General features: G+C 69.2%; 47 protein-coding genes (1 of these 47 running past the window's edge). 24 read left to right on the forward strand and 23 right to left on the reverse strand.

Translation table 11 applies throughout. From position 1 onward, the window contains the following. Nucleotides 1-284: 284 nt before the first annotated feature. The 4 genes from xdhA (at nt 285) to guaD (ending at nt 6,505) form a co-directional block, all read left to right on the forward strand. A complete protein-coding gene (xdhA, locus tag ABE957_RS17105) occupies nt 285-1,772 on the forward strand; it encodes a xanthine dehydrogenase small subunit (protein ID WP_349759876.1) in 1,488 nt (495 codons plus the stop codon). Continuing rightward, on the forward strand, nt 1,756-4,209 hold the full coding sequence (gene xdhB, locus ABE957_RS17110) for a xanthine dehydrogenase molybdopterin binding subunit (RefSeq protein ID WP_349759877.1): 2,454 nt from the start codon (nt 1,756-1,758) through the stop codon (nt 4,207-4,209). Before xdhA ends, xdhB begins: the two co-directional genes overlap by 17 nt. Continuing rightward, on the forward strand, nt 4,206-5,108 hold the full coding sequence (gene xdhC / locus ABE957_RS17115) for a xanthine dehydrogenase accessory protein XdhC (protein WP_349759878.1): 903 nt from the start codon (nt 4,206-4,208) through the stop codon (nt 5,106-5,108). The genes xdhB and xdhC overlap by 4 nt, the downstream gene beginning before the upstream one ends. A gap of 65 nt (nt 5,109-5,173) precedes the next feature. Then, complete coding sequence (guaD, locus tag ABE957_RS17120) at nt 5,174-6,505, forward strand: guanine deaminase (protein ID WP_349759879.1); 1,332 nt, start codon at nt 5,174-5,176, stop codon at nt 6,503-6,505. Nucleotides 6,506-6,668: 163 nt separating this feature from the next. On the opposite strand, the gene ABE957_RS17125 is transcribed toward guaD, so the two are convergent. The 6 genes from ABE957_RS17125 to ABE957_RS17150 form a co-directional block, all read right to left on the reverse strand. Next, nucleotides 6,669-7,664 carry an adenosine deaminase gene (locus tag ABE957_RS17125; protein ID WP_349759880.1) on the reverse strand — a complete coding sequence of 332 codons (996 nt, stop codon included), beginning with the start codon at nt 7,662-7,664 and terminating at the stop codon, nt 6,669-6,671. A 27-nt stretch (nt 7,665-7,691) separates the two neighbouring features. Further along, on the reverse strand, nt 7,692-9,434 hold the full coding sequence (cydC, locus tag ABE957_RS17130; RefSeq protein WP_349759881.1) for a thiol reductant ABC exporter subunit CydC: 1,743 nt from the start codon (nt 9,432-9,434) through the stop codon (nt 7,692-7,694). Beyond that, nucleotides 9,427-11,145, reverse strand: coding sequence for a thiol reductant ABC exporter subunit CydD (gene cydD / locus ABE957_RS17135; protein ID WP_349759882.1), 1,719 nt, complete (start codon nt 11,143-11,145; stop codon nt 9,427-9,429). Before cydD ends, cydC begins: the two co-directional genes overlap by 8 nt. Before the next feature lies 1 nt (nt 11,146). Further along, nucleotides 11,147-12,148 carry a cytochrome d ubiquinol oxidase subunit II gene (gene cydB, locus ABE957_RS17140; protein ID WP_349759883.1) on the reverse strand — a complete coding sequence of 334 codons (1,002 nt, stop codon included), beginning with the start codon at nt 12,146-12,148 and terminating at the stop codon, nt 11,147-11,149. Nucleotides 12,149-12,151: 3 nt separating this feature from the next. Further along, nucleotides 12,152-13,564 carry a cytochrome ubiquinol oxidase subunit I gene (locus ABE957_RS17145; RefSeq protein ID WP_349759884.1) on the reverse strand — a complete coding sequence of 471 codons (1,413 nt, stop codon included), beginning with the start codon at nt 13,562-13,564 and terminating at the stop codon, nt 12,152-12,154. Nucleotides 13,565-13,851: 287 nt separating this feature from the next. Next, nucleotides 13,852-14,832, reverse strand: coding sequence for a calcium/sodium antiporter (locus tag ABE957_RS17150; protein ID WP_349759885.1), 981 nt, complete (start codon nt 14,830-14,832; stop codon nt 13,852-13,854). Nucleotides 14,833-14,941: 109 nt separating this feature from the next. Here ABE957_RS17150 and ABE957_RS17155 point away from each other — a divergent pair, with 109 nt between their 5' ends. The 12 genes from ABE957_RS17155 (at nt 14,942) to ABE957_RS17210 (ending at nt 28,232) form a co-directional block, all read left to right on the forward strand. Beyond that, nucleotides 14,942-16,291: a PqiA/YebS family transporter subunit gene (locus tag ABE957_RS17155; protein WP_349759886.1), complete on the forward strand. Its 1,350-nt coding sequence runs from the start codon at nt 14,942-14,944 to the stop codon at nt 16,289-16,291. Continuing rightward, nucleotides 16,288-17,988 (forward strand): intermembrane transport protein PqiB, encoded by a 1,701-nt coding sequence (pqiB, locus tag ABE957_RS17160; protein ID WP_349759887.1) that lies wholly within the window; start codon nt 16,288-16,290, stop codon nt 17,986-17,988. Before ABE957_RS17155 ends, pqiB begins: the two co-directional genes overlap by 4 nt. Further along, nucleotides 17,985-18,578, forward strand: a complete 594-nt coding sequence (locus tag ABE957_RS17165) for a PqiC family protein (RefSeq protein ID WP_349759888.1) — start codon at nt 17,985-17,987, stop codon at nt 18,576-18,578. The genes pqiB and ABE957_RS17165 overlap by 4 nt, the downstream gene beginning before the upstream one ends. Before the next feature lie 140 nt (nt 18,579-18,718). Next, a complete protein-coding gene (locus ABE957_RS17170; protein WP_349759889.1) occupies nt 18,719-20,032 on the forward strand; it encodes a DEAD/DEAH box helicase in 1,314 nt (437 codons plus the stop codon). Between the two features lie 98 nt (nt 20,033-20,130). Beyond that, nucleotides 20,131-20,631 (forward strand): hypothetical protein, encoded by a 501-nt coding sequence (locus tag ABE957_RS17175; RefSeq protein WP_349759890.1) that lies wholly within the window; start codon nt 20,131-20,133, stop codon nt 20,629-20,631. A gap of 5 nt (nt 20,632-20,636) precedes the next feature. Then, complete coding sequence (locus ABE957_RS17180; protein WP_349759891.1) at nt 20,637-21,164, forward strand: hypothetical protein; 528 nt, start codon at nt 20,637-20,639, stop codon at nt 21,162-21,164. Nucleotides 21,165-21,240: 76 nt separating this feature from the next. Then, nucleotides 21,241-22,401, forward strand: a complete 1,161-nt coding sequence (locus tag ABE957_RS17185; RefSeq protein WP_349759923.1) for an MFS transporter — start codon at nt 21,241-21,243, stop codon at nt 22,399-22,401. A 31-nt stretch (nt 22,402-22,432) separates the two neighbouring features. After that, the gene (locus tag ABE957_RS17190) at nt 22,433-23,149 is read left to right on the forward strand and encodes an ABC transporter ATP-binding protein (RefSeq protein WP_349759892.1); all 717 of its coding nucleotides are present in this window, start codon (nt 22,433-22,435) and stop codon (nt 23,147-23,149) included. A gap of 4 nt (nt 23,150-23,153) precedes the next feature. Then, nucleotides 23,154-25,517, forward strand: a complete 2,364-nt coding sequence (locus ABE957_RS17195; protein WP_349759893.1) for an ABC transporter permease — start codon at nt 23,154-23,156, stop codon at nt 25,515-25,517. Between the two features lie 52 nt (nt 25,518-25,569). Then, a complete protein-coding gene (locus ABE957_RS17200) occupies nt 25,570-26,778 on the forward strand; it encodes an efflux RND transporter periplasmic adaptor subunit (RefSeq protein ID WP_349759894.1) in 1,209 nt (402 codons plus the stop codon). Nucleotides 26,779-26,851: 73 nt separating this feature from the next. Then, a complete protein-coding gene (locus tag ABE957_RS17205; protein ID WP_349759895.1) occupies nt 26,852-27,904 on the forward strand; it encodes an asparaginase in 1,053 nt (350 codons plus the stop codon). Between the two features lie 91 nt (nt 27,905-27,995). After that, nucleotides 27,996-28,232 carry a DUF2789 domain-containing protein gene (locus ABE957_RS17210; RefSeq protein WP_349759896.1) on the forward strand — a complete coding sequence of 79 codons (237 nt, stop codon included), beginning with the start codon at nt 27,996-27,998 and terminating at the stop codon, nt 28,230-28,232. A 163-nt stretch (nt 28,233-28,395) separates the two neighbouring features. Here ABE957_RS17210 and ABE957_RS17215 read toward each other — a convergent pair whose 3' ends face one another. Then, nucleotides 28,396-28,806, reverse strand: a complete 411-nt coding sequence (locus ABE957_RS17215; protein ID WP_349759897.1) for an SRPBCC family protein — start codon at nt 28,804-28,806, stop codon at nt 28,396-28,398. A gap of 103 nt (nt 28,807-28,909) precedes the next feature. Next, nucleotides 28,910-30,334: a prephenate-dependent tRNA uridine(34) hydroxylase TrhP gene (gene trhP, locus ABE957_RS17220; protein ID WP_349759898.1), complete on the reverse strand. Its 1,425-nt coding sequence runs from the start codon at nt 30,332-30,334 to the stop codon at nt 28,910-28,912. Nucleotides 30,335-30,549: 215 nt separating this feature from the next. Between trhP and queC the strand changes: the two genes are divergently transcribed. The 4 genes from queC to ABE957_RS17240 are packed head-to-tail and all read left to right on the forward strand — an operon-like array spanning nt 30,550 to nt 33,054. Next, nucleotides 30,550-31,278 carry a 7-cyano-7-deazaguanine synthase QueC gene (queC, locus tag ABE957_RS17225; protein ID WP_349759899.1) on the forward strand — a complete coding sequence of 243 codons (729 nt, stop codon included), beginning with the start codon at nt 30,550-30,552 and terminating at the stop codon, nt 31,276-31,278. Next, the gene (queE, locus tag ABE957_RS17230) at nt 31,278-31,934 is read left to right on the forward strand and encodes a 7-carboxy-7-deazaguanine synthase (RefSeq protein WP_349759900.1); all 657 of its coding nucleotides are present in this window, start codon (nt 31,278-31,280) and stop codon (nt 31,932-31,934) included. Before queC ends, queE begins: the two co-directional genes overlap by 1 nt. After that, nucleotides 31,934-32,779 (forward strand): 6-carboxytetrahydropterin synthase, encoded by an 846-nt coding sequence (locus tag ABE957_RS17235; protein ID WP_349759901.1) that lies wholly within the window; start codon nt 31,934-31,936, stop codon nt 32,777-32,779. Before queE ends, ABE957_RS17235 begins: the two co-directional genes overlap by 1 nt. Continuing rightward, nucleotides 32,776-33,054: a YkgJ family cysteine cluster protein gene (locus tag ABE957_RS17240; RefSeq protein WP_349759902.1), complete on the forward strand. Its 279-nt coding sequence runs from the start codon at nt 32,776-32,778 to the stop codon at nt 33,052-33,054. Before ABE957_RS17235 ends, ABE957_RS17240 begins: the two co-directional genes overlap by 4 nt. Nucleotides 33,055-33,180: 126 nt before the next feature. Here the strand turns inward: ABE957_RS17240 and ABE957_RS17245 are convergent, their stop codons facing one another. The 3 genes from ABE957_RS17245 to ABE957_RS17255 are packed head-to-tail and all read right to left on the reverse strand — an operon-like array spanning nt 33,181 to nt 38,219. After that, complete coding sequence (locus ABE957_RS17245) at nt 33,181-37,095, reverse strand: ATP-binding protein (protein WP_349759904.1); 3,915 nt, start codon at nt 37,093-37,095, stop codon at nt 33,181-33,183. Between the two features lie 33 nt (nt 37,096-37,128). Then, the gene (locus tag ABE957_RS17250) at nt 37,129-37,770 is read right to left on the reverse strand and encodes a MiaE family protein (RefSeq protein WP_349759905.1); all 642 of its coding nucleotides are present in this window, start codon (nt 37,768-37,770) and stop codon (nt 37,129-37,131) included. Then, nucleotides 37,770-38,219, reverse strand: coding sequence for a DUF1289 domain-containing protein (locus ABE957_RS17255; protein ID WP_349759906.1), 450 nt, complete (start codon nt 38,217-38,219; stop codon nt 37,770-37,772). Before ABE957_RS17255 ends, ABE957_RS17250 begins: the two co-directional genes overlap by 1 nt. 294 nt (nt 38,220-38,513) lie before the next feature. Here ABE957_RS17255 and acnB point away from each other — a divergent pair, with 294 nt between their 5' ends. The 3 genes from acnB to ABE957_RS17270 all read left to right on the forward strand — a co-directional run bounded on the left by acnB (nt 38,514) and on the right by ABE957_RS17270 (nt 43,901). Next, nucleotides 38,514-41,117 carry a bifunctional aconitate hydratase 2/2-methylisocitrate dehydratase gene (gene acnB / locus ABE957_RS17260; protein WP_349759907.1) on the forward strand — a complete coding sequence of 868 codons (2,604 nt, stop codon included), beginning with the start codon at nt 38,514-38,516 and terminating at the stop codon, nt 41,115-41,117. Between the two features lie 254 nt (nt 41,118-41,371). After that, the gene (gene rraA, locus ABE957_RS17265; protein WP_349759908.1) at nt 41,372-41,860 is read left to right on the forward strand and encodes a ribonuclease E activity regulator RraA; all 489 of its coding nucleotides are present in this window, start codon (nt 41,372-41,374) and stop codon (nt 41,858-41,860) included. Between the two features lie 157 nt (nt 41,861-42,017). After that, on the forward strand, nt 42,018-43,901 hold the full coding sequence (locus ABE957_RS17270) for a glycerophosphodiester phosphodiesterase (RefSeq protein WP_349759909.1): 1,884 nt from the start codon (nt 42,018-42,020) through the stop codon (nt 43,899-43,901). Here the strand turns inward: ABE957_RS17270 and ABE957_RS17275 are convergent. The 12 genes from ABE957_RS17275 to ABE957_RS17330 all read right to left on the reverse strand — a co-directional run bounded on the left by ABE957_RS17275 (nt 43,898) and on the right by ABE957_RS17330 (nt 57,230). After that, nucleotides 43,898-44,386: a hypothetical protein gene (locus tag ABE957_RS17275; protein WP_349759910.1), complete on the reverse strand. Its 489-nt coding sequence runs from the start codon at nt 44,384-44,386 to the stop codon at nt 43,898-43,900. The genes ABE957_RS17270 and ABE957_RS17275 overlap by 4 nt on opposite strands. 484 nt (nt 44,387-44,870) lie before the next feature. Continuing rightward, nucleotides 44,871-46,124, reverse strand: a complete 1,254-nt coding sequence (locus ABE957_RS17280; protein WP_349759911.1) for a cytosine permease — start codon at nt 46,122-46,124, stop codon at nt 44,871-44,873. After that, nucleotides 46,121-46,510: an allophanate hydrolase-related protein gene (locus ABE957_RS17285; protein ID WP_349759912.1), complete on the reverse strand. Its 390-nt coding sequence runs from the start codon at nt 46,508-46,510 to the stop codon at nt 46,121-46,123. The genes ABE957_RS17280 and ABE957_RS17285 overlap by 4 nt, the downstream gene beginning before the upstream one ends. Continuing rightward, the gene (locus ABE957_RS17290) at nt 46,503-47,477 is read right to left on the reverse strand and encodes a carbamate kinase (protein WP_349759913.1); all 975 of its coding nucleotides are present in this window, start codon (nt 47,475-47,477) and stop codon (nt 46,503-46,505) included. Before ABE957_RS17290 ends, ABE957_RS17285 begins: the two co-directional genes overlap by 8 nt. Nucleotides 47,478-47,486: 9 nt before the next feature. After that, nucleotides 47,487-48,896, reverse strand: coding sequence for a YlbE family protein (locus ABE957_RS17295; protein WP_349759914.1), 1,410 nt, complete (start codon nt 48,894-48,896; stop codon nt 47,487-47,489). 47 nt (nt 48,897-48,943) lie between these two features. Next, complete coding sequence (gene fdrA / locus ABE957_RS17300; RefSeq protein WP_349759915.1) at nt 48,944-50,479, reverse strand: acyl-CoA synthetase FdrA; 1,536 nt, start codon at nt 50,477-50,479, stop codon at nt 48,944-48,946. 24 nt (nt 50,480-50,503) lie between these two features. Continuing rightward, a complete protein-coding gene (locus ABE957_RS17305) occupies nt 50,504-51,352 on the reverse strand; it encodes an oxamate carbamoyltransferase subunit AllH family protein (protein ID WP_349759916.1) in 849 nt (282 codons plus the stop codon). A 9-nt stretch (nt 51,353-51,361) separates the two neighbouring features. Then, nucleotides 51,362-52,024, reverse strand: a complete 663-nt coding sequence (locus tag ABE957_RS17310) for a cysteine hydrolase family protein (RefSeq protein WP_349759917.1) — start codon at nt 52,022-52,024, stop codon at nt 51,362-51,364. A 286-nt stretch (nt 52,025-52,310) separates the two neighbouring features. Next, nucleotides 52,311-53,270: a LysR substrate-binding domain-containing protein gene (locus tag ABE957_RS17315; protein WP_349759918.1), complete on the reverse strand. Its 960-nt coding sequence runs from the start codon at nt 53,268-53,270 to the stop codon at nt 52,311-52,313. Nucleotides 53,271-53,368: 98 nt separating this feature from the next. Continuing rightward, nucleotides 53,369-54,172, reverse strand: a complete 804-nt coding sequence (locus ABE957_RS17320) for a universal stress protein (RefSeq protein ID WP_349759919.1) — start codon at nt 54,170-54,172, stop codon at nt 53,369-53,371. After that, a complete protein-coding gene (locus ABE957_RS17325) occupies nt 54,156-56,594 on the reverse strand; it encodes a Lon protease family protein (protein WP_349759920.1) in 2,439 nt (812 codons plus the stop codon). The genes ABE957_RS17320 and ABE957_RS17325 overlap by 17 nt, the downstream gene beginning before the upstream one ends. A 57-nt stretch (nt 56,595-56,651) precedes the next feature. Beyond that, complete coding sequence (locus tag ABE957_RS17330; protein WP_349759921.1) at nt 56,652-57,230, reverse strand: anti-virulence regulator CigR family protein; 579 nt, start codon at nt 57,228-57,230, stop codon at nt 56,652-56,654. A gap of 144 nt (nt 57,231-57,374) precedes the next feature. On the opposite strand from ABE957_RS17330, the gene ABE957_RS17335 reads away from it, so the two are divergent. Next, nucleotides 57,375-57,671, forward strand: the start of a protein-coding gene (locus ABE957_RS17335) for a glycine betaine ABC transporter substrate-binding protein (protein ID WP_349759922.1). The gene runs 549 nt beyond the window's last position; 297 of the gene's 846 nt are visible here — the first part of the coding sequence; it begins with the start codon at nt 57,375-57,377; its stop codon lies beyond the right edge, outside the window.

A 57,671-nucleotide genomic window follows, 5' to 3' on the forward strand; every position in this document is an offset into this window, starting at 1 on the left:
AAAGCCTGGGCGACCTATCTCCTTTACAGGCTCGAGGCCATTCGGTCCTACTCGGGATACACCCAGGCTGTGAGCGGTGGTAGCTAATCACCTCTCACTGGAGAGACACAAGGTCCTACGCCAAGGAAGGCGTCGGTAGCGCCCAGGGATAGGTTCACAGCGCCTCCTCAGAGAGTTTCCTTCGGAAAGAAAAAAACGTCACGGCTTGCCAAAGCTGACCATGTGGTCAAGAATCAAGGTATTCCCTGATGTTTCGGCCATGACAACCACAAACGGAGCCGACCATGATCGACTTCCACCTCAACGGCCGGCGCCAGCGCTGTGCCGACGTGCGCGCAGACGAGAGCGTGCTCGAGCTGCTGCGCACGACCCTGGGTCAGACCGGCACCAAGGAGGGCTGCGCCTCCGGCGACTGCGGGGCCTGTACCGTGGCCATCGGCGAGCAGGACGCCTCGGGCGAGCTCGTCTACCACAGCGCCAACGCCTGTATCACCCCGGCCCACCAGCTCCAGGGCTGCCACCTGGTGACCGTGGAGGGGCTGGCCCAAGGCGAGCGGCTGCACCCCGCCCAGGCGGCGATGGTCGACTGCCACGGCAGCCAGTGCGGCTTCTGCACGCCGGGCATCGTGATGTCGCTGTTCACCCTCTACGAGCGACAGCGACGCGCTCCTGCCCCGCTGACCCAGGAGCGCCTCGAGGCGGCCCTCGGCGGCAACCTCTGCCGCTGCACCGGCTACCGGCCGATCCGCGACGCGGCGCTGGCCATGGGCGACTATCCGGCGGCCGATCCCGCCTGGATCGCCGACCCCGAGCTTGGCCGTCCCGCCGACAGCCAACCCGCCGAGCCCGCCACCGCCGAAGCCGGCCACTACGTGGCGCCCCGGGATATCGCCGCGCTGCGCACCCTCAAGGCCGAGCGCCCGCAGGCACGGCTGGTGGCCGGCGCCACCGACCTCTGGCTCGAGACCACCCAGCAGCTCAGGGCGCTCGATGATCTCATCGACGTGCGCCGGGTCGCCGAGCTCAACGCCATCGACGAGATTGATGCGGGCTGGTGGATCGGCGGTGCGGTGACGCTCGCCCGGCTGATGCCGCTGCTGACCGCGCCCTACCCGGCCTTCGAGCACCTGATGCACCGCTTCGCCTCCTCGCAGATCCGCCATCGCGCGACCCTGGGCGGCAACATCGCCAACGCCTCACCGATCGGCGACACCCCGCCGGTGCTGCTGGCACTCGACGCACGGGTGCGCCTGGACGGCCCGCGGGGGGAGCGCGAGCTGCCCCTGGCGGCGTTCTTCCTCGACTACAAGCGCACGGCGCTGGCCGAGGACGAGTTCATCGCCGCGATCTTCCTGCCCCGGCCCGTCGCCGGGCACCGCCTCAAGGTCTGGAAGCTCTCCAAGCGGCGCGAGGACGACATCTCGGCGGTGCTGGCCGCCTTCGCCTGGCGCCTGGAGAAGGGCGTAATGCGCGACGTCCACCTGGCCTTCGGCGGCATGGCGGCGATCCCGCGCCGCGCCCCGGCCGCCGAGGCCGCCCTCGAGGGTCGCGCCCCCGACGCCGCGGCCTTCGCCGCCGCCCGCGCGGCGCTGGCCGAGGAGCTCGCGCCGATGACCGACGTGCGCGGCAGCGCCGAGTACCGACGCCTCGCCGCCGGCAACCTGCTCGAGCGGTTGCGACTGATGATCGCCGCCGAGGGCGAGCCGGCCGACCACGACAACGACAACCGCGACCCCGCGACCAAGGTGACCCTCGATGCGTACGCTCACTGACACGGCCCAAGACACCTCCCGGCGCAACCAGGGCGACGCGCCGCTGGCCCGCGAGACCGTCGCGGCTCGGGGCGGCGCCGGCAGCGCCCGCGCCCACGAGAGCGCCGTCAAGCACGTCACCGGCCGGGCCGCCTACATCGACGACCTGCCAGTCCCGCGGGACTGCCTGCACGTGGCGCTGGGCCTGTCGCCGGTTGCCCACGGCCGGCTGACCCGCCTCGACCTCGACGCGGTCCGCGCCGCCCCCGGGGTGGTGGACGTGATCACGCTCTCCGACGTGCCCGGCCACACCGACATCGGCCCGGTCTTCCCCGGCGACCCGCTGTTCGCCGATGACGAGATCAGCTACGTCGGCCAGTGCCTGTTCGCGGTGGCCGCCGAGAGCCATCGCGCCGCGCGCCTGGCCGTCCAGCTCGCGGTGGTCGAGATCGACGAGCGGCCGGCCGGCCTGGATCCGGTCGCCGCCGCCGAGCGCGGCGAGGTGGTGCGTCCGTCCCACACCCACGAGCGCGGCGACTGGCAGCAGGCGTTGCGTGAGGCGACTTATGTGCTGGAGGGCGAGCAGTTCGTCGGCGGCCAGGAGCACTTCTACCTGGAGGGCCAGGCCTGCCTCGCGCAGCCCACCGAGGACGAGGGGGTGATGGTCTACACCTCCAACCAGCACCCCAGCGAGACCCAGAAGCTGGTCGCCGAGGTGCTCGGCATCCCCTTCCACGCGGTGACCATGGAGACCCGGCGCATGGGCGGCGGCTTCGGCGGCAAGGAGACCCAGGCCTCGCCCTGGGCCTGCATCGCCGCCCTCGTCGCCCGGCGCACCGGCCGGGCCACCAAGGTGCGCCTGCCCCGGGCCGAGGACACCCGCGCCACCGGCAAGCGCCACCCCTTCCACAACCGCTACCGGCTCGGCGTCGACGAGCAGGGCGTGCTGACCGGCGGCAAGATCACGGTGATCGGCGACTGCGGCTACTCGCCGGACCTGTCCGATGCCATCGTCGATCGCGCCATGTTCCACGCCGACAACGCCTACTCGCTGGGCGCCGCCCGGGTCACCGGGAAGCGCGCCCGCACCCACACCGCCTCCAACACCGCCTTTCGCGGCTTCGGCGGCCCCCAGGGCATGATGATCATCGAGCGGGCCATGGACGACATCGCCCGTCAACTCGGCGAGGACCCGCTGACTATCCGCCAGCGCAACCTCTATCGCGCCACCGACCCGGACGGCACGCCCCGCGACGTCACCCACTACGGCCAGCGGGTCGAGCAGCTCGGCCTGCTGAGTGACATCGTCACCCAACTCGAGGCGAGCAGCGACTACTGGGCGCGCCGGCGCGCAATCACCGCCTTCAATACCGAAAGCCCGATCATCAAGAAGGGCCTGGCGCTGACGCCGGTGAAGTTCGGCATCTCCTTTACCGTGCAACACCTCAACCAGGCCGGCGCCCTGCTGCTCGTCTACACCGACGGCAGCGTGATGATCAACCACGGCGGCACCGAGATGGGCCAGGGCCTGCATACCAAGGTGTGCCAGGTGGTGGCCCGGGAGCTCGGCCTCGACCTCGAGCGGGTACGCATCAGCGCCACCCGCACCGACAAGGTGCCCAACACCTCGCCCACCGCCGCCTCCAGCGGCGCCGACCTCAACGGCCAGGCCGCCCGGGACGCCGCCGTCAAGCTGCGCGAGCGGCTGTTCGACTTCGCCGCGGGCCACTTCGACCGCGAGGCGGGCGGGCTCGACCGCGAGAGCATGCGCCTGGAAGACGGCCACCTGGTGGCCGGCATCGGCGAGGTCGAGCGGCGCATCCCCTGGGGCGAGCTCATCCAGGCGGCCTACCTGGGCCGGGTCTCACTCTCCGAGAAGGGCTTCTACGCCACCCCGCTGATCCACTACGATCGCGCCACCGGCCGCGGGCGGCCCTTCTACTACTATGCCTACGGCGCCGCGGTGGCCGAGGTGGAGGTGGACACCCTCTCCGGCGAATACCGGGTCAGTCGCGCCGACATCCTCCACGACGTCGGCGACTCCCTGAACCCGGCCATCGACATCGGCCAGATAGAGGGCGCCTTCATCCAGGGCATGGGCTGGCTGACCAGCGAGGAGCTCAAGTGGAACGACGCCGGGCGGCTGGTCACCGACGGCCCGGCCACCTACAAGATCCCGGCCTTCGGCGACCTGCCCGAGACCTTCAACGTCGCGCTGCTCGAGGGGCATCCCAACTCCCAGGCCAGCATCTACCGCTCCAAGGCCGTGGGCGAACCACCCTTCATGCTGGCGATCTCGGTGTGGTCGGCACTGCGCGATGCCCTGGCGAGCCTCGCCGACTATCGGGTCAGCCCCGCGCTCGACACCCCGGCCACTCCGGAGCGGGTGCTGATGGCCGCCGAGGCGCTGCGCGCCCGCCACGAAGCGCGGCCGGTGAGCCGGGAGGAGCCCGCATGAGCGCCGCGGACAACCGCCCGGAGCCCTGGCACGCCGCCCTGCATCGCCTGCAGCGAGAGGGGCGTCCCCACGTGCTGGCGACCCAGGTCACCAGCGCCGGCTCCACGCCCCGGGAGCCCGGCGCGCGCATGGTGATCACCGCCGATGCCGTGTATGACACCCTGGGCGGCGGCACCTTCGAGTGGCAGACCATCGAGGCCGCCCGGGGCCGCCTCGCCGGCGTCGACGGCCGCGTCGAGGCCGGCATGAGACTGGAGGCCTTCTCGCTGGGCGGGCGCAGCGGCCAGTGCTGCGGCGGCTTCGTTAACGTGCTGCTCGAAGTCTTCCCCGGCAGCGCCGCGACGCTGGCGATCTTCGGTGCCGGCCACGTGGGCCAGGCGCTGGTGCGTCTGGCCGCCCCGCTGCCCTGGCGGCTGCTGTGGCACGACAGCCGGGAGGGCGCCTTCCCCGAATGGGCAGCCGAGACGCCGCGGCTCGAGTGCCGCCCGGCGCCCGACCCCGCCGCGGCCGTGGCCGCGCTGCCGCCGGGGGCCCATGCCCTGGTGCTGACCCACGATCACGCCGAGGACCGCGCCCTGGTGGATGCGCTGCTGGCCCGTGGCGACACGGCCTCGCTGGGACTGATCGGTTCACGCAGCAAGTGGGCGAGCTTTCGCCGCCGGCTGGGCGAGGCCGGCCACGACGAGGCGGCGCTCGCCAGGGTGCGCTGCCCCATCGGCACGGCCGCCGGCGGCACGGGCGGCGACAAGACGCCCTACGCCATCGCCCTGGCCGCCGTCGCCGAGCTGCTGCCGCTGATGGGTGACGAGGCGCGCCCCGAGCAACGCGGCCTCGACCCGGCGAAGCTGCGCGCGGCCCTAGGCGATCCCCTGCGCGATGATCCGCACGCACCGGCCTGACGCCGACCGTCACGACCCTTTTCACGACTCCCGACACGAGCCCCGACGAGATGAGCCTCGATGTGATGACTCCCGACACTTCGCGCGTGCTGCGCGCCAACCTGCTGAGCTTCGATGCCGACCCCGGCGAGGGCGACACCCCCGCTGCAGGGAGCGTGCGCCATCTCGAGGATGGCGCCCTGTGGATCGAGAACGGCCGCATCCGCGAGCTGGACACCTGGGCGCGGCTGGCCCCCGAGCTGCCCGAGGGCCTCGAGGTGGTCGACCATCGCGGCAAGCTGATCGTGCCCGGCTTCATCGACAGTCACGTGCACTACGTGCAGCTGGAGATCATGGCCTCCTGGGGCCGCCAGCTGCTCGACTGGCTCAACGACTACACCTTCCCCGAGGAGTGCCGCTTCGCCGCCCACGAGCATGCCCGGGCCCAGTCGGCGGCCTTTCTCGACGAAATGCTGCGGGTCGGAACCACCACCGCCCAGGTGTTCTGCTCGAGCCATCCGGCCTCGGTGGACGCCTTCTTCACCGCCTGTCGCGAGCGCGGCCTGCGCATGCTCGCCGGCAAGGTGCTGATGGACCGCCACGCGCCCGAGGCGCTGTGCGACGACACCCGGGGCGGCATCCGCGACAGCGAGCGGCTGATCGCCGACTGGCACGGCCGGGACCGGCTCGGCTACAGCCTGACGCCGCGCTTCGCGCCCACCTCCACCCGGGCCCAGCTCGATGCCACCGGCGGGCTCTTGCGCACCGACCCGAGCCTGTGGCTGCAGACGCACCTCGCCGAGAACACCGGCGAGCTCGACTGGGTGGCCGAGCTCTTCCCCGACTGCCGCGACTACCTCGAGGTCTACGAGCGCTCGGGGCTCGTCGGCCCGCGCAGCACCTTCGCCCACGGCATCCACCTCGACCAGGAGATGCGCGGACGCCTGGCGGCGCGGGGCGCCAACCTCGCCTTCTGTCCGAGCTCGAACCTCTTCCTGGGCAGCGGCCTGTTCGACCGCCTCGCCGCCCGGGAGGCCGGCCTCGCGGTCAGCTACGCCAGCGACGTGGGCGGCGGCACCGACCTCTCGGGCCTGGCCACCCTCAAGGCGGCCTACCAGGTCGGCCAGCTGCGCGGCCAGCCGCTCACCGCCTGGCAGGGCTTCTACGGGCTGACCCTGGGCAACGCCCGGGCGCTCTCCCTGGACGACCGCGTCGGCCGGCTCGCCCCGGGCATGGAGGCGGATTTCGTGGTCCTCGACCCCGCCGCCACCCCGCTGATGGCCCGGCGCACGGCCCGCAGCCAGAGCCTCGCCGAGACGCTCTTCGCGCTGATGATGCTCGGCGACGACCGCACCGTGGCCGAGACCTGGAGCGGCGGGCGCCGCCAGCATCGGCGCGACGCCGCTGCAATCGCCTGATCGGCGCGAAGCCTCCCCGAGGCGGACGACAGGATCGATGCGCAGAACCCCGGCGAGGCCGGGGTTCAAGCGTTAGCGTCAGGCAAGGATGTCAGCTCGCGGCAGGGTGTCGAAGATTGAGTGCCGACGACGGGGCAGAAGAAGACGGCCCGGCGGCGGGCCGTCAGCGCGTCTCGGCGAGCCGATGCAGCAGTGCCTGGCGACGCTCGTCGCTCATGAAGGCGGCCTCGAGGGCATTGCGGGCGAGCCCCGTGAAGGTCTCCTTCGACCAGCCGAAGGCCTCGTGGCAGGCCGCGAAGTTTTCCAGCATGCCGCCGCCGAAGTAGGCGGGATCGTCGGAGTTCAGCGTCAGCGTCAGCCCCGCTTCGAGCAGCTGCGGCAGGGGGTGGTCGGACATGCGCTCGACCACCCGCAGGCGCACGTTGGAGAGCGGGCAGACGGTCAGCACCACCCGCTCGTCGCGCAGCCGGGCCACCAGCGTCGGGTCCTCCAGGCAGCGCACGCCGTGATCGATGCGACAGACGTCCAGCAGGTCCAGCGCCTCGCGGATGTAGGCGGGCGGTCCCTCCTCCCCGGCATGGGCCACCCGGGGAATGCCGAGCTCTCGGGCGAAGCGGAACACCGCGGCGAACTTCTCCGGCGGATTGCCCTGCTCGGCACTGTCCAGGCCCACGGCGTCGAGCATCTCCCAGTAGGGGGCAGCGCTCTCCAGCACCTGCATGGCCTCCTCGGCCGGCCGGTCGCGCAGGAAGGCCAGGATCATCGCGCTGGACACCCCGAGCTCTCGCCAGGCCTGGCGGCGCGCCCGGGAGAGGCCCTCCATCACCACCGGCAGCTCGACGCCGCGCGCCAGGTGCGCCTGGGGGTCGAAGTGCATCTCGACGTGCACGACGCCCTCGGCGCTGGCGCGGCGAAAGTAGTCCATCGCCAGGTCATGGAAGTCCTCGGCGGTGCGCAGCACGCTCATGCCCTGGTAGTAGAGGTCGAGGAAGGACTGCAGGTCGGCGAAGTCGTAGGCCGCGCGGACCTCCTCCACCGAGCCGTAGGGCAGGCGGATGCCGTTGCGCTCGGCCAGGGAGAACATCAGCTCGGGCTCCAGCGAACCCTCGATGTGCAGGTGGAGTTCGGCCTTGGGCAGGCGCCGGAGGAAGTCACGCATGGCATACCTCATGAAAGATCATCGGTCCTATCCTGAAACATCCTGACCATCCGTGCAAAGCACTCCCTCGCACAGGGTCAGGCGTCGATCGATGCCCGGCGGGTCGACGACTTCGCCGAGCTGGTGCACCAGATAGACGACGCTGCGCCCGGAAAGCCACTCGTCGAGGCGGGCGGCCAGGCGCGCCGCGGTGGGCGCGTCGAGGCCGGCGAAGGGCTCGTCGAGGATCACCAGGTCCGGCTCGCGCAGCAGCAGCCGCGCCAGGCCGAGGCGCCGGGCCTGGCCACCGGAGAGGCGCCGGCCGCCCTCGCCCACCCGGGTCGCGAGCCCCTCGGGCAGCGCCTGCGCCCAGCCGGCGAGCTCGACCATCGACAGCGCTCGCCACAGCCGCGCCTCGTCCGCCTCCGGGTCGCCCAGGCGCAGGTTGGCGGCCAGGCTGTCGTCGAAGAGCTCCACCCGCTGGGTGAGGCAGGCCACCCGCCGGCGCAGCGCCGCCTCGTCGATCGCCTCGATCGGCATGCCGGAGAGGCGCACCCGGCCGGCGCTCGGGATGAGCTGGCGGGTCAGCAGCTGGGCCACGCTCGACTTGCCGGCCCCGGAGGCGCCACACAGCGCCAGGCGCCGGCCCGCGGGCAGCGAGAACGACAGCCCCGAGAGCGCCGGCTGCAGGGCACCGGGATAGTGAAGGTCGACCGCCTCGAAGGAGATGCCGAGAGGGCCGCGGAGCGGCACCTCGCTCGCCGCCCTCGGCACGACGGCGCTCTGGACACGCGCGGCCTCCAGGGCGTTGAGGCGCTCGGCGGCGGCCCGCGTGGCGCCCAGCCGAGTGAAGGCCATGGGCAGCGCGGCCAGCGCCTCGTTCAGCGCCATCACCGCCAGCGGCATCAGCACCATCACCGGGCCGGAGAGCGCCCCGACCTCCCAGGCCAGGGCCGCCAGCCCCAGCACCGCGAGCCAGGTGGCGCCGACAGCGAGTCCCGCCAGGGCTGAGCCCAGGGCTGCGACGCGGGCCAGCCGCCACTGATCGACCTGCAGGCGACGCTCGATCGCCTCGATCCGCGAGCGATGGGCGGCCAGGCTGCCGTAGGCCTCGAGTTCGGCGAGCCCGCGCAGGTGCTCGAGCAGCCGGCCGCGCAGCGCCTCCAGCGCCTCGACCTGACCGCGGCTCGCGGTCATGCCGCGCCGGGCCTGGCCCAGGGTGAGCCACAGCCAGGCCGAGAGCAGCAGCGCGAGCGCGACGAGGCCGGCACGAGGGAGCCACAGGGCGAGCAGCCCCGACAGCACCAGGATGGCCAGCAGCGCTACGCCGGCCGGGGCCACGAGGCGCAGGTAGAGGCCGTCCAGGGTGTCGATATCGGCGGTAAGGCGATCGAGCCAGTCGCTGGCCCGGCGCCGCGACAGGGTGCGCCCGTCGAGCCCGGCCATGACGCCGAACAGCCGGCCGCGCAGGTCGGCCAGCAGGCGCAGCACGGTATCGTGGTTGTAGAGCCGCTCGACGTAGCGCGAGACGGTGCGGGTGACGGCGAAGAAGCGGATCCCGCCGCCGGGCACGTAGACGTCGAGGCCCGCCGTGAGCCCGGCGGCGAGCGCCAGGCCGGTCATCGCCGTGGCGGTGATGAACCATCCCGAGAGTGCCAGCAGGCCGATCCCCGCGGCCACGGTGAGCAGCATCAGGCCCGCCCCGGCGAGCAGCCGGCCGCGACGACGATCGAGCAGCCGCCACCAGGGGCGCAGGGTCGTGATCAGTGAGGCCTCTCGCGCGTCAGGCATCGACGACCTCCCGAACGGGGGCGGTCTCGAGCGCCAGCCGACGATCGGCCAGCGCCAACAGCGCCGGATGGTGGGTGGCGATGACCAGGGTGCGCCCCTCGGCGGCCAGCCGCCCCAGGGCCTCGATGACCCGCGCCTCGGTGCGGGCATCCAGGCTCGCGGTCGGCTCATCGAGCAGCACAAGCGGCGCCGGCGAGAGGAACACCCGGGCCAGGGCCAGGCGCTGCACCTGGCCGCCGGAGAGCCCCTCGCCGCGCTCGCCGAGCGAAGTCTCGAGCCCGTCGGGCAGGCGCGCCAGCAGCGCCGCGAGCCCGGCATGGCCAAGCGCCTCGCGCATCTGCGCCTCGCTTGCCTCCGGGGCGGCCAGGCGCAGGTTGTCGGCGAGGCTGCCCTGGACCAGCAGCGGGCGCTGATCCAGCCAGGCGAAGCCGGCACCGGTGGCCAGGCGCCGCTCGCCCTCGGTCGGGGCGATAAAGCCCGCCATCAGCTGCAGCAGGCTCGACTTGCCGGCCCCCGAAGGACCCGTCACCACCAGCGTCTCGCCACGCGCCAAGCAAAGGTCCAGCGGCCCCAGCACCCGGCCGCGTCCAGCGTGGGCGACGGTCGCGCCCTCGAGCTCGAGCAGCACACCGGGCGACGCGGGTCGCGGGGGCGCGCTTGTCTCGCCGGAGCCCTCGACAGGCTCGGCGCCCCGCCCGGCGTCGGGCGACTCCTGGAGCAGCGTCACCAGGCCAGCGGCGGCGCCCAAGGCCGCCGCCCGATCATGATAGTGCTGAGCCAGGCTGCGCAGCGGCTGGAAGAACTCCGGCGCCAGCAGCAGCACCAGCAGGCCGGTGAAGAGCGTCAGCTCATCTGCCGGCCCGTACTCGATATAGCCCAGCAGCCCGAAGCCGACGTAGATCGCCACTACGGCGATGGCCACCGAGGAGAAGAACTCCAGCACCGCCGAGGAGAGGAAGGCCAGGCGCAAGGTTCGCATGCTGCGCCGCCGGTAGTCGTCGGCCACCGCCTCCACCTCCCGGGTCGCCTGCTCGGTACGCCCGAACAGCTGCAGGGTGGTGATACCGCGCACCCGATCGATGAAGTGTCCGGCGAGACGCGCCACGGCCACGAACTGCTCCTGGTTCAGGCGCTCGGCGCCCATGCCCACCAGAGCCATGAACAGCGGAATCAGCGGGGCGGCGATCAGCAGGAAGAGCGCGGCCAGCCAGTCGAGCCAGGCCACCACCGCGAGGATCAGCAGCGGGACCGCCACCGCCAGCACCTGCTGGGGCAGATAGCGCGAGAAGTAGCCGTCCAGGGCCTCGACCTGGTCGACCAGGCGCTGGGCGAGCCCCGCGCCGTGATGGCCGGTGAGGCGCACCGGGCCCAGGCGCTCCAGGCGATCGAGCAGCTCGGCGCGGGCTCGCCGGCGGATGCGCAGGCTGGCCGCCTGGCCCGCCATCTCCTGCCCCCACTGGGCCAGGGCCCGCAGGCACAGCGTGGCCGCCAGGCCCAGCAGCCAGGGGGCGAGCTCAAGGAGCGGACGCTCGTCGACCAGAAGCGCGCTGATCAGGGTGGCAAGCAGCGCCATCTGGACGATGGTTGCGACGCCGACCGTCCCGCCGGCCAGCAGGGCTAGGCGCTGATAGCGGCGCTCGCCGGCGGCGAGCCGCGACAGCCACGCCCGGGCCGAGGGCCCCGGCGCCTCGGTATCGGTATCGGCCCTCACCTCAGTGATAGCCCTCGCCGGGGCGGACCTTGCCGCGGAACACCCAGTAGGACCAGGCGGTATACGCCAGCACGATGGGGATCACGAAAAGCACGCCGATCAGCAGGAACAGCTGCGAGCCGGGGTCGGAGGCGGCGTCCCAGATGGTGTAGTCCGGGGGCACGATGACCGGCCACTTGCTGGCCACCAGCCCAAGATAGGTGAAGAGGAAGAGGCCCAGGGTGGCGATGAAGGGCTGGCCCTCGCGGCGCTGGCGAACGGCGCGCCACAGCAGGCCCGCGCAGGCCATCGCCAGCGCCGGGAAGATCCAGATCAGCGGCAGCTGGCCAAACCAGCGATCGCGCACGCCGACGTCCACGAAGGGCGTCCACAGGCTGATGATCGCAAACACGCCGAGCACCGCCAGCAGCAGGCGCGGGGCGAGCCGATAGGCCCAGTCCTGGAGCGCGCCCTCGGTCTTGAGGATCAGCCAGGTGGCGCCGAGCAGCGCGTAGCCGGCCATCAGCCCCAGGCCCGTGAGCACGCTGAAGGGCGTCAGCCAGTCGAAGGGACCGCCGACGTAGACGAAGTCCTCGACGGGGAAGCCCCGGATGTAGGCCCCCACGACCACGCCCTGGGCGAAGGCCGCCACCGCCGAGCCCCAGCAGAAGGCGCGGTTCCACCAGTGGCGATTGCGGCGAGACTTGAAGCGGAACTCGAAGGCGATGCCGCGAAAGATCAGCCCGGCGAGCATCAGGAAGACGCCGAGGTAGAGCGCCGGCAGGAACACCGAGTAGACCAGCGGGAAGGCGCCCAGGAGCCCCGCCCCGCCGAGCACCAGCCAGGTCTCGTTGCCGTCCCACACCGGGGCCACCGTATTCATCATCACGTCCCGGGACTCTTCGTCCGGGGCAAAGGGAAAGAGGATCCCCACGCCCAGGTCGAAGCCGTCCATCAGCACGTACATGATAACGCCGAAGCCGATGATCACGGCCCAGATGATGCTCAGGTCGAACATGGCCATGGGTCAGCTCCTTTCCGGCTGGTGGCGGGAGGCGTCCTCGAAGGGCACGTGGGCGGCCGACAGCGGGCGCTTGGGCCGCTCGACCTCATCGTCGTGGGCGGCTTCCGGCAGCATGCCCTGGCGGATCACCCGGGTCAGGTAGTAGACCCCGCAGCAGAAGACCACGGCGTAGACGGCCATGTAGCCGAGCAGCGTGAACAGCGCCATGCCGCCGGTCAGCGAGGGCGTCAGCGCCTCGGCGTGGCTCATCAGGCCGTAGACCACCCAGGGGGCGCGGCCGGTCTCGGTGACGACCCAGCCGGCCAGCACCGCGATGAAGGGGGTGATGGTCATCACCCGCATCAGCTGCAGGAAGCCGCGATGCTCATAGATCCGCCCGCCGCGACGCAGCCAGAGGCCGGCCAGCGCCACGGCGATCATCGCCAGGCCCAGGGCCACCATGATCCGGAACGCCCAGAACACGATCCATACCGGCGGCTGCTCCTCGGGAGGCACCTCGCTGATGCCCGGCACCTCGCCCTCGGCGTGGTGGGTCAGGATCAGGCTGGCGAGGCTCGGGATGCCGATCTCGATGCGGTTCTCCTGGGCCTGCTGGTCCGGCCAGGCGAACAGCAGCAGCGGCGTGTTCGCACTGCGCTCCCAGTTGCCCTCCATGGCAGCCACCTTGGTCGGCTGGTGCTCCAGGGTGTTGAGGCCGTGGAAGTCCCCCACCACCGCCTGGGTCGGCGTCAGCACCAGCAGCAGCCACAGGCACATGGAGAGCGCCTTGCGGTTGGCCTCCCGGTCGCGGCCGATCAGCAGGTACCAGGCGCTGACCCCGGCCACCACGAAGCCGCCGGTCAGGAACGAGGCCAGCACCATGTGGGTGAAGCGGTACGGAAAGGAGGGGTTGAAGATCGCCGCGCTCCAGTCGGTGACGTGGAAGCGCCCCTCGATCAGCTCGACGCCGGCCGGGGTCTGCATCCAGCTGTTGGCCGAGAGGATCCAGAACGAGGAGATGAAGGTGCCGGTGGCGACCATGATGGCGGCGAAGAGGTGCACGCCCTGTGGCACCTTGCCGCGGCCGAACAGCAGCACCCCGAGGAAGGCCGCCTCCAGGAAGAAGGCCGTTACCACCTCGTAGCTCAGCATCGGGCCTAGGAAGTTGGAGGACGCCAGGGCAAAGTTGCTCCAGTTGGTGCCGAACTGGAAGGACATGACGATGCCCGAGACCACGCCCATGCCGAAGACCACGGCGAAGACCCTGGTCCAGAACAGCGCCAGGCGGTCCCAGGCGGGGTTGTCGGTCTTGAAGAAGAGCCCGTTGAGCAGGGCGATATAGGACGCCAAGCCGATGGTGAACACCGGGAAGATGGCGTGAAAGGCGACCACGAAGGCGAACTGCAGTCGCGACAGTAGCAGGGGATCCAGTTCCATGACGCACTCCTCGTTCCTGCGAAGGACATTCGCAAGGGATGCGCAGGCACTCGTCGTGCTCTTGTACATCGGATGCCGGTCGTTGGCACCCTGTCGCATTCGTCCTCACACCGCCCCCCAGCCTAGCCGAGGCGGGCGATAGGACGCGCCTATGAAGGCGATGCCCCCCGCCGGCGGGACCGGGAAACGCTCGTGGCGAGCATCCTACGCTCGCGCCGTGACGGCTGTCAGGCGATTCCCGGCGGGCGCTGCGCGTCGCATTGTCGCAGCGGGCTATCGCAAAGGACTTAGCCGCCGCCCCGCACCACCAGGCTGATCATGTAGGCGGTGTAGCCGAGGAACATCGCCAGCAACACGGCGCCCTCGACGCGGTTGATGCGCCCTGCCCGGCCGCGCCAGCCCATGGCGAAGACGGCCAAGATCACGGTCATGACCATCATCAGGCTCCAGTCGCGCAGCAGCACCTCGCCCCCGGCCTGGATGGGCGCGATCACCGCGGCCAGGCCCACCACCCCGAGGGTGTTGAAGAGGTTCGAGCCCACCACGTTGCCGAGCACCAGGTCGTGCTCGCCTCGGCGCAGCGCACTGATCGAGGAGGCGAGCTCCGGCAGCGAGGTACCCACGGCCACCACCGTCAGGCCGATTACCAGATCGCTGACGCCGAAGCCCTGGGCGATGGCCACCGCCCCCCACACCAGCACCCGGGAGCTGATCACCAGCAGCACCAGGCCCACGCCGGTCCAGACCAGCCCGGCCTTGAGCGACATGGGGTGCGTCTCCAGCCTCTCCTCGGTGTCGGACCCCAGCAAATCGCCGCTCTCACGCAGGCCGAGAAAGATGCTGTAGCCGATGAAGGCGGCCAGCAGCCCCAGCAGCAGCGCGCCCTCCCAGCGCTCGATCACGCCGCCCCACAGCAGCGCGGCGGAGCCCAGGGTGACGGCGCCCAGCACCGGCAGCTCGCGACGCACCACGCCGGAGTGCACCGCCAGCGGCGAGATGAGCGCCACCAGGCCCAGGATCAGGCCGATGTTGGCAATATTGGAGCCATAGGCGTTGCCCAGCGCCAGGCCGGGATTGCCCTGGCTGGCCGCCAGGGCGGAGACCACGAGTTCCGGGGCCGAGGTGCCGAAGCCGATCACCAGCATGCCGATCAGCAAAGGCGACAGCCCCAGTCGCGCCGAGGTCGCCGCGGCCCCGTCGACGAAGCGCTCGGCGCTCCATACCAGCAGGACCAGGCCTGCCAACACCGCCATCGCGGGCACTATCATGTCGTCTCCTCGGGAACATTCAGGCGTGCATGTTTGACTATGGTGCGCCCCGCGTCAACGTGACACACTTTCCGCGTGTCGACTTCACCGCCAGGAGACCCTCATCGCCGTGCCCAGGCCTGCCCTTCGCGCCCCCGCCCTGCCCCGGGGGACCCCGCTGGTGGATCGCTCGCCGCCGGAGACGCGCACCTCACGGCGTCGGCTGCGAGCCTGCCACGAGTGCGACTGGGTGACGGCGCTGCCGCCGCTGCACGGCGGCGAGAAGGCCGAATGCCCGCGCTGCGGCCACGTGCTGGCCACCCGCCACCACCGCCCGGCCCAGCGCAGCATGGCGCTGGCGCTCGCCTCGCTGGTCGCCCTGGCGCTGGCCGTCTCCTTCCCCTTCATCAGCTTCACCGTCAGCGGCATCGGCAATCGCATCGAGCTGATGCAGACCGCCACTACCCTGATCGGTTTTCACCAGCCGCTGGTGGCGATCGCGGTGGTGTTGACTATCGGCGTACTGCCCGCCGTCTACCTGGTGGGCGTGGTGTGGCTGCAGGCGGGCCTGCTGCGCGGCGATCCGCTACCGGCCAGCCGCAGCATCGCCCGCTCGCTCTCGCATCTCCATCCTTGGATGATGGCCGATGTCTTCATCGTCGGGGCCCTGGTCAGCCTCATCAAGATCGCCGGCATGGCCGAGGTGGGGCTCGGCATCTCTTTCTGGGCCTTCTGTGCCTTCGCCCTGCTGCTGCTGTTCACTACCCAGACGCTGGACGCCGACTGGATGTGGTTCTCGCTGGCCGGCGAGCCCCTGGCGCCGGAGGGCGCGCGCACCGGCGAGACCGCCGCCCCACAGGGGCTGGCCGGCTGCGCCACCTGTGGCCTGGTCAACCGCCTGAACGGCGAGGGCCACGGCCACTGTCGACGCTGCAGCGAGAGCCTGCATGCCCGCAAGCCCGACAGCCAGCAGCGCACCTGGGCGCTGCTGGCGGCCGCCACCGTGATGTACCTGCCGGCCAACCTCTACCCGATCATGACCACCACGAGCCTTGGCCACGACACCCCCTCCACCATCATCGGCGGCGTGGTGCAGCTGATGCAGATGGGCTCCTGGCCGGTGGCCATGGTGATCTTCGTCGCCAGCGTGATCGTGCCGGTGGGCAAGCTGGTGGCCCTGGCCTGGCTGTGCCTGGTGGCCAAGCGCAGCAACGAACTCAACGCGGCGACCCGCACACGGCTCTATCGCCTCACCGAGTTCATCGGCCGCTGGTCGATGGTCGATGTCTTCGTGGTGGCGATCCTGGTGGCGCTGATCCGCGCCGGTGCGCTGCTGTCGATCTCCCCGGGCCCCGCCGCCCTGGCCTTCGCCAGCGTGGTGGTCATCACCATGCTCGCCGCCATGACCTTCGACCCCCGAATGCTCTGGGACGCGCCGCTGCCGCGTGACGCCCGACCCGCCCAAGGACACTCACCATGACCGATACCCCCGCCCCGCCCGAGCGAGACGGGCACCGCGCCCACGCCACGCCTCAGGCGCGGCTGTCGCCGATCTGGATCGTGCCCATCGTGGCGATCCTGATCGGCGCCTGGCTGGTCTTCGACAACTACCGCAGCCGCGGGCCGGAAATCACCCTGATCACCGACAGCGCCGAGGGCATCGAGGCGGGCAACACCCTGATCAAGACGCGCAACGTCGAGGTCGGGCGCGTCGAGCGGGTGCATCTCTCGGAGGACCTGACCCGCGCGGTGATCACCGCCCGCATGAGCCCGGATACCGACGACATGCTGGTCGAGGACAGCAGCTTCTGGGTGGTCAAGCCGCGCATCGGCCGCGAGGGGATCAGCGGCCTGGGTACGGTGCTGTCCGGCGCCTACATCCAGCTCGAGCCGGGCCAGAGCGAGATCGACGCCCGGGAGTTCGAGGTCAACGACCAGCCGCCGGTCTCCCCGGCCGGCGCCGAGGGCTTGCGCATCAACCTGATCAGCCAGCTCGGCAACGCGCCGAGCGTCGGCGACCCGGTCACCTTCCAGGGCCTCACCGTCGGCCGCGTCGAGGAAGCCAACTTCGACGGCACCACCCGGCGCATGCACCATCGCCTCTTCATCGAGAGCCCCTACCACGAGCTGGTCACCGACGGCACCCGCTTCTGGGCCGCCAGCGGCGTCGACGTGCGGCTCGACTCCGAGGGCTTCAGGGTCAACATCGACTCCATGGAAGCGCTGCTCGGCGGCGGCGTCACCTTCGGCGTACCCGAGGACCTCCCCCAGGGGCGGCCGGTAGAGGCGGATACCACCTTCACCCTCTACCCCGATGAGGAGAGCGCCCGCCAGGGCACCTTCAGTCGCTACCTGGAGTACGTGCTGCTGATCGAGGACACCGTGCGCGGCCTCTCCCGGGGGGCGCCGGTGGAGTTTCGCGGCGTGCGCGTCGGCACCGTGGCCACGGTGCCCTGGCAGTTCAGCGCGCCCCAGCCCAACTCCCGCGACAACTTCGCCATCCCGGTGCTGATTCGCATCGAGCCCCAGCGCCTGGGCGTCGATGCCGAGTCGCTCGACCTCGAGCAGTGGCGGGAGCGCTTCGAGCGGCTCTTCGGACTGGGACTCACGGCCTCGCTGAAGAGCGGCAGCCTGCTCACCGGGGCGCTGTTCGTCGACCTCAACTTCCAGCGCGACGAGGCGGGTAACGCCGAGGTCGACTACGTCGCCGAGACCTTCGCCGAGCGCACCGTCTTCCCCACGACCTCCAGCGGCTTCGCCCAGATCGAGGCGCAGGTGACGGCCCTGCTCGACAAGCTCAATGGCCTCGAGCTCGAGCCGCTGCTGGCCGGGCTCGACCGCAACCTCGATGCCTCAGAGGCCACCCTCGAGCAGGTCAATGCGCTCACCGAAAGCGTGCGCAGCCTGGTCGAGGAGCCCGGCATGCGCGAGCTTCCCGGCAACCTCAATGCCACCCTCGAGTCGCTGCGCACCACACTGGACGGCGTGTCGCCCGAGTCCCGCGCCTACCGCGACTTCAGCACGACCCTCGCGCAGCTCGAGCGGCTGCTGCGCGACCTGCAGCCCACCGCACGCACCCTGCGTGACAACCCCAGCGCCCTGCTCTTCGATCGTCTGGACACCAAGGACCCGATCCCCCGGGCGCCGAGCTCCACCCAGCAAGGAAGTTCGCCATGACCGCGATCAAAGGCCTCGCCGCCGCCCTGGCCGTGCTGTGGCTGGCCGGCTGCGCCACCAATGCCCCTCCGTCCAACCGCTACACCCTGCCAGAAGACGCCATGGCCCCTCCCGCCCGCTTGGCCGGGGCAGAGGCCGCTCACCGACTGGTCGTCGCCGAGCCCCGACTGGCCCGCTTCCTGGAGGTCGACGGCCTGGTGCTGCAGCTCGACGACATCACCCTCAACGAGGCGAGCCAGCACCTCTGGGCCGAGCCCCTCGGACTGCAGCTCGAGCGCCGCCTGAAGGAACGCCTGGCCGCCCGCCTGCCGGACACCCGGATCATCGCCGAGGCGGCTAATGACCGCCGGGAGAAAGCCGCCACCCTGGGCCTGACGGTGGACCGCTTCCAGGGCCGCTTCGATGGCCAGGCGGTGGTGGCGGGCCAGTGGCAGCTGCACAATGCCGAGGGCACGCTGGAGGCGCTGGCGCCCTTTGCGGTCGAGGTGCCCCTGGCGCGCGACGGCTATCCCGCCCTGGTGCGCGCGCTGGGCAGCGGCTGGGACAGGGTGGTCGACGAGATCGCCGGAGAAATCAAACGGCTGCGCTAACCGAGGCGCTATGGCATAATATGCGCCACGCGGCGATCGATGGTCCCTCCTGCCGCGCCAGATTCCTTTTCCACGCCTTGGCCAGGGACTGACCACGTCGAAACGACGCGGCGCGACCAAGGCGTCTCTGCGGAGACCGCATGACCTTTTCCGACCTCGGCCTGCGTGCCGAACTGCTCCGTGCCGTCGAGGCACAGGGCTATACCACCCCGACCCCGATCCAGCATCAGGCGATTCCCGCTGTCCTCAAGGGCGGTGACCTGCTGGCCAGCGCCCAGACCGGCACCGGCAAGACCGCCGGCTTCACCCTGCCGATGCTGCAGCGCCTCGCCGAGGGCCCGCGCCCGGCCAAGCGCCAGATCCGCGCCCTGGTGCTGACCCCGACCCGCGAGCTCGCCGCCCAGGTGGGCGAGAGCGTGGCCGACTACGGTCGTCACCTGACGCTCAAGTCCCACGTGATCTTCGGCGGGGTCGGCCAGCAGCCCCAGGTCGACGCCATCCGTAATGGCCTCGACGTGCTGGTGGCCACCCCCGGCCGCCTGCTCGACCTGCAGCAGCAGAAGCACGTCGACCTCTCCAAGGTCGAGATCCTGGTGCTCGACGAAGCCGACCGCATGCTCGACATGGGCTTCATCCACGACATCAAGAAGATCCTGCGCGTGCTGCCCGAGAAGCGCCAGAACCTGCTGTTCTCGGCCACCTTCTCCAACGAGATCCAGGCGCTCGCCAACAAGCTGCTCGACGATCCGGCGATGATCGAGGTGGCGCGTCGCAACACCACCGCCGAGCTCGTCGACCAGGCGATCTACCGCGTCGATCGCGAGAAGAAGCGCGACCTGCTGGCGCACCTGATCACCCGCCACGACTGGCAGCAGGTGCTGGTATTCACTCGCACCAAGCACGGCGCCAACCGCCTGGCCGAACAGCTGTCCAAGCAGGACATCCCGTCCATGGCGATCCACGGCAACAAGAGCCAGTCGGCGCGCACCAAGGCGCTGGCCGCCTTCAAGACCGGCGACCTGCAGGTGTTGGTGGCCACCGACATCGCCGCCCGCGGCCTGGACATCGAGGAGCTGCCCCACGTGGTCAACTTCGAGCTGCCCAACGTGGCCGAGGACTACGTGCACCGCATCGGCCGCACCGGCCGGGCCGGCAGCGAAGGCAAGGCCGTGTCGCTGGTCTGCGTCGACGAGCACGGCCTGCTCAAGGGCATCGAGCGCCTGATCAAGCGCGACCTCGAGAAGCACATCGAGCCCGGCTTCGAGCCCGACCCCAATGCCAAGCCCGAGCCGATCGAGAACGGTCGCGGCAAGCGCGGCGGCGGTGGCGGTGGCGGCCGCAACGGCCAGGGCCAGCGTCGCCAGGGCCAGGCCGCCGGCCAGCGCAGCGGCGGCGACGAGGCCCGCGCCCCGCGGCGCCGGCGTGGCGGCCGCGGCGGCTCGCGCCAGGCCTGACGGGCCTGCCTGGCGGACTGCATCAAGATATGCGAATGTAGTCCGCCGGGCACCGCACCCTCGATCGTTCCCGTCCACCCCCACGTCAGGATGCATCCATGGATGACACGACCCTGATCGGCGACTACCGGCGCTGGCTGAGCTTCCAGCATCAGGCCCGGCTCGACCGCGAGCACCAGGCGGCGAGCCAGCGGCTCGAGACCTCGAAGGTCTCCGCCACACGCATGACCGAGGCCTACCGCAGCATGGCCGAGAAGGCCGCCAGCGAAGGCGCCAGCTATCGCACCCTCTTCCTGCGCGATCACGGCGATACGGCACTGGCCTGCGAGGGTTGGCTGTTCGTGCGCCGCGTGCTGGCCGAAGGCGGATCCACCCGGGTGCGCGCCACCCTGCTGACCACCTTCACCCTGACGTCGGGCCGCCTCGAGCCCGGCAGCCAGCCGGCCGAGAAGCTCACCCTGGAGATCTTCGACCAGCTGAATATCGATCGCGGCATGAGCAGCGTGGTGCGCGTCGACCGCACCGATGGCGGGCGCGACACGCGCTTCATTACGCTGCTCGACACCGTGCGAGGCGACCTGCGCCGACATATGGTGTAGTCGGGATGTTCAAGAAGCTGTTCGGCAAGACCCCCGTCCAAGTCTGGGTGATCAAGCAGATCGATCAGGATCTGCTGCACCTGTGCGGCCAGGCCGAGCTGGATCACGCTGCCAGGCGCAAGCAGGTGCTCGCCGAGCTGGCGCGCGGCGAATACCGTGGCCCGGTGCGCATGGCGGGAGGCGGCCTGGTCTTCAATGCGCAGCTGTTCGCGGCGCTGATACCGCTGGACGACCTGACCCTTACCGACGGTGGCCAGGCCCGCTGGCAGGATCGCCTGTGGCGCGTCAGCCAGGTGCCACAGCGCTGCTGGAGCTACGAGGGCCCCCTGATCGTGGAGCCGGCGAGCCACCTCGGCGGCTCGGGCCTGGTCAGCAGCGAGGATGTCTCGGGGATCCGCTCGCGCATCGACCCCGACACACCGACGCCTCCCGGCTCGGTCACCTTCCGGGCCGACAACGAGCTCGAGACGCCCGACCCGTTCGGCAAGCGTCGCGCGTTCCGGTCGCCGGTACGACCCAGGGGGCATCATTAAGACGCTGCGCACCGACGCCTCGCGCCCCGACGCTCACACGCCCGAGGCCCGCCGGCTGGCGCTGTTCATCGGCTTGATGGTGCTGGTCGGGCTCAACCTGCGCCCGGCCCTCTCCACCCTGGCCCCGCTGCTCGCGCGCATCCAGCAGGATACCGGGCTCTCGGCGCTGGCCATCGGCGCCCTGACCACCCTGCCGGTGCTCTGCCTGGGAATCTTCGCTCCGCTGGCGCCCTGGCTCGCCAAGCGCTTAGGTCCCGAGAACACCCTGGCCGCCGCCCTGCTGCTGCTGGCCGCCGGCCTTGCGCTGCGCGGCGTGCCGGCCGTCGTCGCGCTGTTTGGCGGCACCCTAATGGTGGGCGCCGCCATCGGCGTGGCCGGCACCCTGCTGCCGGCGCTGGTCAAGCGCGAGCTGCCGGCCGGCGCCGACCTGATGACCGGCGTCTATACCATGGCCCTGTGCCTGGGCGGCGCCCTGGGGGCGGGCCTCAGCGTGCCGCTGGCCGATCGACTGGGGAGCTGGTCGACGGGGCTCGCCAGCTGGGCCCTGCTGGCGGTGGCCGCCCTGGTGGCCTGGCAGGTGCTGATGCCCCGCCATGACGCCGCCACGGCCGCGCCCGACACCGGCGGCTCCCTTCGCGAGCTGCTCGGCCAGCCGCTGGCCTGGCAGGTGATGCTCTTCATGGGCAGCCAGTCGTCGCTCGCCTACATCGTCTTCGGCTGGCTGCCCACCCTGCTGATGGCCCGTGGCTACAGCGAGTCGGAAGCCGGCTGGATGATGGGGGCCTCGGTGATGGTGCAGCTGTTCGCTGCGCTGTCAGCGCCCTGGCTGGCGCGCCTGGGGCGCGACCAGCGTCCCGCCCTGCTGCTCGTGCTGACCATGGTCGCCAGCGGCTTCTGGCTGCTGCTGCAGGCGCCGGCCGTGTGGCGCTGGCCCGGCGCCGTGCTGCTGGGCCTCGGCCAGGGCGGCGGCTTCAGCCTCGCCCTCACCCTGATCGTGCTGCGCACCGCCACCTCGCGCCTGGCCGGCAAGCTCTCGGGGCTGGTCCAGGGGGGCGGCTACACCCTGGCCGCGCTGGGCCCGCTGGCGATCGGCGTGATGCTGCAGTTCGACGTGGGGCTGACCGTCCTGACCCGCGTGCTGCTGGGCATCGTCGCCGTCAGCATGGGCTTCGCGCTGTTCGCCGGGCGCAACCGCCGCCTGGAGGTCGACGACGCGGGACGGCTGCTCACCCGCTAGACTCCAGTCGAGAGACGGGGGAGCGCGGCGGATGGCGAACGACAGGGACGTAGTGCTGACGACCCGGGGGCTGACCCGGCACTACCGCATGGGCGAGGTCACCATCCAGGCGCTGCGCGGCGTCGACCTCGACCTGCATCGCGGCGAGCTGATCGTGATGCTCGGCGCCTCGGGCTCCGGCAAGTCGACCCTGCTCAACATTCTCGGCGGCCTGGACCGCGCCTCGTCCGGCACCGTGCACTACGGCGCCGACGACCTGACCCACGCCTCCCAGCGCCAGCTGACGGCCTACCGGCGCCATCATGTGGGCTTCGTGTTCCAGTTCTACAACCTGATCGCCAGCCTCACCGCCCGCGAGAACGTGGCGATGGTCACCGACATCAGCCGCGACCCGCTGACGCCCGAATCGGCCCTGTCCCGGGTCGGACTCGAGGACCGGCTCGACCATTTCCCCTCCCAGCTCTCCGGCGGCGAACAGCAGCGGGTGGCCATCGCCCGCGCCATTGCCAAGCGGCCCTCGCTGCTGCTGTGCGACGAGCCGACCGGCGCGCTGGACTCGCACACCGGCATTCGGGTGCTCGAGGTGATCGAGACCCTCAACCGCGAGTCCGACACCACCATGGCGATCATCACCCACAATGCGGTGATCGGCGACATGGCCGACCGGGTCGTGCACCTCCGCGACGGCCGCGTGGAGGGCATCACGGTACCGACGCGGCGTCGCCGCGCCAGCGAGCTTCAGTGGTGAGCCAGTGAAAGCCCTGCATCGCAAGCTGCTGCGCGACCTCGGCCGGCTGAAGGGTCAGGCGCTGGCCATCGCCGTGGTGGTCGCGGGTGGGGTGATGACGCTGATCCTGGCGGTGACGATGCTCGACGCCCTGACCCGTGCCCAGGAACGCTTCTATGCCAGCCATCACTTCGCCGAGGTGTTCGCCGACGTCACGCGTGCCCCCCTCGGGCTCGTCGAGCGCCTGCAGCGAGTGCCCGGGGTCAACCTCATCGAGGCGCGGGTGGGCGCGCCGGTGAGACTCACGGTCCCCGACTTCGAGGACCCGGTACGCGGCCAGCTGGTCTCGATTCCCGACGGTCGCCAGCCGACCCTCAACCGCCTGCACCTGGTGGCGGGTCAGCTGCCCATGGCAGGCCGCGAGGCGCAGGTGGTGGTGAGCGACGCCTTCGCCGAGGCCCACGGGCTCACCCCAGGGGACAGCCTCGAGGCGATCATCAATGGACACCGTACCCGCCTGGATCTCAGCGGCATCGCCCTGACCCCCGAGTTTCTCTACCAGGCCGGCCCCACCGACCTGGTCCCCGACTACCGGCGCTATGCCATCCTCTGGATGAACCAGACGGCGCTGGCCGATGCCTACGGCATGGCGGGCGCCTTCAACCAGCTCTCGCTGACCCTCCAGTCGGGGGCAGACCGGGAGAACGTCATCGACGCCCTGGACCTGGCCCTCGCCCGCTACGGCGGCACCGGCGCCCGCACCCGTCACGACCAGCCATCCCACCGCTTCCTCGAGGAGGAGCTGGATCAGCAACGCGCCCAGGCCACGATCCTGCCCACCATCTTCCTGCTGGTCTCGGCCTTCCTGCTCAACGTCGTGATGACCCGCATCATCCAGACCCAGCGCGAGCAGATCGCCATCCTCAAGGCCTTCGGCTACCGCGACGCCGAGCTGGCCCGCCACTATGCCGCGCTCGCCCTGCTGATCGTGCTGCTGGGCTGGGCGCTGGGGGTGGGGCTCGGCGCCTGGACCGCCCGCTGGATGGCAGGCCTCTATGCCGAGTATTTCCGCTTCCCCGAGATGCGCTTCCCGATCCCGCCCTGGGCGCTCGCCCTGTCGCTGCTGCTGGCCGGCCTGTCGGCGCTGGCGGGCACCTGGCGGGCCGTCTGGCAGTCGGTCAGCGCACCGCCCGCCGAGGCGATGCGCCCGCCGGCGCCGCAGCGCTTTCGGCGAACCTGGCTCGAGCGCTCCCCGCTTCGCCATGCCCTGGGTGGCGAAGGACGGATCATCCTGCGCCATCTGGCCCGGCAACCGGCCAAGATGGCCCTGTCGGTGATCGGCATCGCCCTCTCGGCGGGCCTTTTGATGATGGGCGCCTGGCAGATCGCCGCGCTGGACCAGATGCTCGACCGACAGTACCGGGACATCATGCGCATGGACATAGAGCTGACCTTCAACGACCCCACCCCGGAAAGGGCCCTGGGCGAGCTTCGCCACCTGCCCGGGGTGCTGGCCGTGGAGCCCTGGCGTCGGGTCCCCGCCACCCTGATCCATGGCCATCGCCGCTACCGGACCAGCCTGACGGGGCTCGAGGCCGTCCCTCGCCTGCGACCGATCGTCGACGCGGGGGGCCAGGCACAGCCGCTGCCCCCGGAGGGCCTGGTGCTGACCCGCTACCTGGGCGAGTGGCTGGGGGTCGGAGCCGGCGACCGCCTGGAGGTGGCGATCATGGAGGGCCACCGCCGTCGTCTGTCGCTGCCCGTGGCCGCCCTGGTGGACGAACCGGTCGGGGTCGGTGCCTACCTGCGCCGGGAGCGTCTCAATCGACTGATGCGGGAGGGACCCGCCATCGGCGGGGCCTGGCTGCTGGTCGACGATAACCGGCGCAATGCCCTGATCGATGAGCTCCATGACCTGCCGGTGGTGGCGGGCATCGGCTTGATGGACGAGGCCGAGCGCGGCGTGCGCCGCTACCTGGACGAGACGCTTCAGGTGTTCGCCATCGTGTTCGTGGCCCTGGCCAGCTCGATCGGCTTCGGGGTGATCTACAACAACGCCCGGATCAGCTTCGCCGAGCGCTCCCGGGAACTGGCCACCCTGCTCGTGCTGGGCTACACCCGAGCGGAAGTATCGCGGATACTGCTGGGGGAGATCGCCCTGCTGGGGGGGCTGGCCATCCTCCCGGGCTGGGCCTTCGGCGCGGGCTTCTGCACCCTGCTCAGCGAGGCGTTCAGCAATGACCTGTTCCGTGTCCCGCTGACCTTCACGCCGCGCCTCTTCGGCCTCTCGGCGGCCGGCGTGGTGGCGGCCTCGGCGCTGGTGGGGGGGCTGATGCTGCGCCGACTGTGGCACCTGGACAAGGTCGCCGTCCTCAAGGCGCCGGAATGAGCCCCGCCCCGGCGCCCTCGACCGATCGTCGCCGACCGACATGGAGCCCGCTATGCCCCGTCAGCTGTTCACCCCTCGCCGCCTGCTCTGGGCCCTGGCCGCCCTCGTCGCGCTGGGCCTGCTGATCTGGGCACTGCGCCCGGCGCCGGTCCGCGTGAACACGGTCACGGTTCAGAGCGCCCCCTTCGTCGACTCGGTCAACGAGGAGGGACGCACGCGGCTTCGCGACACCTGGCACGTCACGGCCCCGATCACCGGCTACCTGCGTCGCGTGATGCTGGAGGTGGGCGACGCCGTCGAAAAGGGCCAGGTGCTGTTCCGCCTCGAACCGAGCCCGGCGCCCGCCCTGGATGCGCGCAGTCGCGAGCAGGCCGAGGACGCCCTGCAGGCCGCACGGGCCCGCCTCCACGCCGCCGAGGCCAACCTGGAGACGGCCCGGGCCGAGAGGCGGTTCGCCGAGGCCGAGTACCGGCGCTATCAACGGCTGCATGAGCGCAACCTGGTCTCGACCGCCGACCTGGAGCATCGCGAGAGCCTGCGCGATCGCCAGCGCGCGCTGGAGCGCGCCGCCGCCTCGAGCGTGGAGGCGGCGAGTTTCGAGGTGGAGAGTGCCCGGGCGATGCTCGCGGTGACCAGCGGCCAGCGCAGCGGCACCGATCAGCCAATGCTCGAGGTGGCCGCCCCCGTGGCCGGCGTGGTGCTCGAGCGGTTCCGCTGCTGCGAGGGCACGGTGGACGCCGGCCAGCCGATCCTCGAGATCGGCCGCCTCGCTGACATGGAGATCCTCGTCGACCTGCTCTCCATGGACGCGGTCCGCCTGAAGCCGGGCATGGACGTGCGCATCACCGGCTGGGGCGGGACGCCGCTGTCCGGCAGCGTCCGGCGCATCGAGCCGGCCGGCTTCACCCGCACCTCGGCGCTGGGGGTCGACGAGCAGCGGGTCCCGGTGGTCATCGACTTCGCCGAGGGGACCGACGCCGCCGCCCGGGGGCTCGGCACCGGCTTCCGGGTCGAGGTGGAATTCCTGATCTGGCAGGGCGATGACGTGCTGCAGGTGCCGACCAGTGCCCTGTTCCGCGATGCCGGGCGCTGGGCGGCCTACGTGGTCGAGGCGGACCGCGCCCGGCTTCGCCATCTCGAGATTGGCCGCCAGAGCGGACTGGTCAGCCAGGTACTTTCCGGGCTCGAGCCAGGGGAGCACATCGTGACCCACCCCGGCGACGCGCTCACCGACGGCGCGGCGGTCACCCGGGGCGATTGACGAAGGCGACTTGCCTGGCGCCACACCGACCGTATCATGGGCCCCCGACCGCCCGACCTGCCAGGAGCCCCTAATGACCGCCGGACCCGACCTCGACGCCCCCGTACTGGTGATCTACACCGGTGGCACCCTGGGCATGGTGCAAGGCCCCAGTGGGCTCACGCCGGGCCATGACATCGAGGCCCGCCTGCGTCGCGCCCTGGCCGCCCTGCCCCCGGCCCGCCACGCGAACCTGCCCGCCTTCGAGGTGCTCGAGACCGAGCAGCCCATCGACTCCAGCAGCGCCACGCCCGAGCACTGGCAGGCGCTGGCCGCGCTGGTGGCCCGCCACTACCGCCGCTATGCCGGCATCGTCATCCTCCACGGCACCGACACCCTGGCCTGGACGGCCTCGAGCCTGGCCTTCCAGCTGCAGGGCATCGATCGCCCGGTGATCCTCACCGGCGCCATGCGCCCCCTGGAGGCCGATGGCAGCGATGCCACCGCCAACGTCGAGGATGCCCTGCGCTTCTCCATGACGCCGCGCCTGCAGGAGGTGGCGATCTGCTTCGCCGGCCAGCTGCTGCGCGGCTGTCGCACCCGCAAGTGGCAGACCCAGGAGGCCGCGGCCTTCGCAAGCCCCAACCTGGCGCCGCTCGGCGAGCGGGTCGACGACGAGGTGGTGCTCTACCCCGGCCGCGGCCTGGCCAATCACCAGCGCGGGGCGCCGCGCTTCGAGCTGCCGGACTATGCGCCGCTGGCGGCGGGCGGCGTGGTGCGCCTGGCCCTGTGGCCCGGCCTTCAGGCCTGGCAGGTCGAGGCCTGGCTCGGCGACGAGCGCGTCAGCGGCGCGGTGCTGGAGGTGTGGGGCGGCGGCAACCTGCCCGACGACCCGGCGCTGATCGGGGCGCTGGCCCGGGCGAGCGGCGAGGGCAAGCTGCTGGCCGCGCTGAGCCAGTGCCCCCATGGCACGGTGGCCTTCGGCGGCTACGCCGCGGGCCAGGGGCTCAAGGACGCCGGCGTGCTCTCAGCCGAGGACATGACCCCCGAGGCCACCTTCGCCAAACTGGTCCACCTGCTGGCCCAGCCCCTCGAGGAACACGAGCGACGCGGGCGCTTTCTCACGCCGCTGGTCGGAGAGCGTTGAGGCACCGCGGTCAGCGTTGACGCGAGTCATGCACGCCGGCACGGAAATCGCTAAGGTGGAAAGACCCTCACCGGTCAGCAGGAGTCAGTCCATGGAACACCCCGACCACCCCTTCACCGAACTCTTCGAGCAGCTCGGCCTCGCCTCGGATCACGCGGCGATCAAGCGCTTCATCGATCGCCACGCGCCGATCCCCGAGGAGGTCGCCCTGCCGGACGCGCCCTGCTGGAACGAGGGCCAGGCAGAGTTCCTGCGCGAGGCCCTCCAGGAAGACGCCGACTGGGCCGAGGTGGTCGATCACCTCGATGCCTCGCTGCGCAAGGACTGAGCATTCCAGCCCCCTCACGCGAGAAGAGCCCTGCCAGAAGAGAGCCCCGCCAGAAGAGAGCCACGCCAGCAGGCCAGGCCACACACAACGACGCCGCCCATCAGCGTGACGGGCGGCGTCGTGTGGTGGCCAGGCATGGCGCGCAGGGACCGGCACCTGCCGGCTAGAGCCGCGCCTCGACCCGCTCCAGGATCTGTCGACTGACCTTGCCCACCAGGGGCCTGGCCGCGCGGTTGACGGCCTTCTCCAGCAGGCGGTTACGGATCGTGTAGGTCAGGGTCAGGGCCACCTCGGTACCGTCCTTGACCGGGGTCAGGCGATAGCAGCCCTGATTGTGGACGCCGTCCAGCGACTCCCAGGCCAGCACCTCCGGCGCACGCGCCTCGGTGATGGCGACATCGAAGGTCCAGTCCATCCCCACCGCGTGCACGTGCCAGCGGTAACGATCCTGCCCCAGCGGCTCGATCGCCTTGATCAGGTCGGAGTAGTCGGCGAAGTCCTCGACCCGCTCGAGCAGGGCGAAGACCCGCTCTGGGGATGCCTTGAGAATCGCGCTGTGTTCGATGGTCGCCATGACGCTCCCTGTTCGACTGCCAACGGTTAGACGTCTCGCTGTTCGACTGCCGATCCCTCCCACCATGTCGCCGGCGGCCGAGGATGTCCAGCCGCGCGTCCGATCAGAGGTCGCGCATCAGCAGCGCGAACTCGATGCGCTCGGGCGATATCGCCTCGCCCGGCACGGGGATGCGCACCACGTGGCCGGAGCCCGGCGCCGCGCCCACCGACTCGCCGCGACGGTTCTCGATATGCTCGAGCACGAAGCGACGGTTGCCGCCGGGCAGCATCAGCTCCATGGAGTCGCCGACCTCGAAGCGGTTCTTGACGTCGATCTCCAGTACGCCGCGATCCGGATCGTAGGCGGTGACCTCGCCGACGAACTGCTGGTGCACGCCCACCGAGTTGCCCTGCTCGTAGTTCTGGTACTGGTCGTGGACGTGGCGACGGTAGAAGCCCTCCGTATAGCCACGGTTGGCCAGGTTGTCGAGCTCGTCCATCAGGCGCATGTCGAAGGGGCGGCCGGCCACGGCGTCGTCGATGGCGCGACGATAGACCTGGGCGGTCCGCGCCACGTAGTAGGGCGACTTGGTGCGGCCCTCGATCTTCAGCGAGGTGACGCCCATCTCGGCCAGGCGCGGCACATGCTGCACCGCGCGCAGGTCCTTGGAGTTCATGATGTAGGTGCCGTGCTCGTCCTCGTACACCGGCATCAGCTCACCGGGCCGAGTGCGATCCTCGATCAGCGCCGAGAGCTCGTCCTGCCCCTCGGTGCCGCCGGCGGTCGCAGTGCTCGCCTCGGCGCTGCCGCCGCCCGAGGCGATCAGCCCTCCGCCCTGCGGTGATGACTGGCCCGGCGTCCAGATGCCGCTGGCGGCGTGGGCACGCGCCGAGTTGGCCGGCACCAGGTCGCCGGTCTCGTCCTCGGAAGCCGCCACGGTGTTGTACTTCCAGCGGCAGGCGTTGGTGCAGGTGCCCTGGTTGGGGTCGCGGTGATTGAAGTAGCCCGAGAGCAGGCAGCGCCCGGAATAGGCGATGCACAGCGCGCCGTGGACGAAGGTCTCGATCTCGAGATCCGGGCACTCGGCGCGGATCTGGGCGATCTCCTCCAGCGACAGCTCACGCGACAGGATGATGCGGCTGATGCCCTGCTGCTGCCAGAAGCGCGCGGCCGCGTAGTTGACCACGTTGGACTGCACCGAGAGGTGGATGACCTGCTCGGGCCAGCGCTCGCGGATCATCATGATCAGCCCGGGATCGGACATGATCAGCGCGTCGGGCCCGGCCTCGATCACCGGCTCCATGTCGCGCAGGTAGGTCCTGAGCTTGCTGTTGTGGGGCGCGATGTTGGACGCCACGTAGAACTGCTTGCCCCGCTCGTGGGCGTAGGCGATGCCCTTGTGCAGGTTGTCGATCTTGAAGTCGTTGTTGCGCACGCGCAGCGAGTAGCGCGGCTGGCCGGCATAGACCGCATCCGCCCCGTAGGCGAAGGCGTAGCGCATGTTCTTGAAGGTGCCGGCGGGCGACAGCAGTTCAGGGGCTTTCATGGAATTCACCGTTGTCAGGACGATGGCACCGTCGTCGGCCGGGGCCGCGGGTGCAGGGATGGAAGGCGCGAAAGTCTAGCAATTGGCACCGATTCTGGCCAGATAAGACGGGCTTGCGTACACTGTCGCGCGCCGGACCGGACCCCGGCGCCCTCTCCCGACGCGTCACTCGATACGCGGCGGGGGCGACAAATTCTCCGACCAGAGTTTCCGACATGACCCACTCCCCCGATCCCGCCACCGTGGTGATCTACTCCGGCGGCATGGACTCCTTTACCGTGCTGCACCGTGCCCTGCGCGAGGGCCTCGACGTCCATGCTCTCTCCTTCGACTACGGCCAGCGCCATCGCCGCGAGCTCGAGGTGGCCGAGCGCGTCTGCCGCGCGCTCGGCGTGCCCCATCAGGTGGTCGACATCACCGCCATCCACGGCCTGATCGACAACTCGGCGCTCACCGACGCCAGCCGCGCCATGCCCGAGGGCGACTACGCCGAGGACAACCTGACCGCCACCGTGGTGCCCAACCGCAACATGGTGCTGCTGTCGCTGGCCATCGCCAAGGCGGTCAACATCGGCGCCGGCCGGGTCGACTACGGCGCCCACGGCGGCGACCACGTGCTCTACCCGGATTGCCGCCCGGCCTTCGTCGAGGCGATGAACGACGTGGCCGGCATCGCCAACTTCGCGCCGGTGACGATCCACGCCCCCTACCTGCGTTCGAGCAAGGCCGAGATCCTCGCCGAGGGCCTGGCCATGGGCCTCAACTACGCCGACACCTGGACCTGCTACCGCGGCGAGGACCTCGCCTGCGGGCGCTGCGGCAGCTGCCGGGAGCGCCTGGCGGCCTTCGCCGCCCTCGGCGCCGTCGATCCCCTAGGCTATCAACAGCGGTCCGACCCCGCCGCCGAGGCAGAGCGACCCGATACCGACGCGGGAGAGTCCTGATGTACAGCGTCAAGGAAGCCTTCTACTCGCTGCAAGGCGAGGGGGGCCAGGCGGGGCGCGCCAGCGTCTTCTGTCGCTTCAGCGGCTGCAACCTGTGGTCGGGCCGCGAGGCGGACCGCGCCAGCGCGGCCTGCCGCTTCTGCGATACCGATTTCGTCGGCACCGACGGCCAGCACGGCGGTCGCTTCCGGGATGCCGCGGCCCTCGCCGACCACCTCACCGCGCTGTGGCCCGATCACGGCGGGGTGGCCACCCCCTACGTGGTGTTCACCGGCGGCGAGCCGCTGCTGCAGCTCGACGCGGCCCTGGTGGCCGCCATGCACGAGCGCGGCTTCGAGGTCGCGGTGGAGACCAACGGCACCCTGCCGGTGCCCGCCGGCATCGACTGGCTCTGCGTGAGCCCCAAGGGCGACAACCCGCTGGTGGTCACCGGCGGCGACGAGCTCAAGCTGGTCCACCCCCAGGCCGGGATCACCCCCGAGCGCTTCGCGCGGCTGGACTTCGCCCACTTCTTCCTGCAGCCCATGGACACCGCCCCCGGGGGCCTTTCGGGCGATGCCGCTCTCGACCCCATGGCCGAGACGGTGGCCTACTGCCTGGCCCATCCCCAGTGGCGGCTGTCGCTGCAGACCCACAAGATCGCAGGAGTCGACTGATGACCCTCTTCGTCAACCGCCTCACCCAGCTCGACGCCTCGCTGTGGTGCCCGCGGCGCGGCCTGGTCGGCGCCAGCTGGCAGGTCGATGCCGAACTCGACGGCGAGCTCGGCGAGGACGGCATGCTCTTCGACTTCGGCGAGGTGAAGCCCTGGATCAAGGGCGCGATCGACGGCGGCGTCGATCACACCCTGCTGGTGCCGACCGAGGCACCGGGCGTGACGCTGCACGACTGCCGGGAGGGCCTCTGCCTGCGCAGCGACACCCCCTACCCGCTGGAGATGCGCGCCCCGCGCCAGGCCATGAGCCTGCTGCCCTGGCCCGAGATCACCGCCGAGCGCCTCGCTCGCCACCTGGCCGACGAGCTGATGCGCCGGCCGCCACCGCGGGTCGACGCCGTCCGCCTGACCCTGCGCGAGGAGGCGATCGAGGGCGCCGCCTACGGCTACAGCCACGGCCTGAAGCGCCACGCCGGCAACTGCCAGCGCATCGCCCACGGCCACCGCTCGCGGCTGCACGTCTGGCAGGAGGGGCAGCGCCAGCCGGCCCTCGAGGCCCGCTGGGCCGAGTGGCTCAGCGAGCGCTACCTGGTCGACGAGGCGGACATCGTCGAGGACGACGACCCGGGCCTCGACGACCGGCTGACCACCCGCTACCGCGCCGAGCAGGGGCAGTTTTTCCTGCGCCTGCCCCGGGGCCGCTGCGCCGTGCTGCCGACCCCCACCACCGTGGAGCAGATCGCCGCCTGGCTGGCCGAGGCCATCGCACGGGAGAGCGGCCGCGCCACCCGGGTCCAGGCCTTCGAGGGGATCGACAAGGGGGCCATCGCCGAGGCGCGTCCGTGAAGTTCGCCACGGCGAACGCCTCCCCCGGCGAGTGCCGCCCGGGCTGCGGCGCCTGCTGCATCGCGCCGTCGATCAGCTCGCCGATCCCCGGCATGCCCGAGGGCAAGCCGGCGGGGATGCGCTGTGTCCAGCTCGACGAGGCCAACCTCTGCAGGCTGTTCGGCGACCCGCGCCGCCCGGCGGTCTGCGGCCGTTTCGACTATGACGCCGAGCTGTGTGGCAACGATCGCGACGAGGCGCTCACGCGCATCGAGGCCCTGGAACTCGCCACCTGAGCCAGGGAGCGAGGGGCAAGACCCGATCGATCGCGGCTCTCTAGAAAAGAGAGCCAAATCCCAAAACGACAACGGCGCCCCTGGGGGCGCCGTTGTCGTTCCAGGGGCTCAATGGCGAGCCTGGCCTCAGGAGGAGAGATCCTCGGCGTGGGGCAGGCGACGGTCTAGCAGGCTACGCCAGCGCATCAGCACCGGAGCATCGCCGTGGCTCACCACGCCCAGCAGGCGACGGAACTCCGCCTGGGCCGCGTCGTCGCGCGGGTCGATCAGCGTCAGCCAGAGCTCCAGCGCCGAGAGCTGCTGGTGCAGGTTGCCGTCTTCCCGGGCGTGCGCCAGGGCCTGCTCGGCCAGGCTCCTGACCTCCTCGCGGGAGTGCCCCAGACGGTGGCGAATCCGCGCCAGATTGAGCGCCAGCTCCGAGACGAACAGCGTGGTGCGCTCGCGGGCGATCATCAGGCACTGATCGAGGTAGTCCTCAGCGCGAGAGAGCTCGCCCAGGGCCACGCAGGCATCCACGTACCAGAGGGCCGGGCGCTGGTAGGGGTCGCGCCCGGTGACCTCGGCCAGCTCCTCCAGGGCCGCCTCGATCTGGGTGAGACCATCGCGATCCCCGGCCAGCGCCCGCTGCCAGCCCAGCACGCAGCGCGAGGCCACCTGCCAGAGGTGCAGGTCCGGCGTGCCGGTCAGTTCGAAGGCGCGCTCGGCACGCACGGTGGCCAGGTGCACGTGACCCAGCTGGCGGTAGAGGGCCGCGGCATACATCAACGCCATGGCCAGGCTGCCCGGATGGTTGATGCGCTCGGCCAGGCGAATGGCCGACTCCACCTGCCGCTCCGCCCGCTGGTAGTCGCCGCGCAGGCAGAGCGCCCAGCCCTGGAAGCAGGCCGCGGCCACCTGGGGATGATCGGAGAACGGCAGCCACTCGATCATCATCGGGGCGTTGAGCGGGTCGATCTCCTCGAGATGGTCGTAGGCCTGGGAGATCCGCCCCGCCCAGTATTCGCAGCTGGCTCGGGCGAAGTCGGCCAGACGCCGGTAGCGGGGGTCTTCCAGTCGGTCGGCGAGGCCGGCCAGTCGCGACGCCAGCGAGAAGGCATCGGCATGGGCATGGCGCTGACTGCAGCCCACCCACAGCCCCCACTTGACCAGGAAAGCCTGCTCCAGATCGCCCTCCTCGTCGGTACATTCCGCCTGCTGGGCCAGCAGCTCCCGGGCGCGCACGAAGCTCTCGTGGGCAGTGGGCGAGCCGTGGCCCTCCAGGGCGAAGGCGGCCTGGCCGCGCACGGTGAGCAGGCTGATCTGCCGCTCGGCCTGATCCTCGACGTGGCGCAGGCTGGCCAGGCCGAAATCGGCCATCTTCAGCGCCGTGCGGTTGGCGCTGACCTTGAGGGCCTCCCGGGCGGCCAGTTCGAAGTAGCGGGCACCGCGGGCATAGTGGCCGCTGCGCCGCAGGTGGGTGGCGAAGTCGCCGGGATGGCGACTGATCCACATCGGGAAGTGCTCCTCGATCAGGCTGACCACCTGGCGGTGGATGCTCACCCGCACGTCGCGCGGACAGGCCAGGTAGGCGGCCTCCTGGAGCAGCTGATGGGTGAACTGGTACTCGCGCTCGGCCGACTCGCCGTCGGCGGGCTCGATGATCTCAAGCCTTCGCATGTGCTCCAGCGCCGTGGAGAGGCGGCTCATCTCCCAGCCGCTGCACTCGGCGAGGAAATCGAGGCGGAAGCGGCGACCCAGCACCGCCGCCACGTGAGCCACCTCGCGGTCGCCGTCGAGCTGGTCGATACGGCTGGCCAGGAGCCCCAGCAGGCCGTGGGGCAGCTCGTCGAGCTGCACGCTGCGCCCCTCGCGGCGATCCATGTCGACCCGCCGGCAGATCTCCTGAAGGTAGAGCGGCACCCCGTCACAGCGCTCGATGATCTGGCCGCGCAGCCGCGGGCTGAGATGGATCCGGTAGCGACGCGCCAGCTGGGAGAGCAGCCGGGAGGACTGGGTGGGATCGAGCCGTCCCAGCGAGATCTGCTGGTCCCAGTGCAGCCGCGCCGGCAGCGCCTCGCGGCCGTGGTGGCTGGCCACCAGCAGGAAGGGACAGTTGATCGGCAGCCGCGCCTGCAGGCCGGCCAGCACCTTGAAGGAGGGCTCGTCGAGCCACTGCAGGTCATCGATCATCAGCACCAGGGTGCGCTGGCGGGTCAGCTCGCCGATCAGCCGATGCAGCAGCCCCACCACCAGCTCCACGGCCTCGCCGCTCTGGGCCAGCACGGCCATCTCGCGGGGCTCGCGCACGCCGAGCGCCTCCTCGAGCAGCAGCCGCGGGTCCGTGTCCGGCGCCAGCGCCTCGTCGTCGGCCAGCAGGCGCGACAACGCGGCCTCCTCGATGCGCCCGCCCAGGTGCCAGCGCAGCAGCTGGCGCGCCACGCCGTAGGGCTCCTGCACGGAGAGCCGGGTGGTCGGCTGCCAGCAGATCGCCGCCTCGCGGCTCTGCTCGAGCTGGCGAAAGCCGACCAGCAGCGCCGACTTGCCGAGTCCCGAGGGACCGCGCACCAGCACGCTCTGGCGCAGGCCGATGCCGGCGCGCGCCAGGGCGTCGCGCAGCGTGCGCAGCGAGGTCTCGCGGCCCACCAGGCTGGGCGGCAGCGCCTCGCGGCCGCCTTCATTCGCCCCGAGGACGAGCGCCCGCAGGCGCACCCGGCCGTCGCTGGCCACCAGGCGCGTGGAGAGTCGCGGCTGCAGGTCCAGGGCCGGCGGCATGTGCTGGCTGGCGTCCTGGGAGATCACCAGTTCGCTGCCCCCGGCGGCGCTCATCAGATCCAGCGAGCCCTGGGTCACCTGCCCCAGCGGGTCGACCAGGTGGCGCTCGGGCAGATACACCACGCGCCCGCTGTCGAGGCCCGCAGCCAGCTCGATGGTGGGCGGCTCGCCCTCGCCGCTCCAGTGGCGCAGCGACTCCTCGGGCAGCACGCGGCGGCAGTGCTCGTAGAGCGCGACCAGCTCGGCCAGCTGATGGGCCGGGCCATGGGTACCGAAGCAGGCCAGCCCCAGGCCGCCGGTCGCCCCGGGCAGCCAGAAGCCGCCCAAGTGATGACACTGCTGCTCGAGCCAGCGCATCAGCTCGACCTGCAGTGCCAGGCAGGCGCGGGCATCGGCGCGATCCGAGAGATCGGCCTTGAGCCGCAGGCGAATGGCCATGACCGAGAGCTGGCGCTGCTCGATCTCGTCCTCGCGCAGCGGCGCACTGTCCGTGGCCAGGGTCCGCGAGAAGGCCCCGCTGGGCCCCAGCGGCGAGCCCTCGGCCGGCGCATCGGACCAGTAGCGGGCAAGCTGCAGGAAGGCAGGCTCGGGCTGCTGGCCGGAGAGCGCCAGCAGCTGCAGGTAGGCGTTGTACTGTTCATGGGCGGCGGCCAGCTGACCCTGCTCGGCGAGCTGGCGCACCAGGCGCTCATGGAAGGGGCCATAGCCCGAGAAGCGGCTGACCAGCGCCTCCAGCACCTCGGCCGGTACCGGCTCCTGGCGTTCCAGCACGCCCTCGGCGAAGCGGATCACGCGCTGGCGCCATTCGTTGCGCACCTGCACCAGCCAGCGCTGATACTCGGCGCAGCTCCCGAGCTGCAGCTCCTCGACGAGATCGCCCCGGTAGCAGGCGAGCGCCGCCTCGAGGGTGGCCACGTCGCCGGGGCCGTCGAGCAGGGCCTGCAGGCGGTGCATGTCGAAGCGCCAGGCCTCCGGCAGCCGGAAGGCGATGGTCTGGCGGGACACCGCCAGCACCCGTTCGGCTTCGTCACCCAGCGACTGGCGCAGGCAGTGCAAGGCGTGACGCAGGTTGGTGCGCCCGGACGACAGCCCCTGGTCGGGCCACAGCAGCTCGGCCAGGGTGGCCCGGTTGACGGGCTGGTCATGCAGCAGCAGATAGACCAGCAAGGCCTTGACCTTGTCATAACTGAACTGGGTCAGGACGTCGTCGCCCAGGTTCAGTGAAAAGTGGCCGAAGAGTGCCAGGTGATCCCGGTCGTTCTCGTATACGTCGTCGGCTGCATCCCGCATGGTGAGCATTCCTGCGTGGCGGAAGTGATGGCCTCAGGCCGGCACACCGCTGTGAAAACGAAAGACCGTGTCCGGCATGGTGACCAGCTCGGCCTCGCGATCGGAAAAGAAGGCGATGCGCGCGTCGATGGGCGCCGTGGCCAGGCGGCGCGCCAGCATCAGATAGTCCTCGAAATGGCGACCTTCCGACTTAACCAGACTGCGGTAGAACTTGGCAAGCTCATCATCCAGATGCGGAATCAGCCGGGCGAAGCGCTCGCAGCTGCGCGCCTCGATCAGCGCCCCGATGATCAGGATATCGATCAGCCGCTCGGGCTCCTCGCCGCGAACGTGGCGGCGCAGCCCCTCGGCATAGCGTGAGGCGCTGATATGGCGATAGACGATCCCCCGCGCCTCCATCAGCTTGACGACCTGCTCGAAGTGCAGCAGCTCCTCCCGGGCGAGCTGGCTCATCTTGCTCAGCAGCAGCGGCTGGTCGACGTAGCGATAGAGCAGGCTCATGGCCGTGGAGGCCGCCTTCTTCTCGCACTGGGCGTGATCGATCAGCAGCAGTTCGGGGTTGGCGAGCGCCCAGTCCACCCAGGCATCCGGGGTGGCACAGGGCAAGAACGACAGCAGCTCGGCGGGCAGCAGGTCCTGGCAAGCGGGCACTTCAAGGGTATCGGTCGAGGGCATCATGGTGTCGGCAGGTCGGTGGAATCGAAGGAAGTCGAAAGGCGCCGGTCCACGGCGGCGAGCAGGTCCCGGGCAATCGCGGCGTGCAGCGAGGCGGCATCCTGGTGGTCGTGGCCGGCCAGGCCGTAACGTGCGAGCTCCTGGATGCGGCCGCGGCCCACCCGCAGCAGTTCCACGGCCCGGGAGAGCGCCGGCTGATCCGCGCGAAAGCGAATGCGATAGCGCTGCAGCTGGGTCTCGAGGAGCGCCTCATCCTCGACTGCCAGGTAGCGCGCGGCGATCTCGGCACGCAGGCGGTCGATGTCGGCCAGGCGGGCGCGGCGCTCCCCGCCGCTGTAGGCCGGCCAGTCGCGGATCTCGCTGTCGGTGCGCTGACAGCCGCGACACACCCGATCTCCCAGAGTGGTCGAGCAGACGCCGACGCAGGGCGAGACGATGCGCTCTCCCATGTGACCTCCCGTTGACGTACAGGTGCATTGGCAAACGAGCATGGTACCGCGCAGGGCGGCGCCCTGGCATCCCGAAGTTACCCCCCCGTCCATTACCGCCGACCAAAGTTCAAGGCCGCAACCACGGGCTCAACTTAACATTGTCGACAGTTTCATCTAGAATCGCGGCACCGCTGACACCCTGGCCAAACCGGGCGGGTCTGCCAGACTCGTTTCCGTGCCGATGCGTGCCGTTCGTCGAGAACTCGACGAGGATCGCCGGCCCTGGCCGCCACTACCGATGAGGGTCCCAACGTGCTTGAAGCCTATCGCCAACATGTCGAGGAGCGCGCCGCCGAGGGCGTGCCGCCGAAGCCGCTGAACGCCGAGCAGGTCGCCGCCCTGGTCGAGCTGCTGAAGAACCCGCCGGCCGGCGAGGAAGAGTTCGTCCTCGACCTGCTCACCAATCGCGTTCCGCCCGGTGTCGACGAGGCGGCCTACGTCAAGGCCGGCTTCCTCACCGCCATCGCCAAGGGCGAGGCCGAGTCACCGCTGATCGACCGCATCCACGCGGTGAAGCTGCTGGGCACCATGCAGGGCGGCTACAACATCGTCTCGCTGGTCGAGCTGCTTGACGACGCCGACCTGGCCAAGGAAGTCGGCGAGCAGCTCAAGCACACCCTGCTGATGTTCGATGCCTTCCACGACGTGGAAGAGCGCGCCAAGGCCGGCAACGCCGTGGCCAAGGACGTCATCCAGTCCTGGGCCGAGGCCGAGTGGTTCCTCTCCAAGCCGGCGCTGGACGAGAAGATTACCCTCAGCGTCTTCAAGGTGCCGGGCGAGACCAACACCGACGACCTCTCCCCCGCCCCGGATGCCTGGTCGCGCCCCGATATCCCGGTGCACGCCAACGCCATGCTCAAGAACGAGCGTGACGGCATCGAGCCCGAGGAGCAGGGCGTAAAGGGTCCGCTGGCGCAGATCGAGGCGGTGAAGGCCAAGGGCTTCCCGGTCGCCTACGTCGGCGACGTGGTCGGCACCGGCTCCTCGCGCAAGTCCGCGACCAACTCCGTGCTGTGGTTCTTCGGTGACGACATCCCCAACGTCCCGAACAAGCGCGCCGGCGGCTTCTGCTTCGGCGGCAAGATCGCCCCGATCTTCTTCAACACCATGGAAGATTCCGGCGCCCTGCCCGTCGAGATGGACGTCGAGAAGCTCGCGATGGGCGACGTCATCGACGTCTACCCGTACGAGGGCAAGGTGTGCAAGCACGGCACCGACGAGGTGCTCACCACCTTCGAGCTCAAGACGCAGCTGATTCTCGACGAGGTGCGTGCTGGCGGGCGCATCCCGCTGATCATCGGCCGCGGCCTGACCACCAAGGCGCGCGAGTCCCTGGGCCTCGCCCCCTCCGACGTCTTCCGTCTGCCAGAGCAGCCGGCCGACACCGGCAAGGGCTTCACCCTGGCCCAGAAGATGGTCGGCAAGGCCTGCGGCATGGATGGCGTGCGTCCCGGCATGTACTGCGAGCCGAAGATGAGCACCGTGGGCTCCCAGGACACCACCGGGCCGATGACCCGCGACGAGCTCAAGGACCTGGCCTGCCTGGGCTTCCAGGCCGACCTGGTGATGCAGTCCTTCTGCCACACCGCGGCCTACCCGAAGCCGGTCGACGTGGATACCCACCACACCCTGCCCGACTTCATCATGAACCGCGGCGGCGTCTCGCTGCGCCCGGGCGACGGCATCATCCACAGCTGGCTCAACCGCATGCTGCTGCCCGACACCGTCGGCACCGGCGGCGACTCCCACACCCGCTTCCCGCTGGGCATATCCTTCCCGGCAGGCTCGGGCCTGGTCGCCTTCGCCGCAGCCACCGGCGTGATGCCGCTGGACATGCCGGAATCGGTGCTGGTGCGCTTCAAGGGCGAGCGTCAGCCCGGCGTCACCCTGCGTGACCTGGTCCACGCCATCCCCTACTACGCCATCCAGCAGGGGCTGCTGACCGTCGAGAAGTCCGGCAAGAAGAACGCCTTCTCCGGTCGCGTGCTGGAGATCGAGGGCCTCGAGGACCTCACCGTCGAGCAGGCCTTCGAGCTCTCCGACGCCTCCGCCGAGCGCTCCGCCGCGGGCTGCACCATCACTCTGGGTGATGACTCCGTCGCCGAGTACCTGAAGTCCAACATCACCCTGCTCAAGTGGATGATCGCCAACGGCTACGGCGACCGCCGTACCATCGAGCGTCGCATCCAGGGCATGGAGGAGTGGCTGGCCAACCCGAGCATGATGCGCGCCGACCAGGACGCCGAGTACGCCGAGGTCATCGAGATCGATCTCGAGCAGCTCAAGGAGCCGGTGCTGTGTGCCCCGAACGATCCGGACGACGCCCGCCTGCTCTCCGAGGTCGCCGGCGAGAAGATCGACGAGGTCTTCATCGGCTCGTGCATGACCAACATCGGCCACTTCCGCGCCGCGGGCAAGCTGCTCGAAAAGCAGCCGGCCGGCAGCCTGAAGACCAAGCTGTGGCTGGCGCCGCCGACCAAGATGGATCAGCACCAGCTGACCGAGGAGGGCTACTACGGCATCTACGGCCGCGCCGGCGCGCGCATGGAGATGCCGGGCTGCTCGCTGTGCATGGGTAACCAGGCGCGCGTGGCCGCCAAGAGCACCGTGGTCTCGACCTCGACCCGCAACTTCCCCAACCGCCTGGGCGACGGCGCCAACGTCTACCTGGCGTCCGCCGAGCTCGCCGCCGTGGCCGCGGTCGAGGGTCGCCTGCCGAGCGTCGACGAGTATCGCCGCTACATGGGCGAGTTCGACGCCATGGCCGGCGAGATCTATCGCTACATGAACTTCCACGAGATCGAGGAGTATCAGAACGCCGCTTCCAACGTAATTCCGGTCGCCCAGGAAGCCTGATACTCTCACAGTCGACTCCGATGCTCGCAACATCGAAGGCCGCCGCTCGCGGTGGCCGGAGCCGATGACCGAAGCGCCCCTCCGAGGGCGCTTTTTTTTGGCTCTGTATCTTATCGGCTCGTGTTGCCGCTTCACCGCTCACCGGACGATGTCTACCACCAGAGGTCTGCCACCAAAGGGGACCTGTCGTTCTGCCCCGGCCGTGGCATCATCGGCGAGTCTCGACATCACGACCGACATCAGGAGCCATCCCCGTGAGCCAGATCGTTACCCCGGATATTTGCGACGCCTACCCCGAGGTCCAGGTGCTCGACCCGATCTTCGTCAACGTCGGCGGCCTGGAGGCCTTCTTCGGCCCGATCCGCACCGTCAAGTGCTTCGAGGACAACTCCCGGGTCAAGGAGGCCGTGGCCGAACCCGGCGACGGTGCCATGCTGGTGGTCGACGCCGGCGGCTCGACCCGCTGCGCCATGCTCGGCGACATGCTGGCCGAGCAGGCCGCCGGCAACGGCTGGGCCGGCGTGGTGATGTACGGCTGCGTGCGAGACGTCGACGTGCTGGCCGAGACCGAGCTCGGCATCCAGGCGCTGGGCGCCCACCCGCGCAAGAGCGAGAAGCGCGGCGAGGGCCAGCGGGACCTGCCCGTGACCGTCGCCGGCGTGACCATCGAGCCCGGCCAGTGGCTCTATGCCGACAACAACGGCATCCTGATCGCCGACGAACGGCTGGACCTGGAACGCTGAGCCGCCCGATGGCTCATGAGGGCCCCGCGAGCCTCCGCGGGGTTCATAGGCCAGGCGGCAGGGCCGCCGGCAAAGCGTTACGGGGCGGCCCCCTTCCCTTGCCCGGGCGGGAGACGCGATGTCACCCTGAGGGCATCGAAGTCACCCTTGCGCGTCCATGCTGGCCCTGTCACGACTGAGCGGCGACGTGCTGCGCACCCTGCGCGAGCACCTGCGACCGCTGATCGCCTATCACCTCTTCTTCACCCTGCTGGCCTCGAGCCTGCTGCTGCCGGCCGTGGGCTGGACGCTGTCGAGCCTGCTCGGGGAGTTCGGCCGGCCGGTGATCACCAACGGCGAGCTGATCGCCCTGCTGATGAGTCCGGCGGGCCTCCTGTGGCTGCTGGCCGCGGTGGGCCTGACCTTCCTGGTGCTCTACCTGCAGCAGTCCGGCATGATCCTCGTCGCGGTGCGCCCCCATGGCCAGCACGTGCGCCTGGCCTTCGAGGCGCTGTGGGCCACCCTGCGGCGAGTGCCGGCGATCGGCGGCCTGATCGTGATGCAGGTCGGCACCCAGCTGCTGCTGCTCACCCCCCTGGTCTTCGCCCTGGGCGGGCTGCATGACCTCTTCCTCGGCGATCTGGATCCCTATTTCGTGCAGCGCGCGCGTCCGCCGGCCTTCTGGGCCTTCCTCACCAGTGCCCTGGTGCCGGTGCTGGCCTGGGCCCTGCTGGCGGGCGGCCTCTACGTGCGCTGGCACCTGGCGCTGACGGTGCTGACCCTGGAGGGGCTGTCGCCCCGGGCGGCCCTCAGCCGCAGCATGCGGCTGACCCGGGGCCAGGGACGCCACATCGCCGCGGCGGTGCTGCTCTTGCTGCTCGGCATCGTCGGCCTGCCGCTGCTCGCCACCGCCCTGTTCGACCGGGTCGTCACTCCGCTGCTGTGGTGGCTGCCCGAGCGCAACGCGGTGCTGATCCCGGCCATGCTCGCCTACCTCACCGCCTACCTGCTCATCACCCTGGCCATCGCCTTCGGCGGCATTGCCGCCAATGCCCTGCAGGCCACCTGCCTCTACCTGCGGCTGGCCCACCGCGAGCCACGCCCCGAACCGCCCCCGCCCGGCAGCCATCCGCGCCGCCTGGCCTGGGCCGTGGAGCTCACCGTGGTGCTCTTCGCCATCGGCCAGGCCTGGCTGATCGTCAACCGCTTCGAGATCCGCGACGAGGTCGAGATCATCGCCCACCGGGGCAGCTCGCTGAAGGCGCCGGAGAACACCCTGGCGGCGCTGGACCAGGCCATGCGGGACGGCGCCGACGGCATCGAGATCGACGTGCGCCTGACCGCCGACGACCGCGTCGTGCTTTATCACGACGCGAGCCTCCGCCGACTGGCCGGCGACGACCGTCGGATCGGGGAGCTGCCGCGGGCGTCGCTTGAAGCCTTCGATGTCGGCCGCTGGTTCGATCCCGCCTTCGTCGGCGAGCGGATCCCGGGGCTCGACGAGGCGCTCGCCTTGACGCGTGGGCGCGCCTGGCTGCTGATCGAACTCAAGCCCGACCCCGGCCGCGAGCTCGACCTTCTCGAGGCGGTGTTCGACGAGTTGCGTCAGGAAGGGGCGCATCGCCGGGCCTGCCGGCAGCGCGCCGAGGACCGCGTGAGCGCCCTGGCCTGTGGCGACCCCGACATCATGGGGCAGATGCGCGTCGCCACCCGTTCGCCCTGGCTGCTGCGCGAGGCGGCGCGGCGCGAGCCGCGCCTCGGCACCACCCTGCTGGCCCAGCTGGTGCTGTCGGGTAGCCTGGAGCGTCGCGGCTTCGATGCCCTGGCGTTGCGCCACAACCGCATCGACGAGGAGGAGATCCGCCTGGCCGGGCACTACGGCTACGCGCTTCACGCCTGGACCCTCAATGAGCGCAGCGCCATGTCACGACTGATCGACCTGGGGGTGGACGGCATCATCACCGATCGTCCGGCCCTGCTTGCCGGGCTGATCGCCGAACGTCGGCGCCTGGGCGACGGCGCCCTGCTGCTGGTCAAGCTGCGCAACTGGCTGAGGGGCTAGCGGCGACAGCGCCAGGCGGCCAGCAGGCTCACGGCGGCGAGGGCCAGCAGCCCGGCGGCGCTCCAGCCCAGAACACCGACGAGGCGATGAAACTCCCCGGGGGCCTCGTGGGGGCGAAAGGCCATGCCGTATTCGGCCAGGCGGCTCCCGCCATAGAGCAGCAGGGTCAGCAGGCCCAGCGGCAGCGACGAGCGCCGACGGGCCAGCCAGCAGGTCAGGCGCCAGGGCTCCGAGGGAGCCTTGGCCTTGGTGGCCCGGCCGCTCCCCTGGGGCGAGGCCTTGCTCGTGGCCTTGGGGGGCGTCTTGGCAGCGGCCTTGGGTGCGGCCTTCGGCCGATTCGGCGCCCGCCGCGCCTTCTGCCGGGACGCCGAGCCGCCCCGGCCGGGCAGCCGGCGGCCCAGCCAGCGCCCCATGCCGATCATCCCCCAACCCAGGGTAAAGCAGACGGAGAGCGCGAGGGCCCCCATCACCAGCAAGTATGTCATCCCGATCGATTCCCGCGTCGCCTTTACAGGGGGCGCCATCTTGCCAAATTCTCGCCGCCCTGTGGGGACGTATCGTTCGGGTCGATCGCCTGGGCCAACGCGACGTCGCTCAAGGCACCGCGATCAGGGCGCCAGGCTCAGGGCACGACGATCACGGGAATCGGCAGCCGTGCCAGCAGGTCGTGGTCCTCTTCGGCCAGCCGCGCGAGCCGAGGGCGATGCAGCAACAGCGCGCCGCTGGTCGCCGGCCAAGCGGCCGGAGCGAAGGTGAAGCCGTTGGGCCTGGAAAGCCGAAGAATGCCGTGCTCGTGAGCCTCGCGACGAACGGCCTGCGTGTTTCACGCTAATCTGCGATGAACCTATTATGACGGCAGACCAAGGGCCCCTGACGAACGGGCAAACGGGTTGCAACACGCCGGGCGGCTGTAGCGAAAAAAGCCGGGGCCTTTTGGGCGCCCGGCCTGAATGGCATAGTCGACGCGGCTCAGGAGGTTTGCGCAGCGCCCTTACCCGCGCCCACGCGCGACAGCAGAAGGTAGCCCAGAAACGCCACCAGTATGGAATCCATCGACGGGATACCGCTCAGCGTGAACCAGCCGTTTACAGTACAGAACCCCACGAATGAGGCCAGGCCCCAGGCCACGAAGGTCCCCGGCTTGATGGCCGTATCGCTGTCCAGCCGCGCCTCGTCAAAGCCTTGGCGACGATTGACCAGATAGTCGGCAATGTAGATGCCGCACACCGGCGGTGTCGCAATACCCAGAAACAGCAGGAAGGGGATAAACCAGCCCATGATATCCATGCTGCCCACAACGGCTGCCAGCACGCCCAGCGCCACAGTGATCTTCCATTTTGCAAAAGCACTGAACAGCGTGGAAACCACCAGAGTGCCCTGAAACATATTGCCTGCGTTGCCGGTGATGCAGGCAAAGATCAGCAGAATGGTGGCCGGCAAGGTGGTACCGATGATGGCCATGGCCGCAAGCAGCGAGTCCTGGGAGGTCATGGAGCCCGGCACCGCGCCCACCAGAAACAGCACCGGATAGGCCACACCGAAGGTCAGCAGACCAGCGATGATGGCGTGCTTGCGATTATGGACAAAGGCGCCGAAATCCGGCGAGGTGGCCACCAGCACAATGATAGTGCCCACGATGGACGACACCGCCGCGCCAAAGCTCAGATCACTGACCTTTTCCGCGATGGCCGGCGGCACTTCGCTGGTCAGCGCCAGGTACAGGATGTAGAACATCAGCAGCGCGATGATGGGCACCGCGAACCTGGCCACCTTGCCTAGCACCTCGAAGCCGAAAGCGGTGGAGGCAACAAAGATCATGCAGCCGAAGGTCACGATGGCCGGTACCGGCAGGTCCAGGCCAAACTGCCGCAACAGCAGGTCGTGGGCGCTCTGGCCAAAGGTGTTGGCGGTCACTGCAATCCAGCCAAACAGGCTGATGGCCATCAGAATATTGATGGCGACCGCGCCCTTCCTGCCGAACGAGTATTTCACAATTCCGTAGGTGGGCATTCCTGCCCGCTCACCAATGGAAATATTGATGGCCGCCAGCAACGCCAGGATGATGCTGCCGACGGCGATGGCAATGGCCGCTGTGCCCAGGGTAAGCTGGCTGCCCAGGCTTGAGGACGCCAGCACCACCGGCGTCACCAGTATGCCCAGCAGAATAATGGAGACTTGAAAGCCGGAGGCGGAATTGGCGGTTGCTTCTGTCGCGCGGCTCATATGCCTTCCCCTTCGGTATAGCGGCGCCAGCCGCCGGTGGCGGTGATTTCACGCTGGCCCTCCACCAGCCAGGGCTCGCCCAGCACACCCAGCACTTCGCTGCCGTCGGCCAGTTTTACCTTACCGATGGATAGACCCGCCGGCTCGTTGCTGAGCACGGCGGCAAAGGCCGCCATCGGCAGCTCCCACACTTCCAGTTCCACTTGCGCGGCAGGCTCCAGGGTGCGGATCATCGCCGGATGGTCGTCGTTGATGGACCACAGGCGATAGTAGCCGTCGGTCTTGTCTTCACGCACAAAGCGGCCACCGGCGCTGGTCAGATTCGGATTCAGTTTCAGACCGCGCATCAGAGTGCCGTTCACGGCCAACAGGGCTGTCTCAGTCATGGTGCTTCTCCATCAGGTTGTTGCCAATCCAGGTGCCGGTGTGACGATCCATCGCCCGCATCAGGGTGCTGGCTTTGGTAATCAGACCGCTGCCATCAGGGTTGCCCTGCAAGAATTTCAGCAGGGCGTCCACCTTCGGTTTCATCGAGCCTTCGCCAAACTGGCCCTGCTCACTGAGGGCGCGGGCATCTGCCGGGGTCAGGCTGTCCAGCCACTGCTCGTCGGGCCGCCCGAAATTGATCGCCACTTTTTCTACCCCGGTGGGGATAATCAGCATGTCGGCGTGCAACTCGCTGGCCAGCAGGGCCGAGGCGACGTCCTTGTCGATCACCGCTTCCACGCCGCGCAGGTTGCCGTCGCCGTCGCGCTCAACCGGAATACCACCACCACCGCAGGCAATGACCAGCGCGCCACTGTCCAACAGGCTGCGAATGCTCTCCAGTTCGATAATCTCCTGAGGCTGGGGGCTGGCCACGCAGCGCCGCCAGCCACGTCCGGAGTCTTCCATGATGTGCCAGCCCAGCTCCGCAGCGCACTGCTCGGCCGAGGCCTTGTCCATGAACGCCCCGATGGGCTTGTTTGGGGTGGCAAAGGCCGGATCTTGACGGCTGACTCGGGTCTGGGTGACCAGCGTCACCACCGGGCGCTGCAGCTTGCGCCGCTGCAGCTCGTTCACCATGGCCTTCTGGAACATGTAGCCAATGGCGCCCTGGGTATCGCCCACCGCGTAGTCCACCGGCACCGGTGCCACCTCAGGGGCGGCCAGCTCCGAACGGCGCAAGATGAAGCCCACCTGGGGACCGTTGCCGTGGGTCAGCACCAGCGACCAGCCCTGCTCGATCAGGTCCACCAGATAGCCCACGCTGTTGCAGACCATCTGGTACTGGTCGTTGATGGAGCAGTGGGCGTCGTCGTCAATCAGCGCGTTACCACCGAAGGCAACGATCGCAAGGGGTTTTCTGGTCATGACGTTCTCCTAACGGCTGATCTGCCGGGCCAGTGCGCTCAGGGCGTCAACAAAGCAGGACATGGGCGCAGTGGTGATGCCGGCGCCAATCTGGCCGACGCCGGCCTGCTTGTGGGCGATACCGGTGTTGATAATGGGCAGTACCGAGCTGTCCAACACCTTACGCGCGTCAATCCCCGCGGCGGTGGGCGCAAAGTTCAGCGCCGGCAGAGTGAATGCCGGGTTGCTGCCGATGGTGACGCGCTGCATGGAGCGGCTGTTCTGGGTGGCATCGGCGGGAGTGCCGCCGACAAATTTCACGATGGCCGGTGATGAGGCCATGGCAAAGCCACCCACCCCGGCGGTTTCGGTGATGGCGCTGTCGCCCAGATCGGCAGCAGCATCGTCGACGCCATAGCCGGGGAAGAACAGACCGTCCACCGGATTCGCCGGCGCCTGGAACCAGGTGTCACCGGTGCCGGACAGGCGAATGCCGAAGTTCACGCCGTTGCGCGCCATCACCGTGACCATGGTGCTGCCGGGCACGCCTTCGGCGGCCTTGAGCATGCTCTTGCATGCCGCCATGGACAGGTTCAGGAAAAAGTGGTCGTTGGCGGTAATGAAGCGGATAGCGCGCTGGATCTGCTCTACCGGTAACGCGGTGCTAAGCAGCGCCGGCAGCAGCTGCTTCATCAGCAGGCCGGTGGCGGCAATGTTGCGGTTGTGCACTTCGTCGCCCATGTGCAGTGCCTGGGCCATGATCGGCTTCAGCTCAATCGGACCGGATTCTGCCAGCATGGCTTTCATGGCCTCAGCCAGCTCGGTGCCCATCCACTGAAGGTGTTCGATCACCCCATCGCCGTTGGCACCAAACCGCAGCACCTTGCCCAGGCCTTCATTGAAGTTGCTGAACACACGCTGACTGTTTTCGGTGTTCTCGACCACCCACAGGGGCATCGAGCGGCTGATGATGCCGGCCATGGGGGCCACGGCATCATAATGGTGGCAGGGCTCAAAGCTGACCTCGCCCTGTTCAATCAGCGCTTGCGCCTGCTCCAGAGTGTCGGCCCACTGCTCGTAGAGGATGGCCCCGAGAATGGCGCCCTGCACCGGGCCGCACATATCGTTCCATGCAATGGGCGGGCCCGCGTGCAGGATGCGCTTGTGCTTATCCAGAGCCGGTATGGCTTCTCCAGCGCGCATGACGTCAACCAGCATGGGCTGGGCGGCCAGATACTGCGCCATGGCCTGTTCATTGGCCGCTTCAATCTGCGGATGATTCAGCAGGCTGGCCAATACCCTGCCACCTTCGCGGTCGCCACCGGCCGGGGGCTGCCAGCTCAGCGCGACGGCATCGCCGCCGGCGCGGGTGATGTTATCGGCAAAGCTTTGCAAACCGGCATTCAGAACCGTCAGTTGCTGAGTAAAAAGGGCGTTCACTGTGTTCACCATCTCGCTAAAAAATGAAATAAGGGCAAAACATGCAGTTACAGACCGGCCACCAGGCTGGCGGCCAAATGCGCCGCATGGGCATTGCTGTCGGCCAGTTGCACGCCGGCGTCACGCAAGGCCTTTTGGATCTGCTGACGGGATTGCGGGTCGGCATCGGTACCACACACGTGGGCGATAAACACCGGCGGCGCCGACTGTTGCCGAGCCTGCTCGATCACTGTCAGCAGGTCGGTCAGCGGCTCTTCCGCAGCGCCGTAGCCCAGCACCAGATCAAACAGAACAGCCGCGGTTTCCGGGTCTTGCGCCTCCTGCAGTAAACGCTGGTTACGCAGCGTAGGGTCGATCATGGGATGCGGACATCCCTGGGTGAAGGCGTCATCTCCCAGGTCCACAATGGTGTGGCCCTGGCTATGCCAGAGGTCGGTCAGTTCGCGGTTGCCTTTTGACGGCGTGTTGGAACTTGCCCGCACGTCATAGCCCGCAGCAATGATCTGTGCCTCATAGCAGAAAGTGCCGCCGGCAAACACGCCGCGAATATAGCGCTGGGCGTCGCTCAAGCCCGCCGCAAGCCGCGATACGGTGTCGCTGTCGGCCTGGCTGCACGGCTGTGCGGCCGGCTCTGCCTGGTGGCGGTAAAGCGCCACGGCCACCTCGGCCGAGTGGGCCAGTGAATCGGCGAAGTAAACGCCGTCCATTGCTGTCGCCGGGCTGCCCTGCCCCAGGAAGTTGACCACCACCGGTTTGGCGATGGAGGCGGCCTGAGCAAGAATCTTGTCGGCGATGGCCTGTGCGGGGGGTTTAGAAATGAGCACAACGACATCGGTTTGCGGATCGTCTGCCAGCGCTTGCAGCCCGTGCAGCATGGACAGTCCGCCCACGTCCTGATGCAGGTCGTGGCCGCCGGTGCCCAGCGCCTGCGACACGCCCTCACCCAGCTGATGAATGCGGCAGGTAGCTTCCTGCAGGCCGGTACCCGAGGCAGCCACCACACCAATCGCGCCACGGCGCACCACATTGGCAAAGCCCAGGGGAATGCCGTTAATGATGGCGGTGCCGCAATCCGGCCCCATCACCATCAGATTCTTTTCCTGCGCCAGATGCTTGATGATCCGTTCGTCGGCGATGGAGACATTATCGCTGAACATCATCACGTTCAGGCCAAGGTTAAGCGCCTTGATGGCCTCCGCTGCGGCGTACTCCCCGGGCACGGAAATCAGTGCCAGGTTAGCCTGGGGATGCTGCTCCAGCGCCAGAGCAAAGCTGCGTACAGGCTCGGCAGAGGGCACGCCGTCACCGCTGTCATCGGGCTTTTCCGCCAGGGCCTGCTCAGCGGCAACCATGGCAGCATCGCAAGCGGCGGCTTCGCCCTGCACCGCAATCACCAGATCGCTAGGCTTGGCACTGATGCTCTCGCCAAAACCGGCATCCGCAATGCGCGCCAGATTGGCTTCGGTGCCCATCACAACGGACGCTCCGTCGATGCCGTCCATCTTGTCCAGGCGGGAAGAAACCTGCATCAGCGATACCGAATCCTGATACAGGTTTTTAAATACTTTGTGTTGCGTTGCCATAGGAAACCCCGTTCTTTCTAAGTCTCAAAGCGCTGACAGCTGATGGATGGCATAAATAATGCCGGCGCAGGTGTCGGCGCCGGAACTGGCGCCAATGGCCAGGGTGGCGTGCAGCGAATGCTGTAACGTTAAGTCGTCAGTACCGTGCAGCAGGTGGTACACCAGCCACTGCACTGGTTGCGAGAAATGCCCGGCCAGCGCCAGCTGCAGGTAATGGGCGCTGACATCGGTGGTCCGACAGGTGTTGAGCAATCCCGGTGTGGCCAAGCGCTGAAACACCTGGTCCGCCTGGGGCCATAAAGGCCGTAAACCGTGGGCGGCAGCCAGCACACCCAGCAGAAAATCATCGCCGGCCGGTGTCAGCCCCTGGCCCTTTCCCAGGTTGCCGAACAGCGCTTCAGGGCGTGCCCCAAGCTGCGCGGGCACGCTCAGCCCGGCGGCATTCAGATAGTCATCCAGACTGGCAACGGGTCGGCCCGACACCGAGCTCACATGCCCAAGTAACGCCGGCTCGAGCGCTGCCAGATTGTGTTGCAGCCGTGAATCATCCAGTGCGGCGATCAATGGTGCCCGCTGCCAGGGCTGCGCCGTGGCCGTATTCACCTGTAAACCCCGTGACGGCTTGAAGCGGATGACACCGCCGCGCATGAACGCCCCGTCGCCCGTCCGCAGTGCCGTCGCCAGATTGCCAAGCGTCGCTAGAGCGCACTGGAAAGCAGTCGGTGTGGCGGACAACGAGGTGTCCAGGATCGACACCCAGGGTGTAGCGCGCAGGCCGGTAACGATATTCACCGAGCGCTGAAATACGCTGTGCACCTGGCCATCAAATGACTGGCGGGGGCACAAATAGCCGCAGCTCTGGGCGATGATCATCGTATCGGTCTACTTCAGTCCGGCAATGATGTTGTCGGCGTTGGTTACCCAGCCACAGATGGCGCCCTGGGCCTTGATCATCTCCAGCGCATACTTATGGAATTCCGGGAAGTAGGAGCCGGTGCAGTCTTCCGGAATGATGCACTCGTAGCCGCGGTCGTTGGCTTCACGCACGGTGGTGTTCACGCACACCTCGGTGGTCACACCGCAGACAATCAGGGTTTTGATACCGCGGCTTTGCAGGATCAGATGCAGATCGGTCTGATAGAACGCGCCCTTGCCCGGCTTGTCGATAATCGGCTCACCGGCCACCGGGTAGAGTTCCGGAATAATGTCGTGGCCATTCTCACCACGCACCAGAATGCGGCCTTTGGGGCCTTGCTCGCCGATAAACGTTTTACCACCGCGGGTCAGTTTGGCCGGTGGGCAGTCGGTCAGATCCGGGCGATGACCTTCGCGGGTGTGAATCACCATCAGACCGGCGTCACGGGCAGCTTGTAGGACACGACCACAGGGCTCGATGGCACCGCGGACCAGGGAGACGTCGTTACCCAGGGCTTCGCCAAAACCGCCTGGCTCAACAAAATCGCGCTGCATGTCAATCACCACCAGTGCGGTGGTTCGCGGATCAAAATCCAGGGCAAACGGATCGGCTTGGAATGTTTTCATCATGATGCAATTCCCCTTCGGCTATGGGTGAAAGCGGCTCGTCGTCAAGAGCTGAAAACGATACTAGACCCGCCGATACAGCGGCAAAAGTGAGACAATCTGTCCGGTTAGAACAATTAAGTTGAACAATGACGCGGGGATCTGACAAAGGGGCGGGCTTTGCGCGGGGGAAAAACAGGGGAGGGTCAGGCGCGAGGCGGATTCGGCCAAATCATCGGTTTTTTTGATGAGTCGTTTCGGCTTCTTTCACCAGTGTATGGACAATAAGCTGATCTAGATCACGAGCGGATTACTGGCACCAGCGCAGCCGGTTCTCGCTGCGGGTCAGATAGTCAGTGCACCATTGCAGAACCGGGCTTTCGCGATGGGCGTGCCAGGCATAAAACAGCTGGGTAGGCTGCTTGTGTTCGGCAATCGCCTTTTTCAGCAGCCAGCCTTCGTCCAGCCATTCCCGAATGCGGTGATGGGGCACGTAACCGATACCAATGCCCCGCTCGATCATGTTGATGGCAACGGTCAGATCCGGCGCGTAAATGATTTTCTGCCCCGCTAGCGACCAGGTATCCTGCGGCAGGATATGCAGCGAGGTGTCTTTCACCACAATCGCCGGGTAGGCCCGCAGCGCTTCAGCGCCGAGCACTGCCGTGCGCCTGGCCAGCGGATGCTGGCGGGCCACCACGAAATCCCAGTCAATGTGCCCAATCGACTGATAGACGATGCCCTCGAGTATCGGCGCCGCGTGAGGTGCGCCAATCACCAGGTCGGCGCGCCGGTCGTAGAGCGCGTCCCAACAGCCGTTGTACACCTCAGTTTTCACGCTGATGCGAGTGGCGGGAAACTCGCGGTCCAGCTGCTCGATAAAATCCACCAGCCCTTCACGGTTGACGATGTTATTGATGGCCACCGAAAAGGACATCTCTGTCCCAGAGCTGATCATCGCCGTATTGCGCACCAGTTCGTCATACGAATCCACCAGCCACTGGCTCTGGTCAATAAAATACTGCCCGGCATCGGTCAGGCGCGCCTTGCGGCCGCTGCGGTCAAACAGCGGAAAGCCCAGTTCGTCCTCCAGCTTTTTAACCGTGTAACTCACCGCCGAAGGCACCCGGTTAAGGCGGTCGGCGGCTACAGCAAAACTGCCGGATTTGGCAATCAGGTGAATGGTGTTCAGAACGTCTCGGGAAAAGGGCATAGATAGCATCGCATCGAGTAAAAACGTCACCCGGCGGAAGGGGGTGCGCGCCAGCACGCCATTATGGCAGTTATTACTGTGCCGGGCACCGGACGAGGCCCGGTCTGGAAGGCGATGATTTCGCCGTTATACAGATCCATGATCCGTGACATCTCTCAGGGCACGACGATCACGGGGATCGGCAGCCGTGCTAGCAGGTCCGGATCCTCTTCGGCCAGCCGCGCGAGTCGAGGGCGATGCAGCAGCAGCGCGCCGCTGGTCACCCGCCGGAGCCGCTGCTCGAGCTCCCGCGCATCGCCCGCCTCCAGGACCTCCACGCCCTCAAACAGCCGCGCCAGAGCCTCGGGGATCTCCAGGAGGGAGTGTGCCTGCGCATCACCTTCGGCCAGGGTACGCAGGGGGCCGTGAGCCAGCGGCAGCCGCTCGTCCCAGATGATCACCGTGCAGGGCGCCTCCCGCATCAGGGCGCGGCTGGTGGAGCCCAGCCGCACTCCCCAGTGCCCCGAGAAGCCGGCCTTGCCGAGCATCAGCACGTCCCCCGGCCCGGCGAGGGCCTGGGCCTCGCTGACGATCCCGCCACGGCTGACCCTGAGTTCGTGGCGGAGCTCCAGCCCGGCCACCGCGGCCTCCAGCGCCTCGGTGACGCGGCGGGCCTGGCGCGCCTGGCCGGCCACGAGCTCCTCGCGGGAGAGCCGGCGCGCCCGCCCGGAGACCGCCCCGATCTCCCGGGCGAAGGGGAAGCCGGCGCTGCTCACCAGCTCCTGATCCTCGACGAACAGCGCCACCAGTTCGGCGTGGCGCGCCGCGGCGAGATCCACCGCGGCGGCCAGCGCGGCCAGGCTGTGGCGCGAGGCATCGACCAGGGTCAGCACCCGGACGACCCTGACCTCCTTGCCGGCCGCCCTGGCGCTCGGATCGTCACCGAGGGGCGGTCGCGCCTCGTCAGGGGGCATCGTCATCCTCCTCGTTCTCTTCCTCTTTCTTTTTCTCTTCTTCAGCCTCGCCGTCGGCCAGGCCGCGCTCGGCCTGCCGAGCATGCGTCACCGCCTCGCGGAACTGCGCCAGCCGCTCGGCCACCCGCGCCTCGAGACTGCCCGCGGGGAAGCGCCCCCGGGCGTCGGGTTCGCCGATGGGCAAGCCGGTGAGCAGTGACAGGGCCTCGTCCACCCGGGAGATCGCGAAGACCCGGAAGCGCCCCTGCTCGATGGCCTCGCGCACCTCGCCCTTGAGCATCAGGTGCTCGACGTTGGTCCTCGGCAGGAGCACCGCCTGACCCGAAAGCTCGCCACGGGCCCGGCAGACATCGAAGAACCCCTCGATCTTCTCGTTCACCCCGCCCACCGCCTGGACCCTGCCGTGCTGGTCGATGGAGCCGGTCACGGCGAAGGCCTGGTCGAGCCCCACCCCGGCGATGGCCGAGACCAGGGCACAGGCCTCGGCCACCGAGGCGCTGTCACCCTCGACGCCCCCGTAGGACTGCTCGAAGGCGAGACTCGCCGAGAGCGACAGCGGCCCCAGGGCGGCGTAGCGGCTGGCCAGATAGCGCGAAAGGATCATCACCGCCTTGGCATGGATCCGCCCGCCCATGCGCGCCTCGCGCTCGATATCGACTACCCGGCCCTCGCCGGGACGCGCCGTGGCGGTGATGCGCGTGGGCTGGCCGAAGGCGGTCTCGCCCAATTGCATCACCGCAAGGCCGTTGACCTGGCCAACCACGCGCCCCTCGGTGGCGACCATCAGGGTGCCGCGGGTGAATAGCTCATGGCTGCGCTCGCGAAGGCGCCCCGCCCGCCAGAGCTGCTGCGCCACCGCCTTCTCGACATGGGCCCGATCGATCACCCGATCCCCCGCCTCGCCGGCCCAGTGGTCGGCCTCCAGCAGCAGGTCATGGAGGTCGCGGTGACGCGCCGTCAGCTTGCGCTGGTCGTCGGCCAGGCGGCTGGCGCGCTCGATCACCGCGGCCACGCCCTCGCGGTCCAGGGGGCGCAGCGCCGCGGTGCGCGCCAGGGTCGCCACCATGCGCGCGTAGAAGGCCTCGTGCTCGCGGTCACGATCGAGTTCGTCCTCGAGGTCGGCCTGCACCTTGAACAGCTCGAGGAACTCCGGGTCATGCTCGCAGAGCAGGTAGTAGAGCAGCCGGTCGCCGAGCAGCACGATCTTGACGTCCAGCGGGATCGGCTGCGGCTCCAGGGTCACGGTGCTGATCAGGCCATAGGCCTGCTCCAGGGACTCGGTGCGGATCTCACCGGCCCGCAGCACCCGCTTGAGGGTCTCCCAGGCCCCCGGCTGGGTGAGCACGCCGCGCACGTCCAGCACCAGGTAACCGCCGTTGGCGCGATGCAGAGCGCCGGCGCGGATCAGCAGGAAGTCGGTGAGCAGGGTACCGTTGTGCACGTGGTGCTCGATGCGCCCCACCAGGTGCTGATGGCTGGGCAGATCCTGGTGGATCACCGGCGCTCCCTTGGCCCCGGCGTTATCCACCAGCAGGTTGATCTGGATGCGGCTGTAAAGCGCCTCCGCCGGGATCTCGGGGTCTTCCTCGATGAAGGACTCGGCATTGAACAGGATCGCCTCGCGAATCGCCTCGAGGTGGGTGATGACGCCCTGCTGGGCGGCGTAGCGCTCCTTGAGCTCGTCGAGCGGCGCGTCGATGGCCGATTCGAGCATCTCCGCATTGAGCGCGCTGGCCTGCTCGCGCAGCTGCTTGGCGAGCCGCGGCATCTGGCGAATCGCCTGGGTGAGCTTGCGCTGCAGCTCCTCGACCTTCTGCTCGATGCGCTCGCGCTGCTCGGCGGGGAGCGCCTCGAAGGCTTCCGGGGCCATCATCTTGTCGCCATCGGCCGGCGCGAAGGTGAAGCCGTTGGGGGTGGAGAGCAGCAGGATGCCGTGCTCGCGGGCCTCGCCACGCACGGTCTCGACGGCATCGCGCTGTCGCTCGCCCATGGCCTGCTTCAGCTCGTGGAGGCGGTTCTGGTACTCCTCGCTCTCGAAGACCGCGGGAATGGCGCTACTCAGCTCCTCGATCAGGCCGTCCAGATCCTCGCGCAGGGCTCGCCCCATGCCGGCCGGCAGGGAGAGCACCAGCGGCGCGGCCGGATCATCGAAGTTGTAGCGATAGCACCAGTCCCCGGGCGCGGGGCCGCGCTTGGCCAGCTCGGCGAGAAAGCGCCCCACCAGGCTCTCGCGGTCGTGCCCGGGCGACCCCAGCACGAAGAGGTTGAAGCCGTCGCTGCGAATCGCGGTGCCGAAATTCAGCGCGTCCCGGGCCCGCTCATGCCCGCTCAGCAGGTCCAGCGACTCGAGCTCGCTGGTGATCTCGAAGGCGAACGCCTCGGTGGCACAGCGTCGATACACCTGGCTGACATCCAGGGGCTCCAGCATGACCGTCCTCCTCTTCTCCCCCTCTCCCGCTGGCGCCTCACCGCCGGCGCGCGGTGCTCAACGCAGGATGTCGTGGATCACCTCGTGGATGATGTCGTTGGTGATATCGACCAGCACGGCATCGGCGCCCACGCGGCGCCACTCGTAGCCCTCGTAGTGCGGCAGCTCGCGGCGCAGGCGCGGATCGAAGTTCTTGGCGATCCCCGGCGGCAGGGGCTTGCCGCGTTCCAGGTTCATGCGGATGCCGGGCGGCAGGCGGTCGCGCTCGTCGTAGTGGAGATAGTCGCGACGGCGATGGAAGATATCGCGGATGTCGTCCTCGTCGATGCGCAGGCGTCGATCCCGCCAGTCATCATGATCGCGATCGAAGTCGCGGTCATGCGCGCGATCCCGGTAGCGATCGTCGTCGTGTCGCGCCTCGCGGTAGCGCTCGTCCTCGCCGGACGGGCCCTTGCCCCGCTGGCCATGGCCGCCCTGCCCCGGGTTGCCCCGAACCTGCTGCCCCTGGCCCGCCTGCTGGGCGCCTTTGCCGACGCCCTGGCCGTTGCCGGGCTGCGCCAGCAGCGGCGTGGCGGCAAGCGCCAGCCCCAGGGCGACGCCCATCACCAGCGATGAGGAGTAACCGGTACGCTTCATGACGACCTCCTTGATGGGGAAACGTATCCGCAGTCTAGTCAGACAACGTGCAGGGCATGTGCAAGAAGGCTTCGTCATGGCGCCAGAACGGGTATCATGGGCCGTCCGAAAGTGTTTTTTCTGCCCCTGCTGGAGATGTTTGAGATGACCTTGCGTACGCTGCTCGCTTCCACCGGCCTGCTGCTCGGCGCCATCAGCCCGCTGGCCCAGGCCGACACCCTGCGCCTCGGCATCGGCGAGTGGGCCACCGGTCAGGCCAGCACCTACGTGCTCAAGGCGGTCCTCGAGGACGCCGGCCACGAGGTGGAGGTCCGCTCGGTGAGCCTGGCCGCGATCTGGCAAGGACTCTCCGTCGGCGAGCTGGATGCCTTCACCGGCGCCTGGCTGCCGGTCACCCAGGCCAGCTACTTCGAGGCCGCGGGCGACCGGATCGACGACCTC

This window comes from Halomonas pelophila (assembly GCF_040196315.1).
Lineage (GTDB): Bacteria > Pseudomonadota > Gammaproteobacteria > Pseudomonadales > Halomonadaceae > Halomonas > Halomonas pelophila.

Coding starts and splice junctions, on each gene's coding strand:
- ABE957_RS17270 (WP_349759909.1), top strand. CDS start 42,018: ATGCTGGCCCTGTCACGACTGAGCGGCGACGTGCTGCGCACCCTGCGC.
- ABE957_RS17275 (WP_349759910.1), bottom strand. CDS start 44,386: ATGACATACTTGCTGGTGATGGGGGCCCTCGCGCTCTCCGTCTGCTTT.
- ABE957_RS17250 (WP_349759905.1), bottom strand. CDS start 37,770: ATGCCCTCGACCGATACCCTTGAAGTGCCCGCTTGCCAGGACCTGCTG.
- ABE957_RS17165 (WP_349759888.1), top strand. CDS start 17,985: ATGACCGCGATCAAAGGCCTCGCCGCCGCCCTGGCCGTGCTGTGGCTG.
- ABE957_RS17210 (WP_349759896.1), top strand. CDS start 27,996: ATGGAACACCCCGACCACCCCTTCACCGAACTCTTCGAGCAGCTCGGC.
- ABE957_RS17235 (WP_349759901.1), top strand. CDS start 31,934: ATGACCCTCTTCGTCAACCGCCTCACCCAGCTCGACGCCTCGCTGTGG.
- xdhA (WP_349759876.1), top strand. CDS start 285: ATGATCGACTTCCACCTCAACGGCCGGCGCCAGCGCTGTGCCGACGTG.
- ABE957_RS17245 (WP_349759904.1), bottom strand. CDS start 37,095: ATGCGGGATGCAGCCGACGACGTATACGAGAACGACCGGGATCACCTG.
- ABE957_RS17190 (WP_349759892.1), top strand. CDS start 22,433: ATGGCGAACGACAGGGACGTAGTGCTGACGACCCGGGGGCTGACCCGG.
- cydC (WP_349759881.1), bottom strand. CDS start 9,434: ATGCCTGACGCGCGAGAGGCCTCACTGATCACGACCCTGCGCCCCTGG.
- ABE957_RS17205 (WP_349759895.1), top strand. CDS start 26,852: ATGACCGCCGGACCCGACCTCGACGCCCCCGTACTGGTGATCTACACC.
- ABE957_RS17185 (WP_349759923.1), top strand. CDS start 21,241: ATGGTGCTGGTCGGGCTCAACCTGCGCCCGGCCCTCTCCACCCTGGCC.
- ABE957_RS17170 (WP_349759889.1), top strand. CDS start 18,719: ATGACCTTTTCCGACCTCGGCCTGCGTGCCGAACTGCTCCGTGCCGTC.
- fdrA (WP_349759915.1), bottom strand. CDS start 50,479: ATGGCAACGCAACACAAAGTATTTAAAAACCTGTATCAGGATTCGGTA.
- xdhC (WP_349759878.1), top strand. CDS start 4,206: ATGAGCGCCGCGGACAACCGCCCGGAGCCCTGGCACGCCGCCCTGCAT.
- pqiB (WP_349759887.1), top strand. CDS start 16,288: ATGACCGATACCCCCGCCCCGCCCGAGCGAGACGGGCACCGCGCCCAC.
- cydB (WP_349759883.1), bottom strand. CDS start 12,148: ATGGCCATGTTCGACCTGAGCATCATCTGGGCCGTGATCATCGGCTTC.
- ABE957_RS17125 (WP_349759880.1), bottom strand. CDS start 7,664: ATGCGTGACTTCCTCCGGCGCCTGCCCAAGGCCGAACTCCACCTGCAC.
- ABE957_RS17310 (WP_349759917.1), bottom strand. CDS start 52,024: ATGATGAAAACATTCCAAGCCGATCCGTTTGCCCTGGATTTTGATCCG.
- ABE957_RS17280 (WP_349759911.1), bottom strand. CDS start 46,124: ATGAGCCGCGCGACAGAAGCAACCGCCAATTCCGCCTCCGGCTTTCAA.
- ABE957_RS17320 (WP_349759919.1), bottom strand. CDS start 54,172: ATGACGATGCCCCCTGACGAGGCGCGACCGCCCCTCGGTGACGATCCG.
- ABE957_RS17150 (WP_349759885.1), bottom strand. CDS start 14,832: ATGATAGTGCCCGCGATGGCGGTGTTGGCAGGCCTGGTCCTGCTGGTA.
- ABE957_RS17255 (WP_349759906.1), bottom strand. CDS start 38,219: ATGGGAGAGCGCATCGTCTCGCCCTGCGTCGGCGTCTGCTCGACCACT.
- guaD (WP_349759879.1), top strand. CDS start 5,174: ATGACTCCCGACACTTCGCGCGTGCTGCGCGCCAACCTGCTGAGCTTC.
- ABE957_RS17200 (WP_349759894.1), top strand. CDS start 25,570: ATGCCCCGTCAGCTGTTCACCCCTCGCCGCCTGCTCTGGGCCCTGGCC.
- ABE957_RS17325 (WP_349759920.1), bottom strand. CDS start 56,594: ATGCTGGAGCCCCTGGATGTCAGCCAGGTGTATCGACGCTGTGCCACC.
- ABE957_RS17175 (WP_349759890.1), top strand. CDS start 20,131: ATGGATGACACGACCCTGATCGGCGACTACCGGCGCTGGCTGAGCTTC.
- ABE957_RS17285 (WP_349759912.1), bottom strand. CDS start 46,510: ATGACTGAGACAGCCCTGTTGGCCGTGAACGGCACTCTGATGCGCGGT.
- trhP (WP_349759898.1), bottom strand. CDS start 30,334: ATGAAAGCCCCTGAACTGCTGTCGCCCGCCGGCACCTTCAAGAACATG.
- xdhB (WP_349759877.1), top strand. CDS start 1,756: ATGCGTACGCTCACTGACACGGCCCAAGACACCTCCCGGCGCAACCAG.
- queC (WP_349759899.1), top strand. CDS start 30,550: ATGACCCACTCCCCCGATCCCGCCACCGTGGTGATCTACTCCGGCGGC.
- ABE957_RS17330 (WP_349759921.1), bottom strand. CDS start 57,230: ATGAAGCGTACCGGTTACTCCTCATCGCTGGTGATGGGCGTCGCCCTG.
- ABE957_RS17290 (WP_349759913.1), bottom strand. CDS start 47,477: ATGACCAGAAAACCCCTTGCGATCGTTGCCTTCGGTGGTAACGCGCTG.
- ABE957_RS17215 (WP_349759897.1), bottom strand. CDS start 28,806: ATGGCGACCATCGAACACAGCGCGATTCTCAAGGCATCCCCAGAGCGG.
- ABE957_RS17145 (WP_349759884.1), bottom strand. CDS start 13,564: ATGGAACTGGATCCCCTGCTACTGTCGCGACTGCAGTTCGCCTTCGTG.
- queE (WP_349759900.1), top strand. CDS start 31,278: ATGTACAGCGTCAAGGAAGCCTTCTACTCGCTGCAAGGCGAGGGGGGC.
- ABE957_RS17180 (WP_349759891.1), top strand. CDS start 20,637: ATGTTCAAGAAGCTGTTCGGCAAGACCCCCGTCCAAGTCTGGGTGATC.
- ABE957_RS17305 (WP_349759916.1), bottom strand. CDS start 51,352: ATGATCATCGCCCAGAGCTGCGGCTATTTGTGCCCCCGCCAGTCATTT.